Genomic DNA, 57671 nt, shown 5'->3' on the forward strand with positions numbered 1-57671 from the left:
CAAGTAATCATCCAAGATATCAGCTTGGCAACCGACAACATATTGTTCCGTAAACAGAAATATTACTCACCCTCACTCCGAAAAACTTATGTAGCAGAATTACCAATGGGCTACGAAGGAGAATTTGGACCAGGAATCAAAGCCTTAATCATCAGTTTGTACGCTAGGGGGTAATATGAGGATGCGGTAAACTACTGGAGTTTTTAGCCGATCTAGGTATTTCCATCTCAGCAGGTTATTTATCCAACCTGCTAATCAAAAACCACTCCGGTTTTGAAACCGAGAAAAAAGAAGTTTATGATTCAGGACTAGCGAGTAGCCCCTGGCAACACTTCGACCAAACAGGCGCGCGTGTAGCTGGAGTAAACCATACCACCAATATCATCTGCAACCCTTTATATACAGTATACTTCACAACAGCGAATAAAGACAGACTGACTGTCCTGAGAGGATTACAGCCAGGACGAGAACTAAAATTCATGCTCAATCCACTGACATTCTCACTAATTGAGGACTTCAAAATCCCGGCTAAATGGCAGAATGCTCTCAAGCTATTACCCCAAGAAACGGTGTTGGGTGAGTCAGAGTTTAATCACCTACTTAATAAGTATGTACCCAAACTGGGTGCTCAACAAGTTACCAGGATTAGGGAAGCAGCAGCTATTGTTTTCTATCATCAGCAAACTGATTGTCCAGTCGTACAAACTCTTTGTTGTGATGATGCTCCGCAATTCAAGTTAATCACTGCTGATAGAGCATTATGTTGGGTGCATGAGGGAAGGCATTACAAGAAGTTAAGCCCGGTATTCCATTGCCATCAAGTAATTTTAGGGAAATTTATCGAAGATTTTTGGGATTATTATCGGGAATTATTAGCTTATAAAGATGTTCCCAGTCCTGAAGCTGCACTGCTTTTAAGGTCGAAATTTCGGCGGCTTTTTGAAACTCCAAGCGGCTATGAATTGTTGGATGAACGCAAACAATTAACTGCGACAAAAGTATCGGAGTTGCTGAGGGTTTTAGAGCACCCTGAATTACCTTTACACAATAATCCCGCTGAGTTAGCTGCCCGAACTTGCTGTGCAGCGACGTAATATTAGCTATGCAACTCAGACGATTGAGGGTACGAGGGCATGGGATACTTTTATGTCTCTTGTTGCTACTAAGGAGTCAGTTGGGAATCAGTTTTTAAGGGTTATGTGCGTGACCGAATTTCTCAACTTGGAATTATTCCCTCTCTGTCCACTATTATTCGCGAAAAATCTTCTCTTTATCCCTTGGGCTTGTCTTGGCAACTAGATTAACTGCTACCCCTACTTATTGAGCCGATACGTATGTATGTTGATGTAGACCTTGGCAGGGCTCTCGCATGAGGACAAAAAAATGGTTGGCGATCGCGATCTACTGTCGCCCTCATGCGAGAGCCCCTACATAATACATATTTTGTTCTTTTTGTCAAAATATTCTACTGTACGGACGCTCTAGGTGCGCATTGCGCACCTTACAGGATAGAGGTTATCCTCCAAACTCTTTCTTATCTTCCAATCCCGACATATTGGAAACCAGCCGCTTCTAAAACCTTCTTATCTAAGAAATTGCGGCCGTCAATCATCACCGCATGAGCCATCAATTTGCCCATTTTATCGTAATCTAAATTACGAAACTGTTCCCAGTCAGTCACCAACACCAAAGCATCGCAACCGTCAGCCAATCTTTCCGCATCGGTTTCCACCAAAACTCCCGACAAACCGTGACGCATCCCAGTTTGAGAAACAATCGGATCGTAAGCTTTAACTTTCGCTCCCAATCTGTTTAAATTCTCGATTAAATTCAGGGAAGGAGCATCCCGCAAATCATCAGTATCCGGCTTGAAAGTCAAACCCAAAAGTCCGATTGTTTTGCCTTTAAGAATCTTCAAAACTTGCTGCAACTTTTCAATCGCAATCGAGCGCTGGCGTTCGTTCACTTCCACCGCCGCTTTCAGCAAATGCGCTTCATATCCGTAATCGTCAGCAGTGTGAACTAAAGCCGAGACATCTTTGGGGAAACAAGAACCGCCCCAACCAATGCCAGCCTGCAAAAACTTACTACCAATTCGCGAATCTAAACCGATACCTTTCGCTACTTGGGTAACATCTGCACCGACTCGATCGCAAATATTAGCAACTTCATTAATAAAGCTAATCTTGGTAGCCAAAAAAGCATTAGCTGCGTACTTAATCATTTCTGCGGAACTGATGTCAGTCATCACCACAGGTACCACAGGCAAAGACGGATTTTCTGCAAACTTGCGATCGACAATTGGTGTGTATAATTGTAGCATCAGATCCATCGCCCGCTGAGAGTTGCTGCCCAGAACAATGCGATCGGGATTAAACGTATCGAAAACAGCACAACCCTCGCGCAAAAACTCTGGATTGCTAACCACATCAAAATCAGCACCAATTTTTGCTGCTACTTCCTCACCCGTAGCGCCCTCACCGCTTTGAGCTTTTTGACGTTCAGCCAAACCATCTAATACAATCCTCCGCACCCAATCTCCCGAACCGATGGGTACAGTTGATTTGTTTACGATCACTTTGTAATCGCCGTCGAGGTGAGCGCCAATGCCGCGCGCCACCGCTTCCACGTAGCGAGTATCGCTTTCCCCAGTGGGCAAAGGAGGCGTCCCCACCGCAATGAATAAAATCTCCCCGTGAGCCACTCCTGCTGCTAAATCTGAAGTAAATTCTAAATTTCCCGATTGAGAAGCAGAGGACATCAATTCAGACAGTCCGGGTTCAAAAATAGGTGACTGTCCCGATTTCATTAATTTAACTTTTTCTTCGTTGTTGTCTACACAAATGACATGATGTCCGATGTGGGCCAAGCAAGTGCCGGTGACTAAGCCAACGTATCCTGTACCGATGACGCAAACACGCATAGAAATGTCCTCAAAGTTAGTAAACAGTTGACAGTTGACAGTTGACAGTTGACAGTTGACAGTTCTTATTAGTCAGATGGCAGGCAGATTGAGGAAGCAAAAGGGAATAGGGAATAGGGAATAGGGAAGAATGAAGAATTAAGAAGTAAAAATACTCCCCCTCTCCTCCTCTCCCCCTCTATCTCTCCCTCTCTCTACTTTTGGTTTCCCTCGATGCGATCGCGAAAATCTTTCACAGTTAACTCTAAACCTTTATCCAGCGGCACAGTTGGTTCCCAGCCCAACCAATTTTTAGCAAGAGTAATATCCGGTTGTCGCTGTTTTGGATCGTCTTGTGGCAGCGGTTTGAAGATGATTTCCGCCCCTGGATTAATCATATTTTGAATTTTCTGTGCTAACTCCAAGATAGTGTATTCGCCGGGATTCCCCAAATTCATCGGCCCGATTTTGTCGCTATTCATCAACCGAATAAATCCTTCCACCAAATCGGAAACGTAGCAAAAACTCCGGGTTTGGGAACCGTCACCGTAAACAGTCAGCGGCTCATTCCGCAAAGCTTGCACAATAAAATTGCTGACTACTCTGCCGTCATTTTCCAACATCCGGGGGCCGTAGGTATTGAAAATTCGGACAACTCGAATGTCTACCCCATTTTGGCGGTGGTAGTCAAAAGATAGGGTTTCAGCTACTCGCTTCCCCTCGTCGTAACAGTTGCCACAAAACGCTGCCTTGCCGTTGCGGCGGACGCAGATTACGTGATTTTTAACATTGACACAATAAACATTTCCCGCATAACGAACTGGTTCGGGAGTTACGAGATTTGCATCTTTTGGAGGGCGAATATTAACGCGATAAAGATCGCGACCGATTGCATGATTGACTACCGTTGCTGCATAGCCGCAGCGCATTGCTAACTCTTGTACGTCATCAGCCAATTGCTTTGATTTAGTGTAATAAGCGTAGGCATTTCCTTTTTGAGAGCCATCTCCCAATATCAAAGCTTTGAACAAAATTAATGACTGTCGCTGAGACAGATTTAGGTATTCTCGCGGTATGTATTTGTCACCAGACTTGCCCAGAGGCAGCAAAATTTCTGCTAATTGTTTGCTGCAAATCCGAAATTGATGGTCGTCGGAGTCAAAAAACTTGAAAGGAGTCCGCTGGAGACACTCTGCTATTGCTGTCCGTCCTTCTGGATTTACTTGAGCGATTAATATGTTGTAATCAGCAATATCATAATCGCAACCGTTAACGACTCGCGCTCGCCTGCGGACGTGAACGCAACCTTCGGAAATGTAATAACCCAGAAATTCCAGCCAATCATCCATCCGCACCCGTTCGACATTTACTTTAGCATTGCGCGGCGGTTCTCCTAATTCAAACCATTCTTGTTCTGCCGCTAAAAATTCTGCTCCCGTGATGGCTCTTTGATGGTGCCAATATACATCTGTATCGGCTTGGAGAAAGTTCAATTTACCAGTGCGGTTTTTGACATACATCCAGTGATTGGGAGTCACACAAAAATCAAATTTAGAATTGGCAAATCGGAGCAAGTTACCCACATAAGGCTGCACGATATGCTCGTCAGGAACGTGATATTCAATCTGATTGTCTGGATTGAGAGTTGCTACGCGAACTCCCGGCTGTAAGTTAGGAAAAGGAACCCAACCGTTTTCTGTCAAAATTTCAGTATTCTCGTCGTAACAACTGCGAATACCTATACAATTAACGTTACCGCGATAGTCTTCTGTTTGGGGATGGACATCTGGATCGCCGTAAACTTCTGATGTGGAAGCCAGAAAAAATCTGGCCTTCACCCGTTTCGCCAATCCCAACATATTCATCGTGCCGATGACGTTTGTTTTAATTGTCTTGACAGGATTGTACTGATAGTGTATTGGGGAAGCTGGACAGGCCAGATGGTAAATCTGATCTACCTCTAACCGAATCGGTTCCGTGATGTCGTGGCGGATCAGCTCAAAATAGGGGTTGTCCATCCATTTGAGGATATTGCGCTTAGTCCCGGTGTAAAAGTTATCCAGGCAGACTACCTCGTGTCCTTGGGCCATTAAGCGATCGATCAGATGGGAACCGATAAAACCCGCACCGCCTGTGACTAAAATTCTCATGGGGGAAACTGCCGTTCTGTTTAGAGGGTAAGACTGTGGTACAACAATTCAGTCGATCGAATCAAACTTGTTAATACAATAACAAAATATCGATCAACAATGTAAAGACTTATCCGCAACCTGGATCAAATCTTTAATTAACTTAGCATTGTCAGAATATATGCAACAGATTGCGAGCTAGACTGGAGCTAACCTAGTTAATTTTACTTACACTTCTATAATTCCGAAAAAATACTGTTGACATTATCTCCACAGTGACTATATAATTATAAATCTTAATTTTTGGTGCCATTTTTAGTTAACAAACATTAGTTAGCAAACGAAAGATAAAGTCCTTACTATAAACTTAATAATGACTAAAGTCCTGACTACAAACCTAATAATTTTGCAACAATTATGAAAGTTGGTATAACTCCACCAAAAAAACATCACACCGAGAAACCGGGTTTCTCGGTGCGATCATATCCAGTAGCTTCATCCCTCATTGGATTTGATATAGCAATCCTAAATCATTTGCACAATTGTTGTAGGGCTCGAACCACGTTCGGTTGCCCGATAGATAGGGTAGGCAAAGAAAGGTACTACCCTACAAATTTATCTTAATTATTTAGGATTTCTATATGAGTAAGTTAAGCACACTCTAACCGTACAAAGACTGTACCCATTCCCATTCTTGCCTCAATCCTTCTCTCAAAGACACCTGTGGCTGATATCCCAAGATTTTCTGAGCTTTCGATGCGTCAGCGCTAGTATCTCGTGCATCTCCTTTGCTCGATTCTAGGTAATTGATGCGAATCGGGCGATCGACAATGCTTTCCATCGTCTGAATAACTTCCGCCAAAGCAACTCGACTTCCCCCTCCAATATTAAATATTTCCCCGACAGATTCCGGCACTTTAGCGGCAGCTAAATTAGCGGCAACGCAATCGCTGATAAAAGTAAAATCTCGGGTTTGCTGTCCGTCTCCGTAAATTGAAATCGCTTCGCCGCGCAAAATTGACTTAAAAAATATGTGAAATGCCATATCGGGACGCTGGCGAGGCCCGTAAACGGTGAAATAGCGTAGGATGGTTGCGGGAACGCCAAAATTGTGATGATAAAGCGAAGCCAAACGTTCAGCAGCTAATTTGGTAATCCCGTAGGGAGAAACTGGTTGAGGGCAGGCAGTTTCGGAAGTAGGAAAAGTTTCAGCATTGCCGTACACCGACGAAGACGAAGCCAATACAAACTTTTTCAGTTGCGGTGCATCTTTGGCGGCTTCTAGGAGTACCTGAGTTGCATTGATATTGCGTTCCGTATAGCTGCGGAAACCGTATCCCCAACTAGCACGGACTCCTGCTTGGGCTGCTTGGTGGTAAATGACTTCTGCATTTGCTAATAGCGGTTTCCAATCCAAAGATAGGATATTACCCTCAATTAGTTTAAAATTTGGATGTTTTTCAAAATGAGCGAGATTTTTTCTCTTTAATTCGGGATTGTAGTAATCGTTGACTTCATCAACTCCGATTACTTGTTCACCTTGGTTTAAAAGAGTTTCGACTAAGTTAGAGCCGATAAAACCTGCCGCGCCTGTAACAATATTACTCATGGGTTGATTGTTGATTGTTGATTGTTGACTTCAGCATATAAAGCCTCGTATTGCTTTGAGGATATGTGGCAGGTCATAATTAACCATATTTTCTCGTCCGCGCTTGCTCATATGTTGAGCTTCCTCTGGATGGTCTAAAATCTATGCCATTGCTGTGCTATTCCGTTGATATCTCCCAACTTTACCAGCAAACCATTGCCATTTTCTAATAAATCACGAGTGCCTCGAATTTCTATACCGATGACGGGGACTTCGATGCAGAAAGATTCCATGACGCAATTAGGAAGCCCTTCTTGAGAGGAAGCAATCAGAGTAGCTACTGAGGCACGAATCAAAATGGGGATATCTCGTCGCAAGCCCAAAAAATGTACTTGCTTTTGAATTCCTAATTCTGATGCTAGTTCTCGCATTTCCTCCAAAATTATGCCATCTCCGACCAAAGCTAAGTGTACTTGAGGTCGAGCTAGTTGGGCAAATGCCTTGAGAATATTGCCAGGGCGCTTGCGGGGAATAAATTCAGCCACCGACAAGAATAAAGGGTTTTCCGACTATAGTCATGGGCTGGAGATGAAACATCGGGGGCGATCGCGAGGGATTGCCTCTAGGAAATGCTAGAAATAGAGTTGCTGAGTTTTTGCGGCCTGTACCAGTTGGGTCAGTATTGTGCCAAAAGAGCGATCGCATATCTGATTTGGTTTAGGCTAAGACAGAAAGGGCGATCGCAGCCATACCTCGCTAGAATTAAAAGTGGAATTATAGTAAAATTATAGTTAGCAGTACGATCGGCTAAAAAGGAAGGATTAAACTGTGCAACTAGAAGAATACTTCAACTTTCTAGCACCTGATGACATTCGCCTGAAAGATTCGCGGATTGGAATTGAAACTATCCTGTACGAGTACATTTATCGTGCTCGCACCCCAGAGGAAATTGCCAATATTTACACTTCGCTGAGTCTAGAACAAGTTTATGCGACCATTCTGTATTATCTTCACAACAAAGAATCTGTGAGCAATTACATCGCTGACTGGTTGGAATGGGGACGCAGAATGCGAGAGGAACAGCAGCGAAACCCGTCGCCTGCGGTGCGGAAACTGATGCAGTTAAAGGCAGAAAGAGAAGGCAAAAAGGCGAAAAATGCTCAAATATCTCATGGATGAAAATGTTAATCCAGTTTATATTAACCAACTGCGCCGGCGGGAATCAGATTTGATAATTCGGGCTGTGGGAGAACCGGATACTCCTCCCAAAGGTACGTTAGATCCAGAAATCCTAATTTGGTGTGAAGTACATAACTTTGTGCTGCTGACTAATAACCGCAAGTCAATGCCGGTACACTTAGCGGATCACATTGCCCAAAATCGCCACATACCCGGTATTTTTATCTTCAACCCCGATATGGGTATTGGGGAGACACTGGACGAGTTGATTGTGATTGCGGGAGGTTCTTTTGATGGGGAATATCAAGACCAAATTATTCACTTGCCAATTCCTTGAATTCGTTGAGGCTTGGGTTTTCACAAAGTCCGATCGCCCTTGTGTGAAAAACAGCAAGATACGCGCGTGCGTAGCTATCCTGTAGGGAATCGCCATTCCCGATTTTAGTGGCTTCCTCCCAATGACATCTGAACCCAGCGGCGAAATAGTTCTACAGCTATACAGTAGCAACCATTAATTTCTTTAACAACATCGTGGCGTTCCAGAGTTTTTAATGATTCCTCTAAACTTGTTTGATCCATCCCTGTTTCTGCACTCAGCCTGTCGAGATTCATGCCTTTTACATGAGGTGCTAATACTCTTAAAATCTGCTGTTGTCCCGATGCACCTTCCGCTGCTTGACCCCAAACTGCTGTAAAATAGTAGCGATATCTGGAGAAAAATTCCGGGCCATCAATTACAGTTGCTACATCTTCTAGGGTAAACATGGGATCGCGGGGTCTTCCCATTTCAAATACTTGGCTGTTGTAGAGGCGTACTAACAGGAATCCTACCACTTGCGTGAGGTAGGGTTGGCCGTGAGTTAGTTCATAAATGCGATCGAGTGCTTCGGGTTTATAATCTAGGATAAAGTCATCATCGGGATTGGCTAAAACTTGGCGAGTTGCACCTAGACTCAGGAAACCAACTCGGATGGGGATAATGCTAGCAAAAAGAGGATTGAAATAATCTCCGGTCATTTCATCCAAGGTGTGCAATCCAGCAAAAGCTAAGGCAACTTTAGAACTCATTTGCAGTATTCCTCGCAAAAAGCCGATAAAATCTGGATTGATTTTCCCAGCCTTAATCAATTCTTCAATTTTTTCAAACTCGTCTAAAGCAACGATCAATCCACTTTCTATATTTGCTACTACTTGTTCGATGTAGCGTCCAAAGGTGAGATAGGGTAGATTGAGTAAATCGCGATCGGCTGGAGGTGCAATCTTGACCGTTTTGGCAATGGCATCGGTGATGAATATTAGTAGTTCGCCGACTCCCTCAGAGCAATCTCCCACCCGCAGCAAATTGACATAAGCCACCTGTACCTTTGCTCCTAAGCAGTTGGTAGCATTTAACAAAATCGAAGTTTTCCCCATCCGCCGATGACCGTAGAGAGCCACAGATTGCAGGTTATTTCCCTTTACCCACAATTCCTCTAGCTCTCTGATGATATCTTCGCGGCCGACAAATAGATTGCCTTGGACTGGATCGCCAATTACATAGGGATTAGTGACCGGTTGAGTAATTGAAATATCTCCGATTTTACCTGTGACTTGCAGTAATATATCTACCCATTTTATGACTATTTTAAGGATTAAAATTCTTTCAGTTTTTGGTATGATATTTGACTGATTTAAGAGAGTTCCAAGCTGACCTAAGGCTCGGTTGAGGGCAAGGGAACGGGCAGAACGAGATACGCTATTCTGGACGACTTGAACATCGGCAATTACCCGTCGTAGAGAAGCAATTGCTTGCCAAGTAGTCTCGCGCAGCCGAGGTGGATTTGGGGAAGGTGGCAGTTGCAGGGAAGCAATTTCGGCTAGTTCTGCTGTTTGGTCAAAAGCGGTGAGAATTTGCGCTAAGGTAAGCATCTCCTCTCCATAAAGCAAATCTCGCACTACAGTAAAAGCTTCTGTAGCTTTGTCTGGTTCTTGTTGATGGAGATACCAGAAACCAGCAGCAGAGGCACGGGCAGGAGTATTTAAACGTATTTCTGTTTGAAATCGAGCTTGAATTTGCTGTTTCCAAGGTGCGATGATGAAAAAACCTGCTACTACTTTTGACTTCATTACTTCACTGAGAGAAACTGAGGCAAAACGCACTAAATTCCAATCATAAGGATCTTCTGATAATTGAGCGACTCGATAGATCAGTTGTTCTTTTGGGGTCTCTGCTAGCACGCGATTTATAGCTTTAACAACTGGGATAAACTGAAGGGTAAATTTTAGTAGTTCGTTAGTGTTATGCAATCCTGTTTGCCAATCCAGCCTCAGCCAATTAGCTATTTGAGAAGACAGGTAGGGAAGGGGAAGTGGGGTAATGTGAGGAAATTGTCTATTTTGGTGTTGACGCTGGAGTAGAGTGAACGGTACAGCGAAAAGCCAATTTTCAGGACGTGCGATCGCCACGGCTGACGCCACGCCGAATCCCACGCCCAATGCCACGGCTGACGGTACGCCCCACTCCACTGCTGACGCCACGTCCCACCCCATGCCCCATACCACGGCTGACGCCACGCCCCACATCACGCCCAGCCCCACGCCGAACATCACGCCCCACCCCACGCCCCACATCACGCCAAACCCAAAACCTGACCTGATCAGAACTTCCAGGACTAACCCCACACCTAACGTCACGCCCATCACCACCACTGACGCGACGCCTGATGTCGGGACTGATGCCAGGACTGGCCCCACGACTAACACCACGGCTGATGCCACCCCTGACGCCACACCTAACAACAGGACTGATCCCACTAACACCACCCCGAACATCACACCCAACCCCACGGCGGACGCCACGTCCCAATCGATAGAAATGCCTATTTCCCCCAAAAGTCTACTCAAGCCTATAAGGATAACAATGATTAACACCAAGGCTTGTAGAATTAACTGACGCTGGACAGCATTTTGACGCAACCATTCCCACTTTTCTCGCCAGCTTTTGGCATCTTTTAAGCTAGATTCACCACCAAAGGTAGACTCATACCACCGCAAAGCTTGAGGGAAGTAAAACACCCAATATAATAATCGCAGGTAGTCTAAAGGATTCCACAAAGAAAGAGGACGTTTCAGTTTAGGAGCTAAATCTAAGCGAGGAATAGGGGGATGGTTTTGACTCATAAATAGGTGGGTATGAATGAATTTAAATATGGGTGATTAAGTATCGTATCCAGTAAATCAACCACGATTCTTGTAGGGGCGGGTTCGCCAACCATTCATGACAAAAATCAACAATTTCCTAAACCCGCCCCCACCCCACCAACCAAATAAATGTACCGCGAATTTATTGGTAAAATGTGAATCTTGGCTGGGGAGGGCAGGTTTATGAGATTGTCTGTTTTAGCCAATTATTGTTGGTGAACCTGCCCCTACGAGATAAATGTGAATATAAATCTCGGCTGGGGAGGGCAGGTTTTTGAGATTGTCTGTTTTAGGCGATTATTGTTGGTGAACCTGCCCCTACGAGATATTGGATTGTGCGATCGCATATCTATCAATTTATATAGTCTAGTGAAGGGCAGGTTTTTGAGATTGTCTGTTTTAGGCGATTATTGTTGGTGAACCTGCCCCTACGAGATATTGGATTGTGCGATCGCATATCTATCTTAGCTTTCTATAGTATTTTAGGATGATTTAGTATCGTTGATATAACGATCGTAAGCTTGATAGCACAATTGCATCAATTTCTGAGGATAGCCGCCACTTTCAGCAATTAACTCCGCAATTTCTGCCTCAGTAAACCTTACGGGTTCGGGAATAGGTGTTAACCAGTCAGCATTGAGGCGACTATCAATAAATTTGCGGCTAATTTGATCATCCCATTGCTTCAGAGTTTCCTCAATGCAAATCCCTTTGAAAGGAGATGTCATATTTTTGTCTTGACTATCAGGAAACAGGGTATCGAGAGAGGTGCAGGCGGCGACAACTAGACGCAAAGGTGCATCGGTTCCCTCGGCCAAACCCCGCAATTGGCCGCGTACTTGGTTCGTAAATCCATCCCAGGTCATTTTCTCGACTTCATCTAAAAGCAACAGGAATCGGTGCGATTCTAGAGCCCGTTTTAGTTGATATCCTTTGACTGTCTCGATACCCGCTTCGCCACACAAAGCATCGTAAAAGTCATGTTCATCATAAACATTATTTAAGTTAAGGTAAATGGGTTGGCGCGGATGACGGAGTTCAGTTGGGGTTTCTCGGTAAAGGGCTTGTAGGAGGGAACTTTTGCCGATCGCCCTTTCGCCAATAATTGCTACACTACTACCACCATTCAGCGTCTCAAACACCCGCCGTATTTCTCGTTGTCTGCCAAAGAAAAATCGCGGATTGTCTATCTTGCCATGTTGGGGAATAAACGGATTGTTGTGGTTGGAATTATCAACTGCGATCGAAGAAACCGGGTTTTTCACCGAATCTATCGACTGCAACGAAGTATTGTCGTGAAAAAACCCGGTTTCTGGGCCCCGCGTAGTTGTATTGGGATTTGTAATGTCTTGCCAATCCAATCCTAAAGCCTTACAAATTCCAACAAAACACTGCGGGCTGACACGCTTCTGCTTGAAAAAATTATTAACTGTTTGAATATCAATACCTATCTTTAGACTTTTGTCTTCTCCCATTAAAACACGATCGGCTAAGTCTTTGCGACTCCAGCCTTTGTCTATGAGAGCTATTTTTGCTTTTTCGATTCCAGCCTCAGATGCTGCGATTCCCGCCATAGTCAAATTACAAACCTTTTAAGTATTATAACTGGCGATCGCGAACCAAACGCATCTTAAACGCATATCAAACTCATAGTATTTGAAACCCATACACACCTTGGCTTTCAAGGTTTTACCCTTTATGATTAAAACATCACCAATCAAAAGGTAGCAATTATGAAAGCTCAACCAAATATGACACCTGCTAAACCTAAATCTCCTAAAATGATTCGTAAAAATACCTCTCCTCAACCTCCCTCTCCTTTCGAGTACGTCTTCGCAACTGTTGTCTGTATTACCTTACTTTCTGGAAGCGTGTCCTTATCGCTTAGTATGGAAGATCGGCTATCTCCGCAACAAATTCGCATTTTTGAGACTTGCAAGGATACTTGGAATATGGGTGTCGGTGCAATTTTCGGACTTTTAGGTAGTAAAGCAGATGATGATGAGTAATCTCTGATGGTTTATTTGCAAAAGTACGATCGCCCTTAATGTTCAAAAGTGCGATCGCATTTAATCCCTCACCCAATTCCTCAAATTGTCCAATCTTCAAACCTCAAACCCGGTACTCGCTCAAAATCTCGCCGGTTCCGCGTCACCAGAATAGCGTTTTTAGAAAGCGCAATAGCAGCAATCCGCAAATCTTTTGTGCCGATGCGAATCTTTTGACGCACCAAATCTGTATAGCAATTGTAAGCATCGCGATCGAACTTCAAGACATTCACACTGTTGAAATACTCTACTCCATCCAGAAATCCCTTATAACCCCAGATTACTCGCTCCGATTGAGAAGATTGATTGATCGCATTCAACCATCCCCGCATTTGTTCCTCAACGGTAATCACTGTTACTGCAATCTCTTCAGGATTAACCTGACTAACTCGCAGCTTTACCAGCGGATGATCGTTTTGAAAAAGCGTCAAACAATCCGTATCTAATACCCACAAACTCATTTTACTCCTATCTCCACATCAACTTGTGGGTAATCTGTTCCCATTTCCTCATCAAGGGTGTTGCGATCGGCTTCCATATAAGCAACCACCTCATCAAATAGCGGATTGTCTTTATACATTCCAGCAAACTTCATCCAAGGATGTTCCGGTTTGGGCGGTTGAATTGCCAAAGAAATGAGTTCGGCTTTCTCTAGCCGATCGCCCACAACTAAGCTAATATTGGTAATAACCTCTTCCCGGCTATTACCCTCTGCCTTACATTCTTCCCAACCCAAAGCCATCGCTTGATACTTTCCCTCTGTTTCCTGTTCGATCAGGATTGTCAAAGCTGGGCTATCGGGTTTTTGCTCTTGGATTTCTAGCGAAATGAATTCAGCTTTTTCTAAATGATTCGTCACAAGTTGGCTGAGATTTGCGATCGCCTCTTCGCGAGTATTTCCCTCAGCTTGACATTCAGGTAAACCCAATACCATCGCTTGATATTTTCCCTCTGTTTCCTGTTCGATGACGGCTGTCAATGAAAAGTTAGTTAATTTGTCCGACGACTTCAGTAATATTTTGGTAGTCATAATAGTAAATTCAAGTGAGAATTATATTGTTAATTATATCAACATCTTATATCATTTTCAATAAACCTTTTTGGCACGGGCAAGATGCCCATCCCACAAGAAAATTTACTCTTTGTGGAACAGGCATCTTGCCTGTTCGAGGTGATTGCAAAAAACTACGATAAAATTGACTCTTTGTGGAACAGGCATCTTGCCTGTTCCTAGAACCCCACAAGAAAAATGACTGTTTGTGGAACAGGCATCTTGCCTGTTCCTAACAAAGCCCTACAGACAAATTACGAATCGCGATCGAGCTTAAGCACAGCCATAAAAGCCTCCTGCGGCACATCCACAGTACCCACAGACTTCATCCGCTTCTTACCCTTCGCCTGCTTTTGCAGCAACTTCTTCTTCCGCGAAATATCGCCGCCGTAGCACTTCGCCAACACATCCTTCCGCAAAGCCGGAATATGTTCCGAAGCAATCACCTTAGCGCCAATAGTCGCTTGAATCGGCACCTTAAACTGGTGGCGGGGAATCAACTCCTTCAGTTTTTCCGTCAAGCCGCGGCCAACATTGTAAGCCTTATCCCGGTGCACGATCATCGCCAAAGCATCAACCGGATCGCCATTAATTAAAATGTCCAATTTCACCAACGGATTTTCGCGATAACCGATGATGTGATACTCCATACTTGCATAACCGCGCGATCGCGATTTCATCTGATCGAAAAAGTCCGTCACCACCTCCGCCAAAGGCAACTCATAAACCAACGTAGTCCGCCCCTGACTCAGATACTTCATATCCATAAAAATGCCCCGCCGACTTTGAGACAACTCCATCAGCGCCCCCACATAAGTTTCCGGCGACAGCATTTCTACCCGCACATAAGGTTCCTCAATCTTCTCCCGATATTGAGGATCTGGCAAGTGACTCGGATTGTCAATTGTTAACACTTCTCCCTTAATTGTTGTGACTTGATAAACCACAGAAGGAGCCGTAACAATCAAATCCAAATTGTACTCTCTCTCCAATCTTTCCTGCACAATTTCCATGTGCAGCAAACCCAAGAAACCGCAGCGAAAACCAAATCCCATCGCACTAGAAGTTTCCGGTTCGTAGGAAAGCGCCGCATCGTTGAGTTCCAGTTTTTCCAAAGCTTCCCGCAAGTCAGGAAATTGGTCTGCATCGATCGGGAATAAGCCACAAAAAACCATCGGCTTAGCCTCCGTATAACCAGGCCAAGGCTCCGGTGCAGGCTTTTTGACCAAAGTAATCGTATCCCCGACGCGAGCATCAGCTACCGCCTTAATTGCCGCGCCCAGATAACCCACTTCTCCCGCGTGCAGTTCGTCTACTTGTACTTGCGTCGGTGACAAAATGCCCAATTCATCGATGACATATTCCTTCCCCGAAACCATCAACAAAACCCGATCGCCCTTTTTGACACTTCCGTCCATCACCCGGAAATACACAATTACCCCGCGATAAGCATCGTAATAACTATCAAAAATTAGCGCCCGCAGCGGTTTCTCAACAGTATCCTGCGGCGGCGGCACCAATTCCACGATCGCCTCCAAAATATCATCAATACCAATTCCTTCCTTAGCAGAAGCCTCAATCGCCCCGCTACAGTCCAGACCGATAATTTCTTCAATTTCCCCTTTAACCCGTTCCGGTTCCGCCCCCGGCAGGTCAATTTTATTTAGAACCGGAATAATTTCTAAATTATTTCCCAAGGCAAGGTAGACATTTGCCAAGGTTTGTGCTTCCACGCCTTGAGAAGCGTCTACCACCAGCAGCGCCCCTTCGCAAGCAGCGAGCGATCGCGAAACCTCATAGGAAAAGTCAACGTGTCCGGGAGTGTCGATCAGATTTAGCACGTACTCCTGACCGTCCTTGGCAGTGTAATTCATCCGAGCCGCTTGCAGCTTGATCGTAATGCCACGTTCGCGTTCGAGATCCATATTGTCTAAAAACTGCTCCTTCATTTCCCGTGCCTTCACAGTCCCAGTCGCCTGCAACAGTCGATCGGCCAAAGTCGATTTTCCGTGGTCGATGTGAGCAATAATCGAAAAATTACGAATGCGAGATACAGGAACGTTTGTCATAAAACCTATCGGCAAAAGATTGACTTTTGCTGTATTATAAAACTTCATTCAATCTACAGTCATTTATAGTCATTTAGAGACTTAAATAAAATTTAAATTTTTCTCGCTTGTGGGTTGACAAAGCCATTGTATTTATGCTATGTTCTCTCGCCTCCTCCAGCCTAGACGCCCTCCTCAGAAAAAGTTTTGTCTCTGTTGTTTTACAGAAAACTCTGGAACAGTGGAGAAAAAGGCGATCGGCAGCATCCCGCATCAAACGAACAGCCCAGTCCATTTGAGATTAGAGATTTTAGACTTCGGGGTGCACAACAGATTTAGATTTGAGATTGGAGACTGCGGCGTGAGACTTGAGCGAGCGCGAGCATCGAGTTCAAAAAAGGAGAACGATTTTCAACTTACTCCGCAACCGATAAATCTGGGAGATCGAGCAGGGGTCTAAAATTTTGGGCCGAGCACCACGATTGTCGGGCGCTTGTACCCATTTTTGGCGTCAGGTTACTCTACAGAGGCGGATAGCAAACTGAAAAATATTGGTGAGAAGTTGCTAGCGCTTGACAAGAAGCAGATAATTTGGTCAAATGACGGAAGCGGGGCGGCAAGGGTGTAAAAAATACAGGTTTTGAGCCGCTGTGCATCTCTACTAGGGATAAGGCATCACTTCCTTCAAAACACTTCCTTCAAAACAAAAAGGCGTAAATTCCTAGAAGGAATTGAAACTTAAGAATTAAAACTAGGATTTTTTAAGTATGAGCGAGTCAAGTATACACTCCCACAGTTCGTCAGAAAAAGTGGAACTATCTATCCATATAGATTCTGAACTGCTAGACCAAATTAAGCACTTGACAAATGACCCCAGCAAAGTCATTGAAACAGCAATCAAGCAGTGGCTCAGAGGCGAGCGTCGCGAAGACGATCAGGCTATGAGTTTGCGTCGCACCCCTCCTGTCCCGCCCCGCGGCGAATGGAACGACTGAGGTTGTCTCCTGTCTCGCCCTCCTACGGCGCGCACAAATCTGCTGGGCATAAAATTTCTGGGTGTGAAATTTAGATCGTCCGAGCTCCGGCGAGATAACTCCGGCAGATTTCCGGGCGAAATACAGGTGGTTCGGAGCAATATTGGTTAAGTAGAAGGAGCTTTTCTATTGTGACGGCAAAAATGCGATCGCCAGTCCCCGACTTGAGTTTTTGGCAGCCTCAACTTTTGGCGGAATTTTTAAACTCGATAGTTAATATGTGCAGACTACTAATTCCTACATCTTAAGTTGTATTTTTAAATTACCGAAAACTGCTGACAACAAATAGTTTTGAGTTTTGAGTTGAGTTATAAATTAATTTTTGGGGAAATTATTGATAACTAAAAATGCTGTGGTAGAAGTCTAAAAGAGTTCTGAGTTTCGAGTCTCGACCTGTGAATCATTCATTAAAAAGCCAACTACTTTGCAGTCAATTAATATAGCCACCGTGCCCGATCGCGGGGAATTTATTAATTGCTAAAACTAATGCGCTCGATTGCATCTTCCATCTTCAATCTTGCATCTTCCATCTTTTTAGCTTGAGCGACTTATACGGCTTAGCCGAAGGAAGCCGCAAGGGCTTATTCCTTCTTCCTTCTGTTAACCCTTGTCTTGCGCGATCGGGCTCTTCTGTCAACCCAACGACCGGCTTTTCGGGCTCTTCTGTCAACTATCAACTGTCAACTCTCCACTCTTCCTTATTGCTTCTACCATAACTCACATCTTAATTATCAAAACCCAAAACAATTTTGAGTTTTAAATTTTAAATCAAAAACTCAATACTCAAAATCAGAATTACTTTTATCCCCTAATCTGATGGACTCTAACACAGATTTCCGGCGATCGAACCTCGCCTCTACAGCATTTTTTCAAGAGTTAGGGGCAGAATTAGTATTTACCCAAGACGCAAGGGGTCGATATCTGTCTTTTTACTGGCAAAAAGCCGAGGAGTACAACCTCACAGCAGAAGAAATTGTCGTTAGCGAAGCCCTCGAAGAGGATCGCCCCCTCAGCGAAACCCTGCAACCCATCGCCCCTGCACCTTATCTCGAACGCCTGCGGCGGGCGCTCGAAACCCTTGTCCCCCAAAGGTTTAGCTATCCATTTTGCCACGCCGAACAATATTTTCTCTTCGATTTGACAGTCACTCCGGCGATCGACTCCAATGGTAAAGCTACAAAAGTCTTAGTTATGGGCAGGCTGCTGTCGGACAAACCCGTACAATTGTCGGCAGATTCCCCAGAATTCATGGCATATCCAGCTTTGCCATCTTCCTCCGACGCCAGCCAACAAATGCTGTATCCAGCCAGCCTCATCGGTAGACCGCTCACTACCTACTCGGAAATCGATCGCAAAATTATCTCCCAAATCGCTCAAAACCTGCACAGAACCCTCGATTTACAGACAATTTGGCAGCAAACAGTTAACAGTTTGGGTGAAGTTTTGAACGCGAGCCGCTGTATCATCTGTTCCTCCAAAAAAGACAGCGAAAACCTCGAAATTTCCCCCTTCCCGATCTCAGAAAATCAGCAAAACTATCCAGATCTAGCAGCAGAATTGCAACACTCAATTGCCAGCGATGGATCGCCCCCGCTGTCTGCCGATCAAATCGAAAATCTCCAATCGAAAACTTTTAAAGTAGTAGCTGAGTACCGCCAAGAACCTTACTCTTCGATGCTGGGATTACAACTGCGCGCAGCCGAACAGCCGGGCTGGATTCAAACTTTAGCCACGTTAAAACCCGTAGCAGTCGATTACGCCTCCCCCATTGTCGATCGCTTCGATCGCCATTCCGTGCTCGTAGCAGCTACCTTCTATGAAGACCAACCCAATGCCCTGATATGTTTGCACCGCTGCGGCAATTCCCCGAAATGGAGTCCTGTCGAACTCGAATTTGCCCGCGAGTTAGTCGCTCAAGTCGGCAGCGCGATCGCCCACGCTACACTTTACCAAGAATTAGAACAAGCCCGTGCCGAAGCCGTCGCCCTTTCCCAACTTAAAAGTCAATTTCTTGCCAATACTTCCCACGAACTCCGCACCCCCCTCAACGGCATCCTCGGTTTCCTGAAACTGGTTCTGGATGGCATGGCAGATGACCCCGAAGAAGCACACCAATTTATCGAAGAAGCTTATCAATCGGCATTACACTTGTTCAATGTGATTAACGATATTTTGGATATCGCTAAAATCGAAGCTGGCAAAATGGAGTTAGACCTCGCTCCAGTCAAACTCGGCGAACTTTTGCAGCAAGTGGAGAACTTTACACGGGTTCAAGTGCAAGAAAAGCGATTGCAATTTCAAATCCAAACACCAGCCATCGAGGACGAGATTATTTTGTATGCCAACTACCAACGCCTGCTTCAGGTAATTTTGAACCTCACCGGCAATGCAATTAAATTTACCAAGGAAGGCGGAATTCGCATCAGTGCCGAAGTTATTAAGAAAAAAGTAACTGTTAACAACCAGGAGTTACCCGGAATTGTGAAAATCCGAGTTGCGGATACTGGCATTGGGGTTTCTCTAGACAAGCAATATAAATTATTTGAGTCATTTTTTCAGGTGGACGGCGCTCGTACCAGACAATACGGCGGCACTGGTTTGGGATTGGCTATTTCTCAAAAACTGGTAGAAGCCATGGGTGGCACAGTAAATTTTTACAGTATGGGGGAAGGACTCGGCTCGACTGTTACTTTTACTGTGGTGCTTTATCAAGAACCGCTCTTGAAAAATTAATTATTGGTAATTGGTAATTGGTAATTGGTCATCGGTAATTGCTTCAGTTCTGGGTTATCCGAAGAGAGGAACGCTATCCATAAAAGCGATATCCGATCTATGAAAACTTTTGTGGGGTAGGCATCCTGCCCGCCCCAAAGATCAACTCATTTGATTAAAACTCTTGTGGGGTAGGCATCCTGCCCGCCCCAAAGATACAAACTAAATGCAAGACATTGTTTTTACCAGAAAGAATTGGTTGAAAGCCCCAAGTCTTTGAGGGAGAAATTAAAATCAGACTATTCATTACTCCAATCCTCTTCCTTCTAGGTAGAGGTCGCGCGACGTTCAAGGACGTGGGGAAACGAATCAGTTTCAGGGATTTGACCGATTTAACGGATAGATGTTGAGGCCAGAAGTCCGAGATCAGAAGCCCGAGCAAATCACCAAGAAGCAAAACTTGTCCGCAGCCAAAGGAGGGAATAAGCAAGAAGCAAGAAATAAAAAATAGCTATAGCTGTTCTCAACTTGGGTGTCTCGCCAGTTGTCTTACCACTTACCAATTACCACTTACCACTTACAAATTTGTATATCACTCAGTTGATTATGTCGGGATCGGTGTATCCCTGATTACAAATTCGCGCATAAAAATCATTGATAATTGGTGGTTTTCATAATAACACAGTTATATTGCCCGTCGCAGTATCAAATTTTACCTTGTCCGCCACCAATCTCCCTCCTTCGGTGTTTTCCACTCAGACCGATCGCCCCACCGCTGCCGAACCCACGCAGAATTCGCATCAATGGCATTGGGGGGGGTAGGACAACAGATCATCTCGCTCTGTCTCTTCGCGGCTCACACCTGCGAATAAACCCCCCCAAAAATCCCTAACCTTACCAAAACTGAATGCCCACCCATAGGACTGATTTAACTTCCACAGCCCTATTGTAAAGTTATATTAAGAAAACTTGACGTTCTTAGTTTTATGTGAGAATTGTAAAGATATTGTAAAGATCCTTGCAATAGATAGTATTTTTTGACTAAGTGTGGGAACATTTAAGTGTAATTACGCAAACCTCTATTTGAACAGTTTGCGTCTGGCAAATTAAGTAAATTTCTGCTGTGTTGGTGGAGTGGTAGACTTTTGCCAGTCTAGTAGAAAGAGGGTTGCTATGAATCAGCAAGTATCAGCTCAATCGCAAAAACTTTTGCTCCAAATTGGCAGAAAGATTCGTCGAACTTTGGATCTCGATACCATTTGGCAACAAACAGTTAACTCTCTCGGACAAACATTAGGTGTCAGCCGTTGCATCATTTGTCCCTATCAAAGTTCTAGCCAGCAAGTCACAGTGGCTGCTGAATACTGCCAAGAACCATTTCTACCAATGCTGGGAGTGAAAATCTCGCTCACGTCAGCACCTCATATTACTCAAGCTCTAGAGACCCTAAAACCGGTGGTAGTAGAATCGTTAGGAGCCGACGATCCTTTTGAACGGCATTCGCTGCTAGTGGTCGCTACCGCTTATCAAGATAAACCTAATGGCATAATTAGCTTGCACCGGTGCGAGGGCGGATTGTCAGGGAATGATGGTAATGCCGATCGACCTTGGACTCAAGACCAGATCGAATTCGCAGAAGAAGTTGCGGATCAAGTCGGAAGTGCGATCGCCCTAGCCACCCTCTACCAAGAGCGCAGCCAGCGAACAAAAGAACTATCCCAGTTTAAAAAAGAGTTTTTGTCAACCGCATCCCACGAGCTGCGAACTCCACTAAATCACATCATCGGCTATCTACAACTAACTGTAGATGATATGGCCGACGATCCAATAGAGGAAAGAGCTTTTATCCAAGAAGCTCACCGTTCGGCTCTCCATCTTTCCAAGGTAATTGGTAATGTCTTAGATTCCATTCAGTCAAGTAAAGCTTGTCAGGCTCACGTAGAGTTAGATGCTTTGAGGAGTCAGCAAAAATCTCTAAACAAGTAAAGATGCAATTCCCGCATTCAAAAACTCGAATATTGATCGGGCACACAAGTCTTCTGCCTGGAAAATGTGACACTTGCATCTATATAGCAATATAGCAATACTAATTTATTTGCTAGTTCTAGAAAAATTTAAATCCTTGTTCAACAAGGAGTCTAGCCAGACAAAAAAGTTTTTATCTTGTGCCAATCCGCTCTGATTGCTATAGATTTTTTCAAGAACTTCGATAGCTGGTTACTAAATTATTTTTAGGTCATTAGGGTTGTGTCTAACACAGCATAGCAAATAATAAAGGTAGGATCAGGGTGTATTTATTATGATATTATGTGGGATCGATCGAATAGCTTTGTAGTGAGGAAGTCCGTACTAATAAAACTCAGAATACCGACTTCCTTACTACAAATCTGCAACGGCTATTTTACCGGAGATGATATCGCCAGCAGAAGATTGCTGCTTCGGACTTTTAGTGTTTTTAACTTATAGCCTTTCTCAAAAAGATGAGGTATGACTGACAGCTTATATAACCGCTTAAACCAAGAGGGCCCAAGCCCAACAACATCCGCGAATCTTTCTGAGAACCGCTATATGCTTGAGGGAATTAGTTATCCCCATCTTTTTTCTTGGTTGGCGGGCGGCTGACATAGCGGGCCCAAAAAGGTTCTTCCATATTTTTCAGGGATGCTAGTTTTTGGCGCTCATCTTCTATGCGCTTGCGTTCTGAAAGGTCAGAAAATATGTTGATACTGCCGACTGTCTCGCCGCCTGCATCTTGTACGGGTGCGGCAAACAGCCAAAGGTCGATCGAACTACCGTCTTTTTTGGGCAAAGACACTTCCAAACCGTTTTCCGGTTTGCCATTACCCGCAGACTTCAGCAGCGCGTAAAAATCTTGCTTTTGTCCTTCAGGAATATTCGGCAATGGTTGGCCCAAAACCTCAGCAGCAGTCCAGCCAAAAAGTTCTTCGGCGGCGCGGTTCCAGACAAGGGTGCGGCCGTCATTGTCGGTACAGTTAATCGCCAGCGGCGCCGATGCAATCTGGGCTTGCCAAACTCTGTTAACGAGTTGCAGTTTCAATTCTACTTGCTTGCGATCGGTAATTTCCTGACAAGCGCCCCACAAACGAACAACCCGCCCTTCAGTTTTGTCCCACACGGCTTGCCAGCAGTCCCGCACCCAGCGCACACCACCATTTTTGTTAACAATTCGATACTCATTGACCCCCATACCTCTAGAAGTAGAGCCTTCTAATTGTTTAATTAACATTTCCCTATCATCAGGGTGAACGATATCTGAACTCCACCAGCCCGAGGCAGTTAATTCTTCAGGGAGATGACCGCTCACGCGCGCCAAAGCTTCCGTTACCCACTCACAAACAAAGTTACCGTTGGGAAGTGCCTTGAAAGAATAGGCAAAATCCGAAGTAATTTGTGACATAATTTTGTAGTGCCGTTGCGACTCCAGGAGTGCGCTTTCTGCTTGCTTGCGTCCCTCAATTTCCCGGGAAGCAATCAGAATTCCCTGTACGCTAGAATCGTGAAGCAAACTATTGCCGATCGACTCCAAGTAGATCCAAGAACCGTCCGCGTGGCGTTTGCGATATTCGATCGGCTTCCCAACTCCAGGAAATTCTAGCAACTTGCCAAAATATGCCTTCCAACTCAGCAAATCGTCTGGATGGATCAACTCGCCATGAAACTTGCCAATTCTCTCTTCTGGCTTGTAACCCAAAACTCTCTCTAGCGCTGCGCTGTGATATCGGACTCGCCCGTCGGAGCCAACAATAGTAATTATATCTGGAGAATTACGGAGCGCAGCCTGAAGTTTGGCTTCGCTTTTAGTTAATGCTTTATTATCCCGGCGGTGCTGGTTGATTTCTTCGTTCAACTGCTCCTGTAGCTTTCTGAGTTGCGCCGCTTGCTGGGCGACAGTGCGTTCCAAAAGACGATTTAAATTTTCCGCCTCAACTAACTTTGCCGCGTTATTTGTCGCACTTTCAAACTGGCGGCTGGTTGCCATTTCTTGCAAAGAAGTTGACAGAGTTTCCACAGTTTTTATTAAAATTGCCTGTTGGGGAGGTGGTAAATGCTTAACTTGTTCCTGCAACGTTTCTAGGTATTTGTAAATTGTTTCTAGCATTTTATTAATTAGGGAATCTAATAGTTGCCACAGGTGAAAACTCTAAAAAGCGGACAGAAGTTTTTTTTAAGATAACCCATAACTAAGAGTGATGTATGGCGATCGATCGCGATCTTAATCACGAGTAATTGCGTGACTTTATTTTGACATCATAGCAACTGAGACTGAAAGTAATTTTTTGTGGCGGTAAAGTTAATAGCCTAGCGACAGCACCCCATTCGGGAACCTGCGAGAGTCGGCAACCCGCCCCTGCCGTCAATGCAGGGCACAGGAGCGGTTACGCTAAACTAGATGGGTGTAAATAGAAAGAGAGATTTATGACAGAGCCAGCCAACGCTCGCGATTTGTTTCGCGCTGCTTACGAACACCGTTACACCTGGGATGCCAACTTTCCCGGTTACAGCGCCGATATTGAACTCAAGCAAGGCGACGAAGTATATACGGGTCATGTTTCCATTAAACCAGACATGACAGTGGAAGTCAGTGGCATTGCCGATGAGGAAGTAAAGCAGAGCGTTTACACTCAAATGCGCGATATTGTGACTCACCGGAAGCGATCGACATTTGAAAAATCCCACGGCAAAAACAGCTTCACCCTCGGCGAGAAGGACAGTACCGACGCTGTGGATATTTTAGTGCAAGGCGACTCAATGGGCTCGAATTATAAAATCCGAGGTCTGTCAATTTGTCAAGTCAGCCGGGTGATGGGTCGCATGGCTTTCGTCATTGACACGCACAAAAGCTTAGAGACACCCGAAGGTTCTTTGGCTAGTCATTACGATGCCGTTTTTCGCAACCCCGAAACCAACGAAATCACCAGAGAACTGGAATTTGAAGATACCTTTGACAAAGTAGGCGACTATTATGTCATGACCAAGCAAGTAGTGCGATCGAAAGAAAAAGGTCAACTGACAACAACCGAGTTTAACTACTCCAACGTCAAACTGCTAGAACCAGCAGTAGTCTAGGGTTATACCCTTTTCGAGTTGCGCGTTGAAGATTAAAGACTTGGCAACGATGGATGACAACCCAGGTGGGGGAATCTCTCCTACAGTTGCAGTCATTCTGGGAAGGATTAATTGCAAAATCCGTTTTGTTGGAGCAAGCGGGTTTTGCGATTAGTGTCTCGGACTCAACTTCATTTAACGGCAAGTAACGGTACGATCGAACTAAGTCAATTGTACGAATAATTTTTGAGGCAAAATATGACAACACTAGCACTAACCAGAGATAACGTCGAAACAGTTCTCGATGAAATGCGCCCCTACCTGATATCAGATGGTGGCAACGTCGAACTGGTAGAAATCGACGGCCCAGTAGTACACCTGAGACTGCAAGGAGCTTGCGGCTCTTGTCCGAGTTCCACAATGACTCTGAGAATGGGCATTGAACGCCGCCTGCGCGAAGCAATCCCTGAAATTTCTGAAGTCGAACAGGTAATGTAATTAGTCAGTTGACAGTTGACAGTTGACAGTTGACAGTTGACTGTTAACGGTTGACTGTTACCTTTTTTCAATTCCTTATATAGCGACAGGTGATTTTAATCCAGAATTTACCAGCCTGAGTGTTAATTCATGACTGTACGGAAATGAAGATAATTCTAGTTGACTGGCTATTAAAGCTTTTACCGCTATTACCAGAAAGAATTGGTTGAAAGCCTGTCCATTTTAAGGAGAAATTAAAACAAGACGATTCATTACTCCAATCATCTTCCTTCTAGATAGAGGCTGCTGTCAACTGTCAACTGAATCCAATCCTCTTCCTTCGAGTTAAAGGTCGCCCTCAAGCGGTCAAATATCAATTGAATGAAAGCCCTAGATACAAAAAGTAGTTTTATGTGCTACTCGATGGTAGTAATGTGTGCAGCATCAACCTGCAATTGAGAAGTTGGAAGCGCTACTTAATAGGGACAATCTGCGCTGTTCATCACCCTAAAGATAGAAGTTAAGCATTCCTGACAAAATTACAAAATACCAATTACAAAATACCAATTACAAAATACCAATTACAAATTATAATTACCCATTACCCATTACCCATTACCAAAATCAATGTCTCATCCACTTTACGTAGCCTTCATTTGGCACCAACACCAACCCCTCTACAAATCAAGATCGTTCACTAGCGCCGGAGCATCCGAGTATCGACTGCCTTGGGTGCGCTTGCACGGAGTCAAAGATTACTTGGATTTAGTCCTAATTCTGGCAAAATATCCCAAGCTGCATCAAACTGTAAACCTGGTTCCGTCCTTGATTTTGCAGATAGAAGACTGCATCGCCGACAAAGCACTAGATCCTTACTTGGCGGTAACTCTCAAGCCAGCAGAAACTTTAAACATCGCTGAACAAGAGTTCATTTTAGAACACTTCTTTGATGCCAACTACCACACCCTGATTCAGCCGCATCCCCGGTACGCTCAACTCTACACTCAGCGGCAGGAAAAAGGCATTCAGTGGTGCTTGGCAAACTGGAAAGTGCAGGATTTTGCCGACTTGCTGGCGTGGCACAATTTAGCTTGGATTGACCCGCTGTTTTGGGACGATCCCGAGATTGCAGGGTGGCTGAAACAAGGGCAAAACTTTAGTTTGGCAGACAGAAAAAAGATCTATTCAAAACAAAAAGAAATCCTCGCCAGAATCATTCCCCAGCACCGTAAAATGCAAGCTGAGGGACAGTTGGAAGTGTCCACAACCCCCTACACTCACCCGATTTTGCCGCTGCTTGCTGACACAAATGGCGGCCGCATAGCGATTCCTAATATGACACTGCCAGAACATAGGTTCCAGTGGGCTGAAGATATTCCGAGACATTTGAGAAAATCTTGGGATATGTATCAAGACAGATTTGATTGTAAACCGCGGGGTTTGTGGCCGTCGGAACAGGCAGTTAGCCCGGAAATTTTGCCCTACATTGCTAAACAAGGGTTTAAATGGATTGTCTCGGATGAGGCGGTATTGGGGTGGACAATTAAACACTTTTTTCACCGCGATGGGGCGGGGAATGTTTGCGAACCAGAATTGTTATATCGCCCTTATCGTTTAGAAACTCCTGATGGCGATTTGGCGATCGTATTTAGAGACCACAGGTTGTCTGATTTGATTGGTTTTACCTACGGTTCGATGGAACCGAAGAAGGCAGCGTCGGATTTGGTGGGACACTTGGAGGCGATCGGCAGAACTCTCAAACACCGACAACCCGACGGCCACACATCTTTAGAAAATCCGTGGTTGGTGACGATCGCCCTAGACGGCGAAAATTGCTGGGAATTCTATCCTCAAGATGGCAAACCGTTCTTAGAATCACTCTATCAAACTCTCAGCGACAATCCCGATATCCAATTAGTCACAGTGTCGGAATTTCTCGACAAATTCCCCGCCACCGAAACAATACCCGCCGCCCAACTGCATACCGGTTCCTGGGTAGACGGTTCCCTGACAACTTGGATCGGCGATCCTGCGAAAAACCGCGCTTGGGATTTGTTAGGGCCAGCCAGACAAATGCTGGCAAACCATCCAGAGGCTACGGAAGAAAGCAATCCCGAAGCTTGGGAAGCGCTTTATGCGGCGGAAGGTTCCGACTGGTTTTGGTGGTTTGGCGAAGGCCACACGTCGAATCAAGATGCTATGTTCGATCGGCTATTCCGCGAACACGTAGCAGCAATCTACGAAGCTCTCGGCGAGCCTGTACCCCCGGAAGTGCTGCGACAAGTAGAGGCACACGAGGTTCAAGGCGACCACCAACCGCTGAGCTTTATTCACCCGATTATCGACGGTATCGGCAACGAACAGGATTGGGACAAAGCCGGCCGGATTGAAGTTGGGGGAGCAAGGGGTACGATGCACCGGAGTGCGGCAATTCAGCGGCTTTGGTACGGCGTAGATCACTTGAATTTTTACCTTCGCGCCGACTTCAATGCTGGGGTGCGGCCGGGCATTGATTGCCCGCCGGAGTTAAACTTGTTCTGGTTTTATCCCGATCGCACGATGCACAACAGCTTGATTCCGCTGTCAGGTTTGCCCGATGAAGCACCCATCAACTATCGCTTCCACCATCAGTTAGAGATTAATTTGCTGACGAAATCGATTGGGTTTCACGAAGCAGGAGAGGGCGATGAGTGGCAGCCCCGCCTCAGCCGGGCCCAAGTGGGATTGGATAAATGTTTGGAGATAGCAGTGCCCTGGGCGGATTTGCACATTATGCCAGACTGGCAAATGAGGCTGATTGCGGTTTTATCGTCCGGGGAGCGCTACTCTAGCTGTCTGCCGGAAGATGCTTTGATTGGAATTGGAATGCCTTAAAGAGTCATGAGTCATGAGTCCTGGCGTCATTAGTCATCAGTCATTAGTCCGATCGCGTCCGGTCGATCGAGCGCTATAAAATAGGTTTGTAGTCAGGACTTCAGTCCTCTGTTTTTTGAGGACTGAAGTCTTAACTACAAACCTGCTATAAAATAGGTTTGTAGTCAGGACTTCAGTCCTCTGTTTTTTGAGGACTAAAGTCCTCATTACAAACCTGCGCTAGAAAATTGGTTCGTAGTAAGGAATTCAGTCCTCTGTTTTTTGAGGACTGAAGTCCTCACTACAAACCTAATAATGGGTGAATTTACTGGACATCTAATCATTAGTCATTGGGAAATCATCAAACTAATGAGCCGCATTTTGCTCTCGCTCGATCGCTACCAACAACCCTTGCAGATCGCACACCTCAACACTGAGCATGAGGTGATGCTACTCGATTGGACTTCCGAACCAAACTCAGAATTTATTCTTCCAAAAATAGCTTTTGACTTGTGCATTCTCGACGAGGCAAACTTCGATCGTATCGGGCACATGGTTGAAACATTAAAAACTGCGGTGGAGCCTAGTTTTTTACCGTTTTTGCTATTGATAAATTCCCAAACGCCGACTCTTTCCGAGCAGCAGTTTTTGCTGAGTTCCAAACAACTCGAAGGCAGAATTGATGATTTGATAGTAAGTCCCATAGATGCCAGCCAACTGCACTTGCGCGTAGAAAATTTGTTAGCTCGCAGGCAGCTATCGTTAGAACTCCACAGACTTCAACAAGTAATTAAAGAACGCACTTTTACAGAAAGTTTGTTGATCGACTCGCTGCAAACGGCAAACGAAAATTTGCAACGGGAAATCGCCAAGCGGGGAGAGGTAGAAGCTGCACTCCAAGAAAACTCCTATCTCGAATCGCTGATGAATGCCATGCCAGATATTGTCTGCTTTAAAGATGGCGAGGGCAGGTGGCAGGAGGCAAATCAAGCAATATTGGAATTGTTTGAGCTATCGGCAGATAACTACCGGAGCCTCACAGATACTCAGTTAGGAAAACTCAGCAGTTTTTACGGGGAGGCTCTACAGGCTTGCGAGGTGAGCGATCGAGCAGCGTGGGAAAAAGGTACTCTTTGTAGGGGAGAAGAAGTGGTTCCCCGATCGAACGGTACTGTAAAAATCTACGATGTAATTAAAGTACCCGTATTTCATGCCGACGGCAGACGTAAAAGTATCGTGATACTGGGCCGCGACATTACTGAATACAAGCAAGCTAGAGATGAACTCGTGCGCTTGGCGTCGATTGTCGAGTCTTCCGACGACGGCATCGTGGGCAAAACCCTCGCCGGGACAATTCAGAGCTGGAATGCAGGAGCCGAGAAGATTTACGGCTACTGCGCGCAGGAAGTCAAGGGACAGTCGATCGAGATTTTAGCAATTCCCGAACGCCCCAAGGAAATCCCCCAAATTCTGGAAAATATTCGGGCTGGAACTACGATCGACCATTACGAAACCGTACACTTGCGTAAAGACGGCGAACAGATAGATGTGTCTCTGACGATTTCTCCGATTAAAGACGCCACAGGAGCAGTAACGGGCATTTCAACTATCGCTCGCGACATCACCGATAGCAAGCGAGTTCAAAAAGCTCTCGAACAACTCCGCCACCAAACAGAAATGATTTTGTTCTCCGCAGCAGAAGGAATTTGCGGGTTGGACAAACAGGGAAAAGTAACTTTTGTCAATCCGGCGGCGGTGAGAATGGCTGGTTGCGAATCGAAGCAATGGATCGATCGACCTTTGTCTGAAAGCTTACACCGTTCGCAGGCAGAATGCTCGAAGGCGATCCTCTTCGAGGGCTGCGCTAACGAGCAAATGTCACCTGCAACAGATATCAATTCCGGCTCTCAACTTGCCCCAGACTGCGCCACACCAACCACGGGAAAACTCTCGAACCCAGTATGTTCTCAAATTTTAGACACCTTGAGAGACGGAGAGGTTCGGCGTGTCACGGATGAGGTTTTTTGTCGGCAAGACGGCAGCAGTTTTCCAGTTGAGTACGTTGTCGCTCCGATGCGAGAACAAGGCGAAATTATTGGCGCTGTGGTGACTTTTAAAGATATCACCGATCAGCTTGCGGTCGAGCACATGAAAGATGAATTCATATCTGTTATCAGCCACGAACTGCGGACGCCCATGACTTCGATTCACGGGGCACTCGGTCTCCTCAACAGCGGCCTGCTTGAGGCTCACCCCCAGAAAGCCAAGCGGATGCTGGAGATTGCGATAGCTAATACTGACCGGTTAGTGCGCTTGATCAACGACATCCTGGATTTAGAGCGCATGGATTCTAATTACAGCACTGCCATCAAACAAACTTGCAATGTCGCGGATCTGATGTTGCAGGCGGCTGACGAGATGCAGGGAATGGCCCAGCAGGCAGGAGTTACTCTGTCTGTGAGACCTGTGAGGGCGCAATTGCTCGCTGTTCCCGATCGGCTAATTCAGGCATTGACAAATTTGCTCAGCAATGCTATAAAATTTTCGCCCGCAGGTGCTACGATTTGGCTGAGCGGTGAGTCGATCGAGCATCCGGATTTGGCAGAAAAAGCTGAGTTGAAGTCAGTGTCGTCTCCTTGTTTGTTGTCTCCCGAGACTGCCACCAATCCGCACTTACCCGTGAGTTCGGAAATCCTGATTGCGGTTAAAGACCAAGGACGCGGCATTCCGGCGGACAAGCTAGAGATGGTCTTTGAGCGCTTTCAACAGGTTGATGCTTCTGATTGTCGCCAAAAGGGAGGTACTGGTTTAGGGCTGGCTATTTGTCGCAGTATCGTGCAGCAGCACGGGGGCCGGATTTGGGTGGAGAGCATTTTGGGGGAGGGCAGCACTTTTTTCTTACGTCTGCCAGTTATGGGGGAGGGAGATGATATTCCCCATTAGGTAAATTGCATTAGCCATGACTAATGAAAAAATATTAATGCAAAAATTTTCATACCATCCTGGATGCAGAAACCAGGCTTTTTTACCAAAAGACTGGGTTGCAGGCAGCAGAAACGCTAAAAAACCAGCTTTCGAGGCGTCTGAAGTGCGTCCGGGCCAGTCATTTTTGGCAAAGACGGATTATACAGGCAGGGACGGGCAAAATCGCGATTGTCGATCGAACAGCGGATTTTTGGGGACTCCGTTGTATAGCAACGGCCAAGGCGGTTAGGACGTTCTTAATTGCTGAAACCCTTGCGCTAGATAGCTTCTATCGCGAGGAAGAAGGAAAGATTTCCTTCTTCCTTCCATCCGTTACATCCCGTACATTGCTCGTTGCCGAACTTCATTCTTCTGTACAGTTTTGCAGCTTTACTGTAAAGTCCGATCGGTAAAAAAGTTTGCTTTACAAAACATTCACATTTCGCCTCTAGTCTGTGATCAGTTCTGATTCTTAAAAAAGATGTTAATTTTGACTGCCAAACGCATCTTGGTTATTGACGATGCCGAAGATATTCGGGAAGTGGCTCAAGTCAGTCTTGAGGTGGTGGGGGGCTGGGAAGTCCTGACCGCAAGTTCTGGTCGCGAGGGTATGGCTAAGGCTCTTGCCGAACAGCCTGATGCTATTCTCCTGGACGTGATGATGCCCGACCAAGACGGGCCTACTACTTTTAAACAGTTACAAGCTAATCATGCTACCCAGCACATTCCGGTAATTTTATTGACGGCTAAGGCTCTCGCTAGCGACAGGCGGATGTTCGCAGATTTGGGGGTAGTGAGTGTGATTGCTAAGCCTTTTGAACCGATGGCTTTGGCTGCTCAGGTGGCTGAAGCTCTGGGCTGGCAGGAAGCATAGGTCGATTGTGCGCCTTAAAATCTGTGAAATCTCTAACCAAAAAAACAAATTATTTCTGCTCGGTTTTTATGCTGAATATAATCGGGCAGAATTATATTTTTTTTTGTAACAACTTACTTATCTTCATAAGTTCTTCAGGTTTAAGTTTTAATTTAAGCACATCGTCAGGAATCGATCCTGACTGTTTGCCAAAACCTTGGGAGAAGACGACTATGCCATCAGCTTACATTTTGCTACTGATAGTTTCTCTGGCAGCCGTCTGGATTTACTGGCAAACCTCTCAAGATATTTTTGTTCTTGTGGCTTTGGCCGGACTGGGTTGTTTTATTTGGGGTTTCTCTTGGGCTCCTTGGGGCGTTCAGGCTCTAATTGTGGTGTTGCTGTTGGGCATCCAAAAGTGCTACTTGTCAGACGCTCAAAGTTTGGAGTGAAAAGAGCTTTTTTATTGTTGTGCCTGGAGTAGAGATACAGCGGCATTCCTCAATATCTGTAATGAATTGGTTTATCGATCCATATCTTAAAGAAGGTTTAAAATATCATGAATAGTTGCCCTTGTTGCTCCTCTCAATTGTTACGCCACGCTCGCCACAATCGCGTTTATTGGTTCTGCTCGCGCTGCTGGCAGGAAATGCCGGATCTGTCGGAGATGATTTTAGGTAACAGCCTGCGGACTCACAAACAAGAAGGCTTGGTGAAGCTTACTGGTTTGACTCCTAAAGCGAGAATTTTGGATTCAGTAGGAATTGCTTAGGAAAGATCGAGTTTGACTGACGATAAATATTGAGACGAAAAAGTTTTTTGATTGTGCCATCGGTTTGACTTTTTAATAAAAAATGCAAAAGTCCCTTCACTGTGAGTGAAGGGACTTATTTGCGTGCGGGCGATCGCACTTGTAAGGGGGTCGATCGCCCCCACAAATTACAGCTCTTGTATGGAGTTAAGCTGATTACATCAAACCGATTTGAGAGAGAATGCCTTGACCGGTGAGGAATTCGGTAGCTAAGCCGATCGCAAAGCCTAGCATTGCCAAACGACCGTTCCAGGTTTCAGCGAACTCGGTGAAGCCTACTTTTGCGTCTTTGTTTTCCATGACCATAAACCTCGTTGTATTTCAACCTTATGTAACTAAACTTAACATAGCGAAAGAAACATTGCAACATATTTTTACATTTATTTTTCAAATGCTGCTTGTCAGCAGGATGAATCGACGTGTAGAGGGGCTTGTGGGCGATCGCACGGGGGTGAGAAACCGGGTTTCTCCCGATATGTTCTGTGAGTAGTCGCCAAATCTCGTAGAAACGGGGTTTCACTCTTGTCGCAAGCGCGTAACTTGCGATCGGTGTCAGGTTCACGAAAATATTGCTCAGAGGTCTAAGAATGTCAGAAAAATAATTTTTACTAAATACTTGACATCAAAAATTCAAAAAGCTAGATTAAAGGCAGAGCTAAAACTAAATATCGCATTCAAAATTAAGGAATGTTGATTGAGTCGTCTTAGCTGCACGGTTGATAGAACTGTAGCAAGTTTCTAGAATCCCGTTGAGCGGAAATTAAGTCTAATGTCGTTTTAACAAGTTAATACAAGCTTGACATAAATCGAAACATTATAGAGTTAGATTTCCCTTCAACGGGCTACTACTAAGCTCGTTACAGTTCTATCAACCCTGTAGCTAAGACGCTAATCAAATCCCTACAAAATCAAAGTGTTTTATGGTAACAGATTGTCTTGTGCCGAGATGTTCATTTGTGAGCAAATCCACAGACAAAACTCCATTAATGCTAGATGCGCGATATGTCGAGGCTGTCCAGCCCACCAAATTTTAGGAATTACTCAAATGGACACTCATCGAACCTCAAATGGATTAATCTACCAACAGCAAGCTTTAGTTTCCATTTATTGGGATTATCAAAACATCCCAACCTTAAAACTATCCCCAGATTTATTGCTCTTGGCTAATAAATTTGGATATGTAGTTAACCGCAAAGTTTACGATAATTGGCAACAACAAAATAAGGCAGCACAAGTAAATTTGCGCTCTCAAAATTTTGAATGTTTTCATGTATCCCAAAACATTAAAAATGCTGTAGACTTTCATTTGTCAGCAGACTGCTTTAGTGAGGCTTCAAGTAGCCTATACCCACACACATTTATTATTGTCTCTGGAGACGGCTACGGTGAGATTTTGATTCAGAAGCTGCATGAAAAGGGGAAGAAGGTAATAATTGTTGCCCGCAAAGGTAATGATAGTCACAATCTCAAAAAGCTTGCAGATAGATTTTACTTGATCGATGAATTGCCAAAGTCGATCGAGACTTACAAAGTCACAGCATAAACAACCTCGATATTTACCCCGCCGCAGATAGCAAAAATCTAGTTTATTTGATAAACTAAATTCTCCAAACCAACCGCCATCTGCGGCTCTTTCATGTTCGCATAATAACAACACCAACCATTACTAAATTTTCATGCCATCAACTAATCAAACACAAGAACTCCAAATAACGATTCCCCAATTCAACAATGAAAAACTGCTGCGCCAAGCACTAACCCACCGTTCCTACGTCAACGAAAATCCCACATTCCGCGAAGCAGACAACGAACGCTTAGAATTTCTCGGCGATGCTTTGCTGACATTTCTCAGCGGCGAATATCTCTATCAGCGTCACCCAGAAATGGGAGAAGATCAAATGACTCGCCGACGTTCTGCATTGGTAGATGAAAAACAATTAGCCAGATTTGCTACTGAAATCAGTTTAGACTTAAAAATGCGGCTCGGCAAAGGAGCTTATCGAGAAGGTGGAATTACTAATCCAAATTTGCTCAGCAGCACCTTTGAAGCATTCATTGGCGCTTACTATCTCGACACCGAAAATATGGACAAAGTTCGTGAGTTTGTATGGCAAATGTTTGATTCTGTTCCCGACAATGTGGTGGAAACGCGATCGACTGTAGACTCGAAAAACCGCTTTCAAGAATGGGTACAAGCCAACGGTGACACGACTCCGCCCAAATACGTGACAGTCCAAGCAGGAGGAACGCCCCATCAGCCCGAATTTCTCGCTAAAGTTTATGTTGGAGACAAATCCTATGGAGAAGGTAAAGGTAAAAGCAAGAAAGATGCTGAGAAAAATGCGGCTGAAGATGCGTTAGCAAAGCTGAAAAAACGCGGACTGATCTAAACGTGAAAACACTGATAAAAACTACTATAGCCTTTCTCAGAAAGATGAGGTACTCATGGGCATGGGGCATCGGCCAAACAGGGCATCGGGGATACCTAACCACGATTAAGAACCGCTATAGTTTGTTTTCCAGATGACACAATAGACGCGCGCCTCAGTGGCTCTGGGGATACATCAACTCGCCCAATCAAAGAGATATAAAAACCCGAAATGCTGCCTAAAGCCACTCTTTCTTTCTCAAAGTAGAAGCTCTTTTGGCTATCCTAATTAAATCTGTAGGCGACGTATTTTTATCGACAGTGATGCGAGAGATGCGGTAGTTATTTTCCAGTCGGTTTACTCTAAATAAATGGTCATTGTACAAAAAGCCACTTAAATGATATTTAGGCAAAATATCTTCCACTTCCGAGTCTGATGCGCCGTAGGGATAGGCGATGTGAGCGCCGATAACTTTATTTTTGTCTAAATCCCCCAGACATTTTCTCAACTCTAACTTAGATTTTGCAATTTCAAATTCTAATTCTTTTCCGCTCACCTTAGTTAAGTCTTTGTGAGTAAAACCGTGTGACTGAATGTCATAAAAACCTTTTTGATATCCATCTCTTAAATCGTTGCAAGTAGTGTGTGCTAAAAAATCTTTGCCCATATCAATACCTAAAAAGTGAGGGTTGACAAATAACACAAATTTACCCTTTTCTTTGTTGGTTACAGACAACTTTTCTAATATTGGAAGTGCATTTTCATGAACGCCTTTGTAGCCGTCGTCAAAGGTTATCATGATTGGTTTTTGACCGAGATTTTTAGCGGGTATTGGCTGCGACTTGTCAATAAAGTATACGTACAAGTCTTGAGATGATAAAAACCAATAGTTTTCTTTAATTAGATATTCTAAAAATACTGACAAGTCTTGTTTGGTGTAGTTAGTGGGAAAAGCGAGCCTCCGAGGTGGTAAGTCGGCGGGATTGCGAGTGTCTACAATGTTGTGAAAACCGATTATAGGGATTCTGGTGAAGTTAGATTCTACTGTCCAGCCAGAAATACCTATACTGATGGCAAATATCACCAATAAGTAAATCAGTTTGACTTTGTGTAGCAGTCTAAAAAGAAAATTTTCCAGGAATTTTATGTTTTCTAACAATTGCTCGAAGCTCATACTTTCTTTACCAAGTTGTGTGCTTTTTACCTCTACCATTAATAGAGGCAAATTCAGCTAACTTGACATTTTTTTTGGTATTTCTTTGGAATCTAGGTAGAGTGTGGATGCCGTAAGCCGATCGCCCAAAATGCTTCCGAGAACCCAAAATGCGTTATAATCGGGGCTGGCGCGAGTGTTACGGCTGTCGATCGAGGGTTGCAATGGCAGAAATCCGTTGACCTCACCTGGATAGGGATGCAAGCCCTTGACAGGAGTCGTAAAGATTCCCCAAATTTAGACTTTGGTTGGATCTCCCAGATTCATCTATGGAGTCAATCTAAAATCTAAAATCTAAAATCTAAAATCGACTGACGAATACCCGAGTGTCGATCGTACTTTTTGGAAATATCAGAGCAATTGATGTCTACTCACAACCCGACTACCCTAACTGTAGAAGCAGCACAGCAAATCCTCAAGGATTTTACTTGTCTGGATATGCAATCTGTAGCATCGCCACTGGAAAAACAGGCGCTGCGTGAAGCGATTTTGCTGGTAGCAAGTTTGTCGGATTACCAAATGCTTGGAGTTTGCGCGACTTCGACGGATGAGGGTTTTGCAGCTTTAGCAACTTATTTGAAGGCTTTGGGATATGATGCTGTTTTAGATCCAAGTGCTTTTGCTGCATTTAGTGGTTCGGTTTATATTAAGTTCAATACTTTGAAGGGTTCGTATTATGTTGATGGCTATCCTGGAACTTATCGGGGCGTGTTAGTATCGTGCCAATTTTCCTCGGAAGATGGAGTTAGCGGGACTTACGGTCATTTACCTCTCGATTTATTTGTTGATTAATTGAGTAGAAGGAAGAAGGAAGAAGGAAGAAGGAAGAAGGAAGAATAGAAATTTAGATGATGTCATTGCGAGGCACGAAGCAATCGCAGGGTAAGAGAGATTGCTTCGTGCCTCGCAATGACACGTTTTCGAGTGCGTCAGCAAATATCCTACTCATTAAAGCGACAATAACGCCTGACGCACCCTACAAAGAAAGAGATTAACCTTTACCAATGATTAATTCGGTTTCCGGTTCCGGTGCGATTTCGTCTGGTGAGATGCCGAGAATTTCGCTGTACAAGTTGACATATTTTCTGGCAGAAATGTCCCAGCCAAAATCTTCTTTCATGCCGCGCTTTTGCAGTTCTTTCCACTTATCTTTGTAGCGGAAACCTTCCCATGTTCGGATCATGCAGGTGAATAAGTCGAGGGGTTCGTAGCGATCGAAACAGTAACCTGTGCCGGTATCATTAATCGGGTCGTTGTGAGATACGGTATCGACTAAACCGCCGGTGCGGCGCACCATTGGGACGCAACCGTAGCGGAGGGCGAGCATTTGGCTGATGCCGCAGGGCTCGAAACGGCTGGGCATCAGGAAGGTGTCGCAGCCTGCGTAAATGCGGCGGGAGAGGGCGTCGTTGTAGAGTAATTGGGTGGACATTCGGCCGGGATAGCGGGCGGTCATTTGCCAGAGTTGGGTTTCGTAGTAGCGATCGCCAGTTCCGAGTACAATAAACTGAGCGTCGGTATAGGCCATGAAGCGATCGAGCATTTGAATGATCAAATCCAGCCCCTTCTGTTCTACTAGCCGCGTCACCATGCCGATTAACAGGGCATTTTTATTCACTTCCAAACCGACTTCTTCTTGCAGCGCAATTTTGTTAACTGGGCGCTTGTCAATAGTATCAACACTGAATTGTTGGTGGAGGTACTTGTCAGTTTCTGGGTTGTAAGATTCTGTATCAATTCCGTTCAAAATACCTGATACTTTGCCGCCGAGGAAAGATAGCAAACCTTCCAAAGTTTCCCCATAGGCTGGGGTTTTGATTTGTTCGGCGTAGGTGGGCGAAACTGTATTTACGCGATCGGCAAACTGTACAGCCGCAGCCATTGTATTGTGACCTTGCATATACCAAGGGCACCAAGTCATCTGATCCAAACGCCAGCGCCACGGCCCTTGATAAGCTAAATTGTGAATAGTAAAAACTGTGCTGATATCGGGGTCTTGCTTCATCCAAACAGGTATCATCCCCGTATGCCAGTCGTGACAGTGCATAATTTGTGGTTTCCAGTGATTCCAGGCAAATTCAGCGGCAGCATTGGCAAAGAAAGTGAACCGCCAATCTTCATCTACGCCGCCGTAAACCCGGCGTGGTAAGAAAGATGGATGTTGCAATAAGTATAAAGGTACATCGGTGCCCGGCAAAAGAGTTTCAAAGACGGAGAAGCTTTGGAACATGGCCGCCCCATTCCAAACAGGTTTTTTGGGAACGTCCATTTTGTCGGGGACGAAGCCGTAGTAGGGCATGAAGATGCGGACATCGTGACCCATGCGGCGCAGAAATTTAGGCAAAGCGCCGACGACATCGCCCATACCGCCCACTTTGGCTAGGGGTGCTGCTTCGGCGGATACAAATAAAATTCGCATTATTTTTTTGTGTTCCTTGGGATAGTTAGGCTAGATCAAGTTTAAATGGCGAGGGACACAATGTTAACGTGCCGTGCAAAAAACAAGTATAAATCTGAGTTGCTGTGTGGCGAGACGTTATAAATCGGTGTCTCTACAAGAGTAAGTCCTAACCCAGAAACCCGGTTTCTTTAAGCTACCCGCGCGGGACACGGCTTAGCCTCAGTGCATAAAGATGCTCGCGTAGAATCTATAGGTGGCAAGATGTTTCATAATAGGTATTAGTTAAAGCTGCCAGTACAGGCTGTGGAGTAAATCTCAAATCTCAAATTTCAAATCTTTTTTAGAGTTAATTTTAAATCTCAAGTCTCAAATTATTTTAGACAATCGAGAACTTTATTCACTTGCTTAGGACTTTTCATTGCCTCGAATATTTTAATAGCTTTTTGCCAATGTTTTGCCGCTATTTCTAACTGTCCCAAGTCGCGATATGTCAAGCCAATGTAATAATTGCTAATCCCTAATTCGTACTTAGCACCAATTTTGGTATAAAATTCAATAGCTTGGTTTTGATATTTCAAAGACGCTGAAAAATCATTACTTTCTCGAAAAACGTCACCTAAAATATACCAGGCACGGGCGATGTCTGATGTAAAGTTGCAATTTTGTGCGATCGCCACAACTTGCTCTAAAGTTTGCTTAGCTTGTTCGTACTCGCCAATATGTTTTTGAGCTAAACCAGCCATATTCAAATCCCAGCAAGCTTGCCAAGGCGGAACACTTTCTAAAGGTTGTTGCAAGTGTCTTGTAGCTTCTTTCAATGCTGCTTTCGCCTCACTCGCTTGTCCTAAATAAGAGTGCAACAGAGCAACTTCGCAATAGCAACTATTTAGCCGAGATTGAATTGCAGGAGATACAGGAGATAAAGCTAGATTAAGTTTGGCCTGATAAATCGCTAATCCTAACTCGTATTCACCAGCAGCAATATAGCACAAACCCATATCACTAAAAGAGTTAAATTCTGTCCATTTATCGCCTTCACGCTTAGCAGCAAATTGAGCTTGGCGGTGATATTCTAAAGCTACTTCAAAACCATCCGCTAGTAGATAGGCGTGACAGTCACCGATGCAGCGATACAGACTTGCCTCCCGGTTAGGCGAAACTCGATTTACCAGTTTTTCTGCTAATTCTAGTGTTTGGCTGATGTATCCCCAAGATAAAAAATATAGAAATAATTCTTCTGGTAAAATAGGTATAGCAGGACGGCACAATACATCCCAAGCTGAATCATAATCTTCAATTTCTCGGAAATGATAATAAGCTTCTAAAACTTGCAAACCTAATTGAGGGGATTGAATGTGTTCTACACTAGAAAACCAATGTTGTGCGATCGCCCTTTGAGTTTGCTCCCATTCGCTGCTCTTTTGCAACTGATTCAAACCCGCCGCCCGAATTGCTGGGTGCATTCGGTATTTACCCCGATGTAATTGTAGCAAGGAATAGTCACACAACCGCCGCGTTACTTTCAATTGTTCTGCTGGTGTCACATCCCACAGCAAAGCTTTGATGCAAGTATCTGGCAACCATTCAATTTCTTGATACCGACAAGCTCCCAAACGACATAGCAAACGGTAAGCTTGATGAGAGTGAGCATTGAGGCGATTTAATTGATTGTTGATAAGAAACGAAAATGGATCTAGCTGCTGTAATTCTTGGCGGTTTTGTTGCCAAGCTTCGGCAATATCTCCATCATAATTATTTTGAATATCATTATACAGCACTTCCATTGCCAGAGCATTGCCTTTATAGAGTGCGTGCATTTCTTGCAGAGATTGTAAATCTTCTGAAGTTTTGGGATATTCAAAATATTGTTGCCATGCTTCTGGACTCAAGCCTGTTAAAGTGTGAGTTTGAACACCTCTGATGTCAGGTTCTTTTAATTTTTCTCTACTGGTGATCAGCGTGACTCCTTTGATTCTTGGATCGCTGAGTACCCGCAGCAATTCTACATAATTGCGGTATTCAGGTAAAAACATACCGTTGCGTAAAGCAGGCTCTAAGTTATCTATGAAAATTGCAACTTTGATTAGACGCAATTTTTTTTCTAGTAAGTTTAAACTAAGGCTAAAATCTCTGGGTGCATCTTCTTGAAAATCTTGTTGCAGCCAAGTCTGCACAAATGAATCGGCACTCCGCAAGTTTTCGGGAGTTAGGGCAATTTTCATATCTAAGATTTTTTCAAATTGGCAACTGGCCAAGTATTGCTGTGCTAAGGTAGTTTTGCCGATGCCGCCTTCTCCTACTACTATCAAAATTTTGAAATTTTCTGATGTCCATTTTTGGAGTTTAGTAATATCTGAAGTTCGTTCTACCCAGCGAGAATTTAATGGTTGTGGTTCTAGTTTCGTTGGGATTAATTCGGGCATGAATTGAAAAAACAATGACTGCAAATCTGACCAGCTAGAGCGCTTGTCGTCTCCTAAGCCAAATGCTTGATATGCTGTTGTCAAATGTTGGCGTACAGTTGCTTCTGATTTAATTTGGATAATTTTGGTGATTTGTTTATTGGGTGTTCCAGCTAGTTTTTGCTGTAAAACTTGTCGGCATTTGTTGCCTAATTTGTTGTAAATACTGATAAATTCTGCTTGATTCATGGGTGGTTTGCCTAGGTCAGTGCGATCTTAGGGGTGTGAACCCCTGGGATGTTTAAAAAAGTCGGATTTCCTAAGTGCGATCGCGTAGGGCAGCGAAATGTCAGAGGTTGGTGACTGCTGCGTGTGACTGCACAATTGTGAGTTTTGAATGTGTATTGATTTTACACTGAGTTACGGGTTAAAAAGTTATTCAATAATTAAATTTTTGCAAACACCATTTTGGAGGTAAGAAGTATGGAGTTTCTGGCGGATGGGAATTGTGCGGATGCAAGGCTGCTAATTGTTGTGCGATGCTGTGCGTCATCGTCTGCGACACTGGGAGCGATCGTGTAAATGATTGTTACAAAAGCTGGAACTATGCGTAAAAACATAGGGCTATTTCCGAAATCTATATAGAGGCTGAAATTTAGGGAGTAAAAAGCTATGAGATTGGTATCAAAGGATGCAGCAGGCGATCGCGATCGGAAAGCAGGCGACAGCAATAGTAAATCTAAGTCAACTCAGAAGGTGGAACCAAATATGTCATCATCGCACAACGTTCAAAGACATACTGTTAAACAAGTTTTTGACCAGGTTGAGAAGATTCTGGAGGAAACTTGGCAAGAAACTGGGTTTGGGAAGGTGACAATTGAAAGTGAAAGGGAAAAGACCAATGCGATTCGGGTAATTGTCAAGGGTTCGACTTATTATAAGTTCTTTATTGACGATGAAGAAGTTAGTAAGTGGAGTTCGAGGAAGTAAGTGCGATGTAGGATATTGACAAATCGACTAAGATGGTGTACCTTATCAATTTAAGGTGCATAAAGCAAAAGTGCATCTACGCTGCAAGGCTGAGAGAGCTGTCAGCGTTAAAGTTTGAATCATCTAAATAAACACAAAACCTAGTTCGAGACTGACGAGAGGCTCAGCGGTGGGCTGGGGAAGTGGTGATTTCGCATTATGTGCGATCGCCGCTTCTCCGGCTTTTTGTTTTTTGGCAAACAAATAGTTTTTTTGAGGAGATCGGATTATGAAATGGCTAACAGATGATGAGTTTTTCGGTACTGAAGTGGGTACGAGTGTCGAGGATCGCGCTTTGATTATGGGAAGTGCGATCGCGCAGACAGCCGCAGGCATCGCGCAGAATTCCCTCAGCATTTTTTCGACAACTCCAGATTTTCTGGCGCAGATGCAGGTAGCATTCGGCAATAGCTTTGATGTTGAGAAAGCAGTCAAGTTAGCATCAGCTTGGGCCCAGGGAGATTTTAGCGAATTTCCAGAGATTGAGATTCGTTCCGAAGCTGAGATTAATGGTGCTTTGGGTGCGTTTGCGGCTGCGACTGGGAAGATTTATCTGTCGCGGGAATTCCTTGCCAAAAATGCGGGGAATGTTACGGCGGTTGCGGGTGTTTTGCTGGAAGAGTTTGGGCATTTTGTTGATTCGCAGATTAATACTGTAGATGCGATCGGGGATGAGGGGGAGATTTTTTCGGATTTAGTTCAAGGTAAGGCGTTGAGTCAGGGGGAATTGGCGGGGTTGAAGGGTGAGGATGATTCCGCGATCGTTGTTTTGGATGGGGAATTGAGGGCGATCGAGCAGGCTGAATTGACGAGTAAGAAAGAAACCCTTGATTTTTTTGCTGGAGAGATTGAAGAATGGGGGGGTGGTAGTAGTTCAAATAGGTTTGAAAAGGAAATATTTAAGACACGAAATCCCAAAGAAGGAGAAAATATTGGAGGAAATGTTGACAATCTTTTTATTAAATATGACTGGGATTTACAGTCAGAAATAAAAGCTTCTATTTTTGCAACTCCAGGCAATTATGGAGAAGCAAAATTTTCTTACCCAGTCGATCTAGGTATACAAATTCCCAAAAATGTAGAACTCGGAGAAACTTTTTCCATCATACCAGGAGTCGGAACAAAAAGTGCATCTGCAAATTTTGAGTCAGACACACGAGGATTTGAGTTGCCAAATGCCGGTATTAAATTAGAGTTGAATTTAATAAAAGCTCAACTTGAAAACGTTGCAATAAAAGCTCCTTGGCGTACTTATGAATTACCTATCTCAGTAAATAGTAGTATAGGTCAAGGAGAATTAAGCTTTGATGTTATCAAGTATCCTGAAGGTAGCATAGACCTTCCAGGCGGTACAGGTACAATTAGCGTTTCGACACCTAAAATTGAAGACGACGGAATTAAGCCTGCGACGGCTCGCGATCAAAGCGACCCTGTACTGCCAGACATTGCTGCTTCTGGTAGATCGAATAGCATCATTGAATTAGAAGCTGATTTCGATAAGCTATTTGCTCTTACTTTTCCACCACTAGCAATCTTGGGTAATGAAGTAGAAGCTTCGTCTCCAGACGGAAGAGTTAAGGCAAAATTAAGTTACGATCTTTTAGACCTTAAAGGTAATTTGGGATTGGGGTTACAGCAAGATTTTACATTTGACCCTGAGAAAATAGAAGTCACGATGTCATTAGAAGGTCAAACTGAACAAAAGGGAACTTTAGGAAGCCTAACCAACAAATTTGAATTTCAAGCTCCCTCTCAAGGTTCAGGAATGTTAAAAGTCAAAGCAAAGTATGAACTTTTTGGCAACGTAAAAAACAATATCGGTGCTGTTATTCAGGGATCAATTAACGCTAAGGCTCTGCAAGCAGGAACAGAATTTGAAATTGGAAATTTTAAGGGGCAAGCTCAGTTTGGACCACTCTTATCAGTGGAATTACCTGAAGGTGGTGCTGCAACCGACCCATTTCCCCTAATTGGTAGTCCTCAAAGCAAGCCTACCGATCCCAAACCTCAATTCCCGATTTTAAAGACAATTGAAATCAGCGGTATAGGTGGTGTAGAACAAGATGATAAAAATCCTCAACCCAACCCTACCAAAAATCTAATAATTGAGAAGGAATACGAAATTCCTTACAACCTCCCATATTCCATCTCAGATGCGCGTGCAGATGAGGGAGAAAACCTAGTATTCACAGTATCCCGTAGTGAACCGTCAAATGAGCCAGTATTTTTGGTACTTGAATATGAAAACGACACAGCAAAGGCAGGTGAAGACTATTTCCCAGGTCAAAGATCGGTAACAATTCCAGCCGGACAAGTTAGTGCTGATATTACTGTACCAACTACCGGAGATGACAAACCAGAGTCAACCGAAACTTTTAAAGTTAAACTGAAAAAATCTGATGGTTCAAGTTTTGCTACAAACGATACTGTGTCTACAATTGATGCCACAGGCATCATCATCGACAACGACCAAAAACCTGAAAAGCCCAAAAATGGAGGCAAAACCTACAACGACCCTCGAATCGTCACCATCGACAAACAATATCACGACTTCCAAGCCGCTGGAGAATTCACCTTAATCGAATCAACAACCGGCGACCTAAAAATCCAAGTCCGACAACAACCTATTGGCAACAACCCCCGCAGCAACGTTTCCGACAACACCGCCGTAGCAACAGTTTTAGGTGGAAAACGCATAGGAATTTACAAAGACCAAGGACTTTTAATTGATGGCCAACCAACCCAAATTGCCAACGATGATGCACTTGCCATTGGAGACGGCCGCATCTATCGTGAAGGGAACACCTATACCGTTGTTTATCCTACAGGCGATCAATTAGTTGCAAAGGTAGGAAGTCGCGTCAATGTCGAGGTTTACTTAAAAGATGAACGCGAAGGCAAAGTTAAAGGACTACTCGGCAACTTCAACAAAAACCCCAAAGATGATCTAGCAAAACGCGATGGAACTGTAATTCCTGAACCAGTTTCCCAACAGCAACTTTACGGCGAATATGCTGATAGCTGGCGAGTCAATCAAGCTGAATCCTTATTCGACTACAATCCTGGGGAAAATACCAACACCTTTACCCTGCAAAATTACCCCCGCCAGAAAGTTAAAATCTCCGACTTAACCCCCGCAGATGTTGCAAAAGCCGAACAACTAATAGGCGATCGCATCAAAAATCCCACCACCCGCGAAGCTGCTATCATCGACCTCGTACTCACTAACTTCGATCCTGACATTCTTGAGGAAGCACTCAACGCACCAGATCCAGATAGCGTACTTGCGATCGCCTCCCCATTCACCGCCAACAGCGACTTTACCACCACCACCGTCAACACAGCAACAAAAATCGATATCTTAGCCAACGATAGCACCGCCAAAGACCCCCTCTCCATCAAAGAATTCAACACAAAATCCGTCGCCGGCGGCATCATCACCCTCGACAACAACAACACCCCCAACGACAAAACCGACGACAAACTCACCTACACCCCACCCCCAAACTTCACCGGCACCGATAAATTTAACTACCTCCTAACAGACGGCAAACAAATACAAGCCGCCACCGTTAATATCAACATCAACAGCCTCAAACTTGACAACCTTTCCGGCAATAACGGCTTCGTCCTCAACGGCACAGAAGCAGGTAACTTCTCAGGAGTTGCTGTTAGCAAAACCGGAGATATCAACGGCGACAAAATAGACGATATCATAGTCGGATCGTTCGGTGCCGACCCCAATAACGTCAACGCCGCAGGCAAAAGTCAAGTCATCTTTGGCAATCAAAAATTCCCCGCCAGCGTCAATCTTTCCCAACTCAACGGTCAAAATGGTTTCACCCTCAACGGCACCGATGCCGAAGGTTTCAGCGGCGGCACAGTCAGCAGTGCCGGCGATATCAACGGCGACGGCATCAAAGACTTTATTATTGGTGCCTTCGGTGCTACTGTCAACGGTCAAAATAATGCCGGAAAAACTTACATTGTCTTCGGCACAAACCAAGGATTTCCTGCTAACTTCAACCTCGCTAATTTGAACGGAAATAATGGTTTTGCCGTCACAGGAACCAACACCTTTGACTACGCCGGCCTCTTTGCCACTGGCATTAGCGATATTAATGGCGATCGCATTGACGACATACTCATCAGCGCACCCGGCCCCCTCGGTGGCACACCCGGTAAAAGCTACGTCATCTACGGCCGCACCACAGGTTTTTCTGCTAACTTAAACCTAGCTGAAATTAACAACAACAACGGCTTTGTTATTAACGGCATTGACGGCAATTCTAGCGGTACTGCCAGCAGCGGCGATATCAACGGCGACGGCATCCCAGACCTCGTAATTGGTGCAGATGGCGGCAACACCAGTGGCGGCATTAATGCAGGCAAAACCTACGTTATATTCGGTCAACCAGGAGGATTTACTGGTAGCGTCAACGTCCCAGAATTAAATGGAACTACCGGATTTGTCATCGCCGGTCTCACTCCCCAAGAACGTTCTGGAATTGCCCTTACCGCCACAGGAGATATTAACGGTGACGGCAATAAAGACTTGGTAATTGGAGCTCCAGGTGCGACAGTGGGCGATCGAATTAACGCAGGCAAAACCTACGTAATTTTTGGCAAAAAAGCAGCATTTCCTGTCATTGTCAACCCGGCTGACTTGAACGGCAGTAACGGCTTTATAATTTCTGGTTTCGATCCAGAAGCATCTGCCGGAAATGCCCTTAGCTATGCCGGAGATATCAACAAAGACGGGTTTGACGACTTGTTGATCGGAGCCTCCAGCGCCAACTCTGACAGCAAAAACAATGCAGGCAAAACCTTTGTAATTTTTGGGAAAAAGGAATTTCCAGCTAATTTCAATTTAGGACAAGCCAACGGTAAGAATGCCTTAGTTTTAAATGGAGTAGAAACCGATGGTTTAGTTGGCACTGCTGTCAGCGGTGGGGGAGATATTAACGGCGATGGCATCGACGATATAATCGTTGGCGCACCTGGCAGTTTATTTCAAGATTCTCCCGGCAAGAGTTATGCCGTTTTTGGTAGTCGAGGTTTCGGTTTTGCTAACCCGAATAATGGTTTGCAAGGCACGGTTCAAGATGATATTATCAATGGAACCCAAGCAGATGACACGATTTCCGGTCAACAAGGAAATGATAAAATCTTTGGCAATTCAGGTCAAGATGTGTTATCGGGAAATCTCAATGATGACTACTTAGATGGTGGAAAAGGGCAAGATATCCTAATAGGTGGAGATGGCAATGATACCCTTGTCGGCGGACTTGGCAATGATGTACTTAAAGGCGACAATGGTAATGATATCCTCACGGGAGTTGACATCAATGCCATTAACCCCGGAATTGAGGAAATTGACACTTTAACTGGTGGAGGTGGGAGCGATATTTTCGTCTTGGGAGATGTCAATAACACTTACTACGATAACGGCGATAGTGACTACGCGCTGATTACTGATTTTAATGCCAGTGAAGATAGTATTCAATTGCAGGGTAAAGCGGATGATTACCTGTTAGTTCCTTTCTCGCAAGCCAACCAAACTGGTACGGCAATTTACCGCAAAGATTCGGCTCAAAATGAATTGATTAGTATTCTCCAAGGAGGTGCAAATTTGAGTTTGACTGGTAATTATTTCAAATTTGTAGGGGCGGGTTAACCGATCGATTCTGTCACCCACAGATAATTTTTGTAAACCCGCCCGACCCCATCAATAACCCCGATTGACTTTAAATTGAATTTATTTTTGATTTCTGGGTTGGGTTGGGGCGGGTTTAGATAATTTGTCGATGGGTGTCAAATATCTAGGCGAACCCGCCCCTACAGGCCTGTAAAATCTGAAAATAATATATAATTTTAAATTGACTATACTAATCTTACAAAATCAAGTAAGTGAAACTACCTGATGATACCATTATTGCTGAGGCCAAAATAACTCAGTATTTGCTCAAGTTTTTATTACAAGATGATAAATCTTTATTTCTTGCACAAGCCAACTATACCCAAGACAACTAGAAAAAGACTTAAGAGAACAAATTTTGCCTCTAGATGCAACACCAAGCGAACAAACGCGCTATGGTAATAAGTATGAAATTCGCGGCACATTAACTGGCTTTAATGGAACTGTTTGACCAGTAGTGACTATTTGGATGACTGAGTTTCTATCGCAAAAAACCAAGTTTATTACCCTATAGCGTTGTCGGCGTTTATAAGGACTCAAGGGTTTACCTGTTAACTCATACTCAGTATATTATGCTGAAGTCAGCGATCGCCCTTTTCACATCTTTTCACAAAAAGTGCGATCGCCCGAATCACAGATTACCGACAACTAGCGACTATTCCTCATCAGGTTCACCCTCAAAAGTTTCTTCAAATCCAGCCAAGAAGTCATCCAATGCAACGGAGGCGATCGCCAAATTAATAGTATCAGCATCTTCCAACCCCCACGTATTCACCCCAACCACTTGACCGGCCATATTAATCAAGGGCCCGCCCGAATTTGCCGGATTAATCGCCGCATCCGTTTGCAACACCTTCACCTCGGCAATCTCATCCTCATCATCCTCGCCCACCTCATACTCTTCCGGTTCGCGAATTGCACTAATAATACCTTGAGTTACAGTTGCAGCAAACTGTCCCATAGGATTGCCCACAGCAATTACCCGATCGCCCACTTTGACATCAAAAGACAATTCTAGGGGAGGATATTCTTCGGGAGACTCCACTTGTTCCCCTGTTGCCGGATCGATGATAAAACCAGTAATCAACAGCAATGCTAAATCCTCTTCCGCATTACCTGTAAATACCACCTCTGCCATTCTCAACTTTCCGTCGTAAGTTTCCACTAAAACCTGTTCGACTTCATCTTCCTCGTAGAAGTAATCTTCATCGGCAATATCTTCGATAACGTGATAGTTAGTGACAATTACGTCAGGAGATACAAAAAAGCCGCTCCCGGAAGAAATTTCTTCTCCTGTATCCCAATCCATCACGTAAACTGAAACTACGGAAGGCAAGACTTGCTCGACGACATCGGAAAAGTTTCCTGTCTGAGTTTTAAACTCTTTCAATTGCTGCTGCAAAGCTTTCCGATCTGCCTGCATTTTGCGATAAAGTTGCTGAACTTTTGCCAATTCTAGCTTTAATTGAGTTTCCTGAGCGCTCATATTTTGCATTTCCCTGAAATAGGTTGTTGATTTATTGTCGATGTTTGATTGGAGATTTTGGATTGTATATTGACAATGATAGGGCTGATGCAAAGAAACCCAGTTGCTACGAAAAATCCTGGGCTTTACAGCAAGGTATCTATCCATAAACCGGGCTTCTCAACATCCTGCGGAGCATCCTAAATTAGTCAGATATTTGTGAATTTGGCAATTTTATTTAAAATCACCATCTAAAATCTACAATCAGACTGCTATTGTACCTGTCAAAACAAAAGCGAACCGCCAGTTATTTTTATTTTACCAAATGCGATAAATCGCGTCTCAAAGCCGTGAAAAACAGATGTCGATCGCATTTATGAACCGCGTTGAACTTCGACAAAGATTTCCTCTAAAATAACACTCGCTCCCTGGGCGCGCAGGCGGTGAGCGAGGTCTATTCCCAGCATTTCAGCAGTCTCGGCTGCGCCGGAAACAGTATCTTTGACGAATCGCTGGCCGTCGAGACTGGATACCATTCCAGTTAATGTTAATTGACCGTTTTCTATATTGGTATTGACGCCAATGGGTACTTGACAGCCGCCTTCTAATTCCCGCAGAAATGCGCGTTCAGCATGACATCTTTGGGCGGTTTCGGAGTGTTCGAGAGCTTTAATAACTTCCAGGATTTCTGGATCTCCGGCGCGGCATTCGATGCCCAAAGCACCTTGTCCGACGGCGTGGAGGGAGATTTCAGGATCGATAACTTGGTGGATGCGATCGCCCATTCCCAATCTTTCGAGTCCGGCAACTGCTAAAATAATCGCGTCGTAACCGCCATCATCTAATTTAGCGAGTCGAGTATTGAGATTGCCGCGAATATCTTTGAATACAAAATGAGGGAAATGGTGCCGCAGTTGAGCCAGCCTACGGAGGGAAGAAGTGCCGATTACTGCACCTTCGGGGAGGGTGTCAAGTTGCTTGTCTTTGTGCTTGGAGTGAACTACCAGGGCGTCAGCGGGATTTTCCCGTTCGGTGACACATCCTAATATTAAACCTTCGGGTAAGTTGGTCGGTAAATCTTTGAGGGAATGCACGGCAAAGTCCGTTTCACGGTTCAGCATTCCCGTTTCTAATTCTTTGGTGAAAAGTCCTTTGTCGCCGATTTTAGCGAGGGCGACATCAAGAATTATGTCCCCTTGGGTGGACATGGTGTGGACTTCAAAAGTGTGTTGCGGGAAGCGTTTCTGTAATTCTGCTTGCACCCAGTGGGTTTGAACGAGGGCGAGTTGGCTTTTGCGGGAACCGATGCGGACGGTTCGGGAAGGGGCAGATGTGGTTGGGGACATAAGATCGATCGCAGGATAGCTTGAAATGAGCCAGTATATTCACCTGATCTAGCGTACCGCAGGTGGGGACTTTAATTGCTGGTTGGGACAATTCGGGCGATAAAATAGTAATACCAGATATTGATCGGCAGCAGCGAGCTTTAAGGGTGTTTCCAATTTTGCGTTGGCTTGGGTGGCTTGAGTCGATCGGCATTTCGAGCCAAAGGCAGCCGAGGATGTATGATTTTCCTAGAGTTAATGCGGATGAACGCGGTAGAAGCCGGCGGCAGAGTTAGCTCAAAGGTGGCGGGATTTGGAGAGAGAAATATAGACAGGAGGGGAAAAGGGCGATGTAATTGCGATCGAACTTCTGAACCGGGCTAATAGAGTACCATCAAAAGTTAATTTATCAAATTACTAAAGTCATAAAACCATGAAAAATGCTCTTGATGTAGCCCGTTACTTTTTATGTCGTGTCGATCGCGAAACAAATGTAGGTTATTAAGGTACGTTGTTGCGCTTTAGCGCTCTTCTCTTGTCTATAAGACAATACGGTTTACTTAAGACTGCCCTGGGGGTAAAACCCTATGAAAAATAGATACTGCGTTGGCGAAGCCTGCCCGTTGGCGAAGCCGCCCTGAAAGGGCTAGGGCTTATGCTTCGTTCCTCTCTTCCGACCATCTTAAGTAAACCGTATTGGTCTATAAGAAAGAGCGCTAAAGCGCAACAACGTACCTAATACAAAATCGAAAATAGTATTAACGTTGTCCTGCTTGAAGTGCAGAATTTACCATCGCAACAACATCTGACTGCCGTCCGTTTTTGAGACTTACTCGATACAACACCCCCAGCCTTTGCCACTCAACAGAAGCAATGCAGTAATTACCGCAACTATTGAAATAAGTTCCCTTCATTCCGCCTGCTAATTCAATACTTCTGTAAGTATCTCTCGGCAATTGCGAAGGAGGCGAAATCGGTTCATCTCTTTTCGCTTCAATTGTGCCGAAAGTACAGGCTCCCCCGCGACATCCTTTGCCGAAATACATTCCAACAATGTAGCCGTGGGAGCCAGCTTTGATATCAAAATCAAGTTGCTGAGTATCCGATAGAGGAAGCATACTCGGCAGAAAAACTGGTACTCGTGTTTTGCCTTTGATTTGCCCAAAAATGTTACTTACAGGAAAACGAGTTTTAGCTTGATTTGTACCTGACTTATTGGGGATTGGGGGAAACTTTTGGACATAATCTCTCCACTGTAAAACTCTATTTTTAGCAACGTTCAGAGTGGGAATTGAATATTTTACAACTGCAAGAGAAGGGCGGCCGTCTTTTTGATCGAAGTTGCGGCGAATGACTGTATTTTCGAGTTTGCCTAATCCGTAAGTTATGGCGGTGGAACGGGCTTTCTCGCAGCTAATTTTGAAGATTCCCATGTCAATGTTGCCATTTTCGGCTTGGTAAGACCAATTGTAACCTTCAGAAGTGCGATCGCGATCGCACAAAAAACGCGAAATCTCGAACATCTTGGCAAGATGAACGTCGTAGGGGCGCAGCTTGCGGCTGCTGGTAGATTGTGCAGTATTGCGATCGGGCACAATAAATTGGATGGATTGCCAGCCATCTTTGGAAGTATAATTAAACCAGCGAATTTCTGTCACAGACACTTCTGGACGTGCTAACGCGGAGTTGGGCGTCAAAAGTGCGATCGGCAAAGCAGTCACCACACCAGCAAAAATCGCCCAAAATAGTCCTTTTCCCCTCATCCTGATTTCCCTGTAGACATCACAACCATTCTCTCTTGCTTCCCCAGCTTAACTGGTTTCAAGGCTCCCAAAATATATAATATTCTCTGTCATTGCGAGGAACGAAGCAATCGCCAGGACTAAAATTGCTTCGTTTCTCTACAAAATCGCAAATTATCTTAGCGTTTACCAGCTTGAATAGCAGAATTTGCAATCTTAATTAAATCTGCTTCACCTCCATTTCTAATGGCTAGAGTATACATAAAACCCTGAGTTTTCCACTCAAGATTAGCCGTACAGTAAGCCCCGCAACCGTCGTGAAAATTTCCTTTCACTCCGCCCGCAAGTTGAACAGTTTTTAATGTCTTAGTTACCCCTTCCATTTTAGTAGAAAACTCACCACCTTTTTGACCTCTAATTTCCCCAAAAGTGCAAGCGCCCGTACCTTTGCAATCTGCTGTAAACTCCATAGAAACAATATAGCTGTCGGGTTTACTTTGGGTTCGATAGTAAAGTTTCTGCGAAACAGGAACCAAGCTGGGGATAAAAATAGGTACTTGCGTTTTGCCTTTTAACTTTGGCAAAATTTCACTTACAGGCACGGCAGCATCAGCTTTAGCAACAGGCTTTGTTTCCGCCAGCATCTGCGGCAACTTGCCCGCACCGAAAACTTGCGATACAGGTACTAAAGCAGTCAATACGCACGCAGAAGTCGCCAAAAGTAATAATTTATTGTTCACTATTTTCGTCCTCAATGTCGAAACAGTCCAGTTTGGCACCCAAGCGTGTTCACTTAATTTACAACACAACTCCCAAATACAAAAGCCACAACAGGCATTCAGGAAAAAAGCAAGTTTAAATTTTCTTTACAAATGCACGGAAATATGCAATTTCCGATAAAATAGAGAAGGCGAGTAATTTAGGAGTCAAACGTGGAACTGCAAGAGTATTTACGCCAGCACGGATTAGAAACTTTGTGCGAAACTTATCATATCAAAGTTACCCGCCACCGCCAATATCCTCATCTAGTCTGCCTGAAATACTCGCAGATAGAATCCCCGCTGGGCGAAAAAATAGTCCAGCAGTGTCGAGGTATTATTTTAGATTCATCTCAAAACTGGGAAATAGTTTCTTATCCCTACGACAAATTTTTTAATTACGGGGAAGGCCACGCCACAGCGATTGATTGGAGTCACGCCAAAGTTTATGAAAAGTTAGACGGTTCTCTGACTGTACTGTATTTTTATCAGGGAGAATGGAGAGTGCAATCTAGCGGCACTCCCGATGCAGCGGGTGAAGTTAATGGTTTTGGATTTAGCTTTGCCGAACTGTTTTGGAAAGTCTGGAAAGAATTGGGCTATGAATTACCGGAAGCAACCGATGAGTGTTTTATCTTTGAGTTGATGACACCTTATAATAGAATAGTTGTTCAGCAAAAAAACAATGATATCGTGCTGCACGGGGTTCGCAATACTGAAACCTTGCGAGAAACAGATCCCCTTTTCTGGGCAAACAGATATGTCTGGAAAGTAGTCAATTCGTATCCTTTAACTAGCTGGAAAGAAGTTATCGAAGCAGCTCAACATTTAGATCCAATGGATTTAGAAGGGTATATTATCTGCGATGCTAACTTCAACCGAGTTAAGGTTAAGTCTCCGCAATATGTGGCGATTTCCCACCTTCGCGAAGGGTTTTCGACGCGGCGGATGATCGAAATTGTTTTGACTAATGAAGGAGAAGAGTTTTTAGCTTATTTTCCCGAGTGGATTGACTTGTATCAAAAAGTTAAGAGTAAATATGAATTGTTAGTTCAAGAAATCGAGGAGGTTTACAGACAGCACGAATCTATCGAAGTTCAGAAAGATTTTGCCTTGGCTGTGAAGCATTTGCCATATTCTGGGATTTTGTTTTCTTTGCGGGCTCGCAGGGTTGCGGGAGTGAAAGAAGCTCTCCGCGATGTTACGATTCATAAGATAGAGGAGTTATTGGGTTTAGATTATATCAATTTAGGTTTGTGAGGTTCGCAGAGAATCGGCGGTTGAAACCGCTACTACACAAACAAAGTCCGCCTCCGCGGACTAAAGAATTAAGTTGCAAATTACCAATTATCCATTACCCATTACTATGAAAAGAGTTATTGTACTTGTCGGCTTACCTGCTTCTGGAAAATCTCTATTTGCGAGAGAATTGCTGCTGTCTGAACCTGCAAGATGGGTGCGTAGCAATAAAGATTTACTTCGAGAAATGGCTCACGCTTCTCATTGGTCTCCGGCGAATGAAAAGTTTATTGTGCAGTTGAGAGATACGATTATTCTGATGGCTTTGGAAAGTGGCAAGCACGTGATTGTGGACGATACTAATTTCGGGCCGCATATCGAACATATCAAAGAGTTGGTTAAGGGTAAAGCCATCGTTGAAGTTAATGATTCTTTCCTGCAAGTTCCGGTGGAGGAGTGTATTAAACGGGATTTGAAAAGACTTAATTCGGTGGGTAAAGATGTGATAATGAAGATGTACAATAAGTACGTGCGGGTTCCGGTTGCGCCGCCGGAATATAACCCGGATTTGCCGGATGCAATTCTTGTAGATATGGACGGTACATTAGCGCTTCTCAATGGTAGAAATCCTTTTGATGCTTCAAAGTGCGATCGCGATTTACCGAATCAGCCTGTCCTAGATACCATCCGCAAGTGGCAGTCTAGCGTTAATATTATCGTAGTATCGGGCAGAACCGATGACTGTCAACCTCAGACTGAACAATGGTTGCGGCAATACGAGGTGAATTATGCAGGTCTCTATATGCGGAAAACTGGGGATATGAGGAAGGATGCGATTATGAAGGAGGAAATCTATCGGCAGCAGATTGCAGGGCAATATAATGTTAAGTTTGTATTGGACGATCGCCAGCAGGTGGTTGATATGTGGCGATCGTTGGGATTGACTGTATTTCAAGTAGATGAAGGGGATTTTTAACGAAGGATGGATTCGGGCGATAAATCGCCCTGGCCGTGATGCTACAATCGAAGTAAGATTGAATCCAAATTTTACCTGTCAACTGTCAACTGTCAACTGTCAACTGTCAATATGATAGCTATTCCCCAACAACCCCCAAGGATGACCTTCGAGGAATATCTCGAATGGGAAGCGCAACAAGACATTCGCTACGAATATGTCAACGGCGAAGTCTTTGCGATGACTGGCGGTACAATTCCCCATAACGATCTTGCACTTAATTTTTACACGGCTGTGCGCCCTCATCTGCGTTCTAGAGGTTGTCGCGCGAACGTGTCAGATGTTAAATTGCAAGTCAGTCCTCGCAGCCGTTACTATTACCCGGATGTGATAGTTAGTTGCGATCCTGAAGATATGAATGCGCGCAAGTTTATTCAACATCCGAAACTAATTGTGGAAGTTCTCTCGCCCGGTACAAGTGGTAAGGATCGGGATGAAAAATTCACGGCTTACCTGAAAATTCCGACTTTACAAGAGTATATCTTGATTGATTCTGAAAAAATCTCCGTTGAACGTTACTGTCGGGGTGAGGGTAAAATGTGGCTTTACTATTCTTATAGTGCTGGAGAGATTGTAACTTTGTCAAGCATTGAATTTGAATTGGCGATCGAACTTTTGTATGAAGGTGTTACTTTTGAAATAGAAACGGAAACAGAAACTGAAAAATAGGCTATTTCACATTTAAATTGCATATTCGGGACGGGCTAGAAGCCCATCCCACAAGAAACATCAACATACATAATTTGTTTCACCTTTAACTTTTATGTTTCGGACGGGCTAGAAGCCCATCCCACAAGATTAGATACAATTTGTGCGTAAATTATAATGGCATTTTTTACCGCGTCCAAGCCAGCCATTTATTGAACAAATTTTTTACAAACGGAGTCAAGCGAGTACGATTGTAAGCATCTCCTGCTTTCCGAATTGCTTCGGCTTGCGTCGGATACGGATGAATGACACTAGCAATCTTTCCTAAACCAATATTGTTTACCATTGCTAAAGTAATCTCGCTAATCATATCTCCCGCGTGTCGCGCCACAATAGTTGCACCTAATATTTTATCGCTGCCTTTCTTGACGTGAATTTTCACAAAACCTTCATCTTCACCATCTATAATTGCTCTATCGACTGTATCGAAAGGAATCAAAAACGTATCGACATCAATCCCCGCGGCTTGCAATTCTCGATCGCCCATTCCGACGCGCGCCACCTCTGGGCTAGTATAAGTACACCAAGGTATCGTCAAGGCGCTGAGCTTTTTGCGCCCGAAAAATAGGGTGTTTTGGATGACCATTCTGGCGGCAAAATCAGCAGCATGGGTAAATTTATCCTTCATACAAATGTCACCGGCGGCGTAAATGCGGGGATTGGTTGTTTGCAAATTGTCGTTGACAAAGACGCCTTTTTCTGTATCGTACTCCACGCCGACAGTTTCTAGGTTCAATCCTTCCACGTTTGGCGATCGCCCTACGCTGACAATAATCTCATCTACCGTTACCGACGCTTCCTTACCTTGAGATTGATAATAAACTACTTTGCCTGCATTTGTTTGTTCAACGCGCTCTATTTTTGAGTCTAAAATTAATTGAATATCTTCCCTGACAAAAGCTTCCTGCACAATGGTAGCAGCATCGACATCTTCCTTGTCCAAAATCTGAGCATTTTTGTGCAGCAACACGACTTTGCAACCCAGGCGCCGAAAAGATTGGGCTAATTCGCAGCCGATCGGCCCACCGCCAATTACCGCCAAACGCTGAGGTTTTTCTGTGAGGTTAAATACAGTTTCATTTGTCAAATATCCAGCTTCCTTCAAACCGGGAATTTGCGGTTCTAGCGCCCTTGCGCCTGTGGTAATTACTGCTTTTTTGAATTTAAGAGTTTGACCTGCAACTTCTATGGTAGAATTGCTAGTAAAACTACCGGAACCTAAGAAAACATCGACTCCTAATTTGTGCTGGTAGCGATCGACTGAATCGACATCGCTGATTCCCGCCCTAATCCGGCGCAGCCGTTCCATCACAGCAGCAAAATCCACTTCTGCACTGTTAGGAACATTAACACCAAATTTACTCGCATTCCAGATATCGCCGACAGCGCGGGCCGATCGAATTAAAGCCTT

The 57671-nt window shown here is 44.4% G+C and carries 44 protein-coding genes and 3 pseudogenes (1 of these 47 running past the window's edge); 23 read left to right on the plus strand and 24 right to left on the minus strand.

Going from position 1 to position 57671, the window contains the following annotated elements; translation table 11 throughout:
• Positions 1 to 479 precede the first annotated feature (479 nt).
• Entirely contained in the window at positions 480 to 1094 is a 615-nt protein-coding gene (locus tag JGK14_RS05590) for a hypothetical protein (RefSeq protein WP_325314836.1), read from the plus strand.
• Between the two features lie 440 nt (positions 1095 to 1534).
• Here the strand turns inward: JGK14_RS05590 and JGK14_RS05595 are convergent, their stop codons facing one another.
• The 7 genes and pseudogenes from JGK14_RS05595 to JGK14_RS05625 form a co-directional block, all read right to left on the minus strand.
• Positions 1535 to 2923: a UDP-glucose dehydrogenase family protein gene (locus JGK14_RS05595; RefSeq protein WP_293177056.1), complete on the minus strand. Its 1389-nt coding sequence runs from the start codon at positions 2921 to 2923 to the stop codon at positions 1535 to 1537.
• A gap of 194 nt (positions 2924 to 3117) precedes the next feature.
• Positions 3118 to 3738, minus strand: a pseudogene (locus JGK14_RS05600) (NAD-dependent epimerase/dehydratase family protein); the annotation flags it as partial.
• 33 nt (positions 3739 to 3771) lie between these two features.
• A pseudogene (locus tag JGK14_RS05605) lies at positions 3772 to 4422 on the minus strand (LAGLIDADG family homing endonuclease); the annotation flags it as partial.
• 183 nt (positions 4423 to 4605) lie between these two features.
• A pseudogene (locus JGK14_RS05610) lies at positions 4606 to 5052 on the minus strand (GDP-mannose 4,6-dehydratase); the annotation flags it as partial.
• Between the two features lie 640 nt (positions 5053 to 5692).
• Positions 5693 to 6640 (minus strand): NAD-dependent epimerase/dehydratase family protein, encoded by a 948-nt coding sequence (locus JGK14_RS05615; protein ID WP_293177054.1) that lies wholly within the window; start codon positions 6638 to 6640, stop codon positions 5693 to 5695.
• Positions 6641 to 6774: 134 nt separating this feature from the next.
• The gene (locus JGK14_RS05620; protein ID WP_293191579.1) at positions 6775 to 7164 is read right to left on the minus strand and encodes a glycosyltransferase; all 390 of its coding nucleotides are present in this window, start codon (positions 7162 to 7164) and stop codon (positions 6775 to 6777) included.
• Complete coding sequence (locus tag JGK14_RS05625) at positions 7157 to 7324, minus strand: hypothetical protein (RefSeq protein WP_293191575.1); 168 nt, start codon at positions 7322 to 7324, stop codon at positions 7157 to 7159. The genes JGK14_RS05620 and JGK14_RS05625 overlap by 8 nt, the downstream gene beginning before the upstream one ends.
• A 123-nt stretch (positions 7325 to 7447) precedes the next feature.
• Here JGK14_RS05625 and JGK14_RS05630 point away from each other — a divergent pair, with 123 nt between their 5' ends.
• Positions 7448 to 7798 (plus strand): DUF433 domain-containing protein, encoded by a 351-nt coding sequence (locus JGK14_RS05630; RefSeq protein ID WP_293177052.1) that lies wholly within the window; start codon positions 7448 to 7450, stop codon positions 7796 to 7798.
• Positions 7776 to 8135 carry a DUF5615 family PIN-like protein gene (locus JGK14_RS05635; RefSeq protein ID WP_293177050.1) on the plus strand — a complete coding sequence of 120 codons (360 nt, stop codon included), beginning with the start codon at positions 7776 to 7778 and terminating at the stop codon, positions 8133 to 8135. Before JGK14_RS05630 ends, JGK14_RS05635 begins: the two co-directional genes overlap by 23 nt.
• A gap of 104 nt (positions 8136 to 8239) precedes the next feature.
• On the opposite strand, the gene JGK14_RS05640 is transcribed toward JGK14_RS05635, so the two are convergent.
• Together JGK14_RS05640 and JGK14_RS05645 are read right to left on the minus strand one after the other, a co-directional pair.
• Positions 8240 to 10957, minus strand: coding sequence for an ATP-binding protein (locus JGK14_RS05640; RefSeq protein ID WP_325314837.1), 2718 nt, complete (start codon positions 10955 to 10957; stop codon positions 8240 to 8242).
• A 503-nt stretch (positions 10958 to 11460) separates the two neighbouring features.
• Entirely contained in the window at positions 11461 to 12552 is a 1092-nt protein-coding gene (locus tag JGK14_RS05645) for an ATP-binding protein (RefSeq protein WP_325314838.1), read from the minus strand.
• Between the two features lie 159 nt (positions 12553 to 12711).
• On the opposite strand from JGK14_RS05645, the gene JGK14_RS05650 reads away from it, so the two are divergent.
• Positions 12712 to 12987 (plus strand): hypothetical protein, encoded by a 276-nt coding sequence (locus JGK14_RS05650; RefSeq protein ID WP_293177044.1) that lies wholly within the window; start codon positions 12712 to 12714, stop codon positions 12985 to 12987.
• 80 nt (positions 12988 to 13067) lie between these two features.
• On the opposite strand, the gene JGK14_RS05655 is transcribed toward JGK14_RS05650, so the two are convergent.
• The 3 genes from JGK14_RS05655 to lepA all read right to left on the minus strand — a co-directional run bounded on the left by JGK14_RS05655 (position 13068) and on the right by lepA (position 16146).
• Positions 13068 to 13487: a type II toxin-antitoxin system VapC family toxin gene (locus JGK14_RS05655; RefSeq protein WP_293191452.1), complete on the minus strand. Its 420-nt coding sequence runs from the start codon at positions 13485 to 13487 to the stop codon at positions 13068 to 13070.
• Positions 13484 to 14056 carry a type II toxin-antitoxin system HicB family antitoxin gene (locus JGK14_RS05660; protein WP_293177040.1) on the minus strand — a complete coding sequence of 191 codons (573 nt, stop codon included), beginning with the start codon at positions 14054 to 14056 and terminating at the stop codon, positions 13484 to 13486. Before JGK14_RS05660 ends, JGK14_RS05655 begins: the two co-directional genes overlap by 4 nt.
• Before the next feature lie 275 nt (positions 14057 to 14331).
• A complete protein-coding gene (lepA, locus tag JGK14_RS05665; RefSeq protein ID WP_293177038.1) occupies positions 14332 to 16146 on the minus strand; it encodes a translation elongation factor 4 in 1815 nt (604 codons plus the stop codon).
• A gap of 746 nt (positions 16147 to 16892) precedes the next feature.
• On the opposite strand from lepA, the gene JGK14_RS05670 reads away from it, so the two are divergent.
• The gene (locus JGK14_RS05670) at positions 16893 to 17120 is read left to right on the plus strand and encodes a type II toxin-antitoxin system CcdA family antitoxin (protein ID WP_293146178.1); all 228 of its coding nucleotides are present in this window, start codon (positions 16893 to 16895) and stop codon (positions 17118 to 17120) included.
• An 855-nt stretch (positions 17121 to 17975) separates the two neighbouring features.
• The gene (locus JGK14_RS05675) at positions 17976 to 19892 is read left to right on the plus strand and encodes a GAF domain-containing sensor histidine kinase (protein ID WP_293177036.1); all 1917 of its coding nucleotides are present in this window, start codon (positions 17976 to 17978) and stop codon (positions 19890 to 19892) included.
• 154 nt (positions 19893 to 20046) lie between these two features.
• Here the strand turns inward: JGK14_RS05675 and JGK14_RS05680 are convergent, their stop codons facing one another.
• The gene (locus JGK14_RS05680; RefSeq protein ID WP_293203287.1) at positions 20047 to 20178 is read right to left on the minus strand and encodes a hypothetical protein; all 132 of its coding nucleotides are present in this window, start codon (positions 20176 to 20178) and stop codon (positions 20047 to 20049) included.
• Positions 20179 to 21044: 866 nt separating this feature from the next.
• Here JGK14_RS05680 and JGK14_RS05685 point away from each other — a divergent pair.
• Positions 21045 to 21857: a GAF domain-containing protein gene (locus JGK14_RS05685; RefSeq protein WP_293177034.1), complete on the plus strand. Its 813-nt coding sequence runs from the start codon at positions 21045 to 21047 to the stop codon at positions 21855 to 21857.
• A gap of 595 nt (positions 21858 to 22452) precedes the next feature.
• On the opposite strand, the gene JGK14_RS05690 is transcribed toward JGK14_RS05685, so the two are convergent.
• Positions 22453 to 23991 (minus strand): PAS domain-containing protein, encoded by a 1539-nt coding sequence (locus JGK14_RS05690; protein ID WP_293216961.1) that lies wholly within the window; start codon positions 23989 to 23991, stop codon positions 22453 to 22455.
• Between the two features lie 317 nt (positions 23992 to 24308).
• Here JGK14_RS05690 and JGK14_RS05695 point away from each other — a divergent pair, with 317 nt between their 5' ends.
• From JGK14_RS05695 to JGK14_RS05730, 8 genes are all read left to right on the plus strand, one after another.
• On the plus strand, positions 24309 to 24959 hold the full coding sequence (locus tag JGK14_RS05695; protein ID WP_293216964.1) for a DUF3386 domain-containing protein: 651 nt from the start codon (positions 24309 to 24311) through the stop codon (positions 24957 to 24959).
• A gap of 237 nt (positions 24960 to 25196) precedes the next feature.
• On the plus strand, positions 25197 to 25436 hold the full coding sequence (locus JGK14_RS05700) for a NifU family protein (protein WP_193975189.1): 240 nt from the start codon (positions 25197 to 25199) through the stop codon (positions 25434 to 25436).
• A gap of 606 nt (positions 25437 to 26042) precedes the next feature.
• Positions 26043 to 28289: a glycoside hydrolase gene (locus JGK14_RS05705; RefSeq protein ID WP_325314839.1), complete on the plus strand. Its 2247-nt coding sequence runs from the start codon at positions 26043 to 26045 to the stop codon at positions 28287 to 28289.
• Between the two features lie 348 nt (positions 28290 to 28637).
• Positions 28638 to 31211 (plus strand): PAS domain S-box protein, encoded by a 2574-nt coding sequence (locus JGK14_RS05710; RefSeq protein WP_442921430.1) that lies wholly within the window; start codon positions 28638 to 28640, stop codon positions 31209 to 31211.
• Between the two features lie 37 nt (positions 31212 to 31248).
• Entirely contained in the window at positions 31249 to 31482 is a 234-nt protein-coding gene (locus tag JGK14_RS05715; protein WP_293177024.1) for a hypothetical protein, read from the plus strand.
• Between the two features lie 231 nt (positions 31483 to 31713).
• The gene (locus JGK14_RS05720) at positions 31714 to 32106 is read left to right on the plus strand and encodes a response regulator (protein ID WP_293177022.1); all 393 of its coding nucleotides are present in this window, start codon (positions 31714 to 31716) and stop codon (positions 32104 to 32106) included.
• Positions 32107 to 32318: 212 nt separating this feature from the next.
• Positions 32319 to 32537, plus strand: coding sequence for a hypothetical protein (locus JGK14_RS05725; protein WP_325314841.1), 219 nt, complete (start codon positions 32319 to 32321; stop codon positions 32535 to 32537).
• A 107-nt stretch (positions 32538 to 32644) separates the two neighbouring features.
• Positions 32645 to 32857 carry a hypothetical protein gene (locus JGK14_RS05730; protein WP_293146201.1) on the plus strand — a complete coding sequence of 71 codons (213 nt, stop codon included), beginning with the start codon at positions 32645 to 32647 and terminating at the stop codon, positions 32855 to 32857.
• A gap of 195 nt (positions 32858 to 33052) precedes the next feature.
• On the opposite strand, the gene JGK14_RS05735 is transcribed toward JGK14_RS05730, so the two are convergent.
• Positions 33053 to 33196: a chlorophyll a/b-binding protein gene (locus tag JGK14_RS05735; protein ID WP_325314842.1), complete on the minus strand. Its 144-nt coding sequence runs from the start codon at positions 33194 to 33196 to the stop codon at positions 33053 to 33055.
• 745 nt (positions 33197 to 33941) lie between these two features.
• Here JGK14_RS05735 and JGK14_RS05740 point away from each other — a divergent pair.
• Positions 33942 to 34439 (plus strand): NYN domain-containing protein, encoded by a 498-nt coding sequence (locus JGK14_RS05740; protein WP_293197174.1) that lies wholly within the window; start codon positions 33942 to 33944, stop codon positions 34437 to 34439.
• 133 nt (positions 34440 to 34572) lie between these two features.
• On the plus strand, positions 34573 to 35286 hold the full coding sequence (gene rnc, locus JGK14_RS05745) for a ribonuclease III (protein ID WP_293177014.1): 714 nt from the start codon (positions 34573 to 34575) through the stop codon (positions 35284 to 35286).
• A gap of 217 nt (positions 35287 to 35503) precedes the next feature.
• Here the strand turns inward: rnc and JGK14_RS05750 are convergent, their stop codons facing one another.
• Positions 35504 to 36439 carry a polysaccharide deacetylase family protein gene (locus tag JGK14_RS05750; RefSeq protein WP_293146205.1) on the minus strand — a complete coding sequence of 312 codons (936 nt, stop codon included), beginning with the start codon at positions 36437 to 36439 and terminating at the stop codon, positions 35504 to 35506.
• A gap of 402 nt (positions 36440 to 36841) precedes the next feature.
• Here JGK14_RS05750 and JGK14_RS05755 point away from each other — a divergent pair, with 402 nt between their 5' ends.
• Positions 36842 to 37270: a DUF1824 family protein gene (locus tag JGK14_RS05755; RefSeq protein ID WP_293177012.1), complete on the plus strand. Its 429-nt coding sequence runs from the start codon at positions 36842 to 36844 to the stop codon at positions 37268 to 37270.
• Between the two features lie 199 nt (positions 37271 to 37469).
• Here the strand turns inward: JGK14_RS05755 and glgA are convergent, their stop codons facing one another.
• The 3 genes from glgA to JGK14_RS05770 form a co-directional block, all read right to left on the minus strand.
• Positions 37470 to 38897: a glycogen synthase GlgA gene (gene glgA, locus JGK14_RS05760; protein ID WP_293177010.1), complete on the minus strand. Its 1428-nt coding sequence runs from the start codon at positions 38895 to 38897 to the stop codon at positions 37470 to 37472.
• Positions 38898 to 39250: 353 nt separating this feature from the next.
• Positions 39251 to 41530: a tetratricopeptide repeat protein gene (locus JGK14_RS05765; protein WP_293312847.1), complete on the minus strand. Its 2280-nt coding sequence runs from the start codon at positions 41528 to 41530 to the stop codon at positions 39251 to 39253.
• Positions 41531 to 41727: 197 nt separating this feature from the next.
• Positions 41728 to 41901 (minus strand): hypothetical protein, encoded by a 174-nt coding sequence (locus tag JGK14_RS05770; RefSeq protein WP_293312849.1) that lies wholly within the window; start codon positions 41899 to 41901, stop codon positions 41728 to 41730.
• 52 nt (positions 41902 to 41953) lie between these two features.
• Here JGK14_RS05770 and JGK14_RS05775 point away from each other — a divergent pair, with 52 nt between their 5' ends.
• Together JGK14_RS05775 and JGK14_RS05780 are read left to right on the plus strand one after the other, a co-directional pair.
• Positions 41954 to 42271 (plus strand): hypothetical protein, encoded by a 318-nt coding sequence (locus tag JGK14_RS05775; RefSeq protein WP_293312851.1) that lies wholly within the window; start codon positions 41954 to 41956, stop codon positions 42269 to 42271.
• A 268-nt stretch (positions 42272 to 42539) separates the two neighbouring features.
• Positions 42540 to 47987, plus strand: a complete 5448-nt coding sequence (locus JGK14_RS05780) for a VWD domain-containing protein (protein WP_325314843.1) — start codon at positions 42540 to 42542, stop codon at positions 47985 to 47987.
• Positions 47988 to 48663: 676 nt separating this feature from the next.
• Here JGK14_RS05780 and JGK14_RS05785 read toward each other — a convergent pair.
• From JGK14_RS05785 to JGK14_RS05800, 4 genes are all read right to left on the minus strand, one after another.
• Positions 48664 to 49494: a S1C family serine protease gene (locus JGK14_RS05785; protein ID WP_293176982.1), complete on the minus strand. Its 831-nt coding sequence runs from the start codon at positions 49492 to 49494 to the stop codon at positions 48664 to 48666.
• 353 nt (positions 49495 to 49847) lie between these two features.
• The gene (gene hemC, locus JGK14_RS05790) at positions 49848 to 50819 is read right to left on the minus strand and encodes a hydroxymethylbilane synthase (RefSeq protein ID WP_293176980.1); all 972 of its coding nucleotides are present in this window, start codon (positions 50817 to 50819) and stop codon (positions 49848 to 49850) included.
• 737 nt (positions 50820 to 51556) lie between these two features.
• The gene (locus JGK14_RS05795) at positions 51557 to 52561 is read right to left on the minus strand and encodes a hypothetical protein (RefSeq protein ID WP_293191440.1); all 1005 of its coding nucleotides are present in this window, start codon (positions 52559 to 52561) and stop codon (positions 51557 to 51559) included.
• Positions 52562 to 52719: 158 nt separating this feature from the next.
• Positions 52720 to 53280 carry a hypothetical protein gene (locus JGK14_RS05800; protein ID WP_293176975.1) on the minus strand — a complete coding sequence of 187 codons (561 nt, stop codon included), beginning with the start codon at positions 53278 to 53280 and terminating at the stop codon, positions 52720 to 52722.
• A 192-nt stretch (positions 53281 to 53472) separates the two neighbouring features.
• On the opposite strand from JGK14_RS05800, the gene JGK14_RS05805 reads away from it, so the two are divergent.
• The 3 genes from JGK14_RS05805 (at position 53473) to JGK14_RS05815 (ending at position 56221) form a co-directional block, all read left to right on the plus strand.
• Positions 53473 to 54558 carry a T4 RnlA family RNA ligase gene (locus JGK14_RS05805; RefSeq protein ID WP_293216983.1) on the plus strand — a complete coding sequence of 362 codons (1086 nt, stop codon included), beginning with the start codon at positions 53473 to 53475 and terminating at the stop codon, positions 54556 to 54558.
• Positions 54559 to 54664: 106 nt separating this feature from the next.
• Positions 54665 to 55513: a phosphatase domain-containing protein gene (locus tag JGK14_RS05810; protein WP_293176971.1), complete on the plus strand. Its 849-nt coding sequence runs from the start codon at positions 54665 to 54667 to the stop codon at positions 55511 to 55513.
• A gap of 141 nt (positions 55514 to 55654) precedes the next feature.
• Complete coding sequence (locus JGK14_RS05815) at positions 55655 to 56221, plus strand: Uma2 family endonuclease (protein WP_325314844.1); 567 nt, start codon at positions 55655 to 55657, stop codon at positions 56219 to 56221.
• Positions 56222 to 56387: 166 nt separating this feature from the next.
• Here JGK14_RS05815 and JGK14_RS05820 read toward each other — a convergent pair whose 3' ends face one another.
• Positions 56388 to 57671: the 3' portion of a mercuric reductase gene (locus tag JGK14_RS05820; RefSeq protein WP_325314845.1), read on the minus strand. 252 nt of this gene lie beyond the right edge of the window; 1284 of the gene's 1536 nt are visible here — the last part of the coding sequence; its start codon lies off the right edge, out of view; its stop codon occupies positions 56388 to 56390.

Origin of the sequence: Microcoleus sp. PH2017_28_MFU_U_A (assembly GCF_020738035.1) — a bacterium.
GTDB lineage: Bacteria > Cyanobacteriota > Cyanobacteriia > Cyanobacteriales > Microcoleaceae > Microcoleus.

Excerpts from the sequence above, each read along its gene's own strand:
- JGK14_RS05695 (WP_293216964.1), top strand. The coding sequence starts at position 24,309 with ATGACAGAGCCAGCCAACGCTCGCGATTTGTTTCGCGCTGCTTACGAA.
- JGK14_RS05770 (WP_293312849.1), bottom strand. The coding sequence starts at position 41,901 with ATGTTTTTACGCATAGTTCCAGCTTTTGTAACAATCATTTACACGATC.
- JGK14_RS05775 (WP_293312851.1), top strand. The coding sequence starts at position 41,954 with ATGAGATTGGTATCAAAGGATGCAGCAGGCGATCGCGATCGGAAAGCA.
- JGK14_RS05650 (WP_293177044.1), top strand. The coding sequence starts at position 12,712 with ATGAAAGCTCAACCAAATATGACACCTGCTAAACCTAAATCTCCTAAA.
- JGK14_RS05735 (WP_325314842.1), bottom strand. The coding sequence starts at position 33,196 with ATGGAAAACAAAGACGCAAAAGTAGGCTTCACCGAGTTCGCTGAAACC.
- JGK14_RS05615 (WP_293177054.1), bottom strand. The coding sequence starts at position 6,640 with ATGAGTAATATTGTTACAGGCGCGGCAGGTTTTATCGGCTCTAACTTA.
- JGK14_RS05785 (WP_293176982.1), bottom strand. The coding sequence starts at position 49,494 with ATGAGCGCTCAGGAAACTCAATTAAAGCTAGAATTGGCAAAAGTTCAG.
- JGK14_RS05675 (WP_293177036.1), top strand. The coding sequence starts at position 17,976 with ATGGACTCTAACACAGATTTCCGGCGATCGAACCTCGCCTCTACAGCA.
- JGK14_RS05765 (WP_293312847.1), bottom strand. The coding sequence starts at position 41,530 with ATGAATCAAGCAGAATTTATCAGTATTTACAACAAATTAGGCAACAAA.
- JGK14_RS05640 (WP_325314837.1), bottom strand. The coding sequence starts at position 10,957 with ATGAGTCAAAACCATCCCCCTATTCCTCGCTTAGATTTAGCTCCTAAA.
- JGK14_RS05685 (WP_293177034.1), top strand. The coding sequence starts at position 21,045 with ATGAATCAGCAAGTATCAGCTCAATCGCAAAAACTTTTGCTCCAAATT.
- JGK14_RS05750 (WP_293146205.1), bottom strand. The coding sequence starts at position 36,439 with ATGAGCTTCGAGCAATTGTTAGAAAACATAAAATTCCTGGAAAATTTT.
- glgA (WP_293177010.1), bottom strand. The coding sequence starts at position 38,897 with ATGCGAATTTTATTTGTATCCGCCGAAGCAGCACCCCTAGCCAAAGTG.
- JGK14_RS05725 (WP_325314841.1), top strand. The coding sequence starts at position 32,319 with ATGCCATCAGCTTACATTTTGCTACTGATAGTTTCTCTGGCAGCCGTC.
- JGK14_RS05795 (WP_293191440.1), bottom strand. The coding sequence starts at position 52,561 with ATGAGGGGAAAAGGACTATTTTGGGCGATTTTTGCTGGTGTGGTGACT.
- JGK14_RS05700 (WP_193975189.1), top strand. The coding sequence starts at position 25,197 with ATGACAACACTAGCACTAACCAGAGATAACGTCGAAACAGTTCTCGAT.
- JGK14_RS05715 (WP_293177024.1), top strand. The coding sequence starts at position 31,249 with ATGCAAAAATTTTCATACCATCCTGGATGCAGAAACCAGGCTTTTTTA.
- JGK14_RS05815 (WP_325314844.1), top strand. The coding sequence starts at position 55,655 with ATGACCTTCGAGGAATATCTCGAATGGGAAGCGCAACAAGACATTCGC.
- JGK14_RS05740 (WP_293197174.1), top strand. The coding sequence starts at position 33,942 with ATGGACACTCATCGAACCTCAAATGGATTAATCTACCAACAGCAAGCT.
- JGK14_RS05645 (WP_325314838.1), bottom strand. The coding sequence starts at position 12,552 with ATGGCGGGAATCGCAGCATCTGAGGCTGGAATCGAAAAAGCAAAAATA.
- JGK14_RS05635 (WP_293177050.1), top strand. The coding sequence starts at position 7,776 with ATGCTCAAATATCTCATGGATGAAAATGTTAATCCAGTTTATATTAAC.
- JGK14_RS05655 (WP_293191452.1), bottom strand. The coding sequence starts at position 13,487 with ATGAGTTTGTGGGTATTAGATACGGATTGTTTGACGCTTTTTCAAAAC.
- JGK14_RS05710 (WP_442921430.1), top strand. The coding sequence starts at position 28,638 with ATGAGCCGCATTTTGCTCTCGCTCGATCGCTACCAACAACCCTTGCAG.
- JGK14_RS05590 (WP_325314836.1), top strand. The coding sequence starts at position 480 with ATGCTCAATCCACTGACATTCTCACTAATTGAGGACTTCAAAATCCCG.
- JGK14_RS05730 (WP_293146201.1), top strand. The coding sequence starts at position 32,645 with ATGAATAGTTGCCCTTGTTGCTCCTCTCAATTGTTACGCCACGCTCGC.
- hemC (WP_293176980.1), bottom strand. The coding sequence starts at position 50,819 with ATGTCCCCAACCACATCTGCCCCTTCCCGAACCGTCCGCATCGGTTCC.
- lepA (WP_293177038.1), bottom strand. The coding sequence starts at position 16,146 with ATGACAAACGTTCCTGTATCTCGCATTCGTAATTTTTCGATTATTGCT.
- JGK14_RS05705 (WP_325314839.1), top strand. The coding sequence starts at position 26,043 with ATGTCTCATCCACTTTACGTAGCCTTCATTTGGCACCAACACCAACCC.
- JGK14_RS05720 (WP_293177022.1), top strand. The coding sequence starts at position 31,714 with ATGTTAATTTTGACTGCCAAACGCATCTTGGTTATTGACGATGCCGAA.
- JGK14_RS05780 (WP_325314843.1), top strand. The coding sequence starts at position 42,540 with ATGAAATGGCTAACAGATGATGAGTTTTTCGGTACTGAAGTGGGTACG.
- JGK14_RS05680 (WP_293203287.1), bottom strand. The coding sequence starts at position 20,178 with ATGAATAGTCTGATTTTAATTTCTCCCTCAAAGACTTGGGGCTTTCAA.
- JGK14_RS05660 (WP_293177040.1), bottom strand. The coding sequence starts at position 14,056 with ATGACTACCAAAATATTACTGAAGTCGTCGGACAAATTAACTAACTTT.
- JGK14_RS05670 (WP_293146178.1), top strand. The coding sequence starts at position 16,893 with ATGAGCGAGTCAAGTATACACTCCCACAGTTCGTCAGAAAAAGTGGAA.
- JGK14_RS05625 (WP_293191575.1), bottom strand. The coding sequence starts at position 7,324 with ATGCGATCGCTCTTTTGGCACAATACTGACCCAACTGGTACAGGCCGC.
- rnc (WP_293177014.1), top strand. The coding sequence starts at position 34,573 with ATGCCATCAACTAATCAAACACAAGAACTCCAAATAACGATTCCCCAA.
- JGK14_RS05595 (WP_293177056.1), bottom strand. The coding sequence starts at position 2,923 with ATGCGTGTTTGCGTCATCGGTACAGGATACGTTGGCTTAGTCACCGGC.
- JGK14_RS05755 (WP_293177012.1), top strand. The coding sequence starts at position 36,842 with ATGTCTACTCACAACCCGACTACCCTAACTGTAGAAGCAGCACAGCAA.
- JGK14_RS05690 (WP_293216961.1), bottom strand. The coding sequence starts at position 23,991 with ATGCTAGAAACAATTTACAAATACCTAGAAACGTTGCAGGAACAAGTT.
- JGK14_RS05810 (WP_293176971.1), top strand. The coding sequence starts at position 54,665 with ATGAAAAGAGTTATTGTACTTGTCGGCTTACCTGCTTCTGGAAAATCT.